This is a genomic window from Acidobacteriota bacterium, assembly GCA_016196035.1.
Lineage (GTDB): Bacteria > Acidobacteriota > Blastocatellia > RBC074 > RBC074 > JACPYM01.
This window is the reverse complement of record JACPYM010000059.1, coordinates 1-57,671: the sequence shown is the minus strand read 5'-3', so window position 1 is coordinate 57,671 and position 57,671 is coordinate 1. Positions and strand designations below refer to the sequence as shown.

Here is a 57,671-nt window from a genome sequence, read left to right as displayed (position 1 = left end):
TTGGTGCCAAAAGTCAGGAACATCAGCAGCGGCAGGGTACTTATGCACAGCGCTAATCTTCGATGTTTGCGAATCATCATTGTTACCTCTCAATGCGCAGGCTGTCCCAGCCATTTTTGCAAGCGGCTCTTTTGTTGCGGCGAAGCATCCGCACGCACCGCGAGTTGCCAGGCTTTGGCGGGTTGCTCCGCTTCGGCAAAGCGCAGCCCGAACCAGTCGAGCGCTTCGGTGTAATCCAGTTCTTCGGTGGAAGCGAGCCATTTTCTGAACGTTTCTTTGAGGTCAACTCCGGCCACGTCTTCGGCGGTTTTGCGAAACTGTTCCGGCGTGAAACCACGCGCGCCGCCGTAGCGTTTGAGTGCGAGCCGCATCACGTCATCCAGACTTTTCCTGCCATTCGTTGCGCGTTGGATCGTCGCGTCCAGCAGGAAGCCCACGACCGGGCCTTTGACGTAATAGCTCACCAGATTCTGCGTGTCGCGCCCTACGCCCGACGTGCCGGAATTCCACACGTCCAGCGAAGCCTGTGCGAGCGTTTGTTTGAGCCGTCCAGGCGAGTTTTGCAGCGACGTGATGTTCGACGAAAGCAACGACAGAAAGTCTTGCGTGTTGCATAAGCCTGCCCGCGCGATAACCAAATCCGCGCCGTATGTCGTTAGCCCCTCCGCAATCCACAAACTGCTTGTGCTCGGCGGACGCTCGTAATCGAACGGCCCCAACTCAACCGGGCGCAGCCGTTTGACGTTGAAGGCGTGAAAGTATTCGTGACTGACGAATGAAAGCCAGCGCAACGTCGGCGTCGTCATATTCGGCGAACTTGTCAGCAAGGTGGAATTGCTGTGCTCCAAACCGCCGCCGCCCTGCCGAAAGACGTTCAGAAAAACGTAGCGTTTGAAAGGCAGTCCACCCCAATACGCGCTGGTCGCGCGCACGATTTTTTCGAGGTCTTGCGCGCCGCGTTGGCCATCCCATTTTTTGTAATCGCCTGCGTCCACAAGCTGATGTTTGCTGCCCGCCACAGTGAACTCGCGGACGGACAAATCGCCCGCGACAATCGGCGCATCCACGAGCGTGTCGTAATCAGCGGCCAGCAAATGATTCGGATTGCCGTCGGGTGCGGCGTCAAGCCCGCTCGCCGCGCGTTTCCACTGCGAAGCCAATTCCAGCCTGATTTCATGCGGGCGACGTTGTTTATCTGCCAATGTGATAAACGCCGCCGCGCCGTTCAGCACCAGCAAATCTTCGCCGACCCAATTGGTCGTGACCGAGCGCCCGGTGCAAAGCAGTTTGTACCTCACGATCACGCGCATTGCGCCGTTCGTCGTGATACGCCAGCGATTCTTTTGCGGCTGTTCGACCGTGAGCGATTGACCGTCGGCAGTGCGCGCAGAAAAGTTTTGCACGCGGCTGGCATACTCTTCGACGCGATAAAAACCGGGCGACCAGACGGGCATCATCAATTCGATGGTGGCGTGTTTACTGGTGGGAAAGACGGCCTCCACTTCGGCAATGTGTATTTCCGGCGCGGGGAATTTGATGGTGTAAACAATCGGCTTAGCCGCGCGAGCCACTGCACACAACAACATCGCCAGCATAAGCGTTGTGACCAAATAGCGCGGAGTAAATCTCAATTGTGTAAGCCAATCTTTCATCTCTTTTCTCCCAGCCTGAAAAACGCTGACAGTCAGTATACGCCCTGGCACAGTGACGTCTTGGATGAATATAAGATGGATGGAACTGGATTAGCGAGATGCCGCCCGTTGGGCAGGTTGTCAACCTGCCAATGCCGGCAGTGACAGGCTGAGTCGCTCTCACATTACGCGCACCGCCCAGTACAACGGCCTTGATTCCGCTGATCGCACCAAGCGTCTCAGCGAGCGATGATATGAGTTCGCGTTGTTCCGGTGTGAGTGGTTGCATCGTTCAACCTTCCATCGAAAGTTTGTCCAGGATGTCTGCCAGCAGTTCCGGTCGGCTGACATTTGGGCAATGCCCGCCTGGGATTTCGATTGGCTCTACACCTAACCACTCGCGCGCGGCCTTGCGCTGCCACGCGGGTGTGATGGTGCGGTCTTCAGTGCAGACGATATAACTGGCTGGCACTTGCGGCCACGCCGTGAGCGGACACGGTTCGCCCATTGCCCGTTTCGCATAGAAAAAGACACGCGTTGACATCGCCCATTCGAGGCGCTCCGGCGGGCAATCGTGAAAGACAAACTCAAGGGCGACATTATCATCATTCGGGTTTTGCCCGACCCACGCGGGATTGAACATCGTGGGGTCGGACTGAAACTGTTCTCGGACGCTGAGACCCGGACGCGGAACGAGCGCCGCCAAAAACACCATCCGGCGCGGTCGCCAACGCTCGACCACCAGCGGAAGATACATCCCTGCCGCAGAGTGCGCGACACACACCACGTCTGCCGGATCGTGTCCCGCATCGTTGAGCGCCTGTACAATTGTTTCAGCGTGAAATGCCAGCCCCTCGTCTGTCTTGTCCAAGCGAAAGGCGGGTGTGAGCGCGCGATGCCCTCGGCGTTCAAGTTCGTCTACCAGTAACTGCCAGCCTGCGGGGCCTTGCCCGCTGCTGTGCATCAAACAGAATGTTGTTGGGCAGAATGTTGTCGGGCAGAATGTCGTCATGGTTTCGCTCTCCTCTCAGTCTGTGATGGCCCGGCAGTCTCAGGCCAGCCCCGATACCAGCGAAAGACATTGCCCGTGAGGCTGGCGACAAAAGGCTCGCCATTTTTCGCCACGGTGAGCAGATGGCCGGGGCATTCCACTGCGCCGAGAATTTTGCCGGTGGCGAGTTCAATCTTCATCAATTGTCCCGCCAGCGCGTCGTAGGCGACGTTTTCGACGTTATTGCGATGCGTGATGATCCACATTTCATCACTCGGCGTGATGAACATGCCCTGCGTAGAGCCGAGATGCGTCCACTGCTTCAGAAACTTTCCCTCGGCGGTGAAAATCTGGATGCGGTTGTTTTCGCGGTCGCTCACATACACGCGGTCTTGGGAATCTACGGCGATGGTGTGCGGGATATGAAACTCACCCGGCGCACTGCCCGGCTTGCCCCAGGCGCGCAGGTATTTGCCGTTCTTATCGAACTGCACGACGCGCGAATTGCCGTAACCGTCCGCCACATAAAAATCGTCGTTGCTCGCAAACGCAATATCGGTGGGGCGATTGAAAGTTTTTTCATCCGTTCCGATCTGCCCCTTGATGCCCCAGGTTTGCAACAGCCTGCCCTCGCGCGTGAATTTGTAGACCTGCTGATTTTCGTTATCTACGGCCCAGATGTTGTCTTCGCGGTCCGCGCGCAAGCCGTGCGGATTGGCGAAGAAACCCCGCCCCCACGAACGCAAATAATTTCCTTTGCCATCAAAGACGATGATCGGATCCACCTCCTTGTTGCGCTGAAAGACATACACCTCGCCGCGCGAATCGGTCGTCACGGCAGAGACGCGCCCGAACTTCCAGCCGTCCGGCATCGTGTCCGGCTCTTCGCCAAAACGAATGACAACGCGATATTTGAGCAAGCCCCCTGGGTGCGGCGGCCAGCCAGCGGGCACGTAGCCCTGCTCTGGCGCTTTGGATTTTTGTTGGATCACCCAACCCGTCGTCAGGAAGAGGGTAACGAGGAGCGCAAGTAACAGCTTCATGAAAATTCGCCTCCGATAGAGCAAGTTTCATTCGATTTCTTTCCAATGCCGTCTCACAGAAAGTTTCCTTTCGGTTGCACCGCGCCTGCTTTAGAATGCTGGGGCAAAGGAGTTACGACTATGCTCGAAACCATTTCGATAGAAGAAGCGCAAACTAATCTCCCGGCGTTGATTGAAGGCTTGCAGCCCGGCACGGAGATTGTCATCACCCGCAATCATCAGCCTGTTGCCGCATTGCACGCGCCCAGCAACGCATTGCCGCAGCCACGTTTTGGAAGCTGTCAGGGCGCGTTGACGATTGTGGCGGAGGATGACGAACATCTGCAAGACTTCCAGGAGTATCTGCCGTGAATTTGCTGCTGGATACGCATACGCTCCTGTGGTTTGCATTAGGCAATGCGCAATTGAGTGCCACCGCGCGACAACTCATCGAAGACCCTGCCAACACCAAATTCGTCAGCCCCGCGTCCTATTGGGAAATTGCGATCAAGATCAGCATTGGCAAATACGTGTTGCATCAGCCGTATGAAACCTTCTTTGATCGCGCCATCCGGCAAAACGGCTTTCTCATCCTACCGATTGAACTGCGCCACACGGCGGCCTTGACGAATCTACCCTATCATCACCGCGATCCCTTCGACCGCTTGCTGGTCGCGCAGGCAATGGTTGAAGGACTGTCACTCGTGAGCATTGATGCCGTACTCGATGCGTACCCCATCCAAAGGCTGTGGTGATAACTGCGATCACTGCGTCTTGAGGAACACAATCCGGGTGCGATTGCCTTCTCTGGCTCGGCGAGCGACGACACCAGTGCGCGTTGTTCCGACAAGGGTTGTTTTACCTTTTAGCCTTACGAGTGAGCCAGTTCTATTCTCGAATGCAGTAACTAAACGTAGCGAGTTGCACAGCCGCAGTTCGTATAACTCAGCAGGCAAGCAAATCCTTTGTTTCTTCGGATGTTAAGTGACAATCATGTTTTTTCAATATCCTCGGAAAGAAGTTCATCGTTTTTCCCGTCAATTGAATGCATACGAATGGAATCTCTGATATCAAGCCCAAACTCTTTTTCAAATAAATCAGTGTTTGTAAATTTAATCGGGGTAACATCAGGCATACCGCGTTGACGATGGCTTAATTCGTTAAGTGCAGAAATCAGCTTAGTATCTGAGGTCATAAACCCATATGAGGTACTATTATCCATAAAGGGATTCAGTACAAAAACTGCTATTTTGCCATCTGCCAAACAAAACCCTATCGTCAAACCCGCATCAATCTCTCTACAATCTGCATTGACAAATTCACGTTTGAGTAGCGAGCTATCTACTCCAGCAAGTATCTCTATGAACTCACTCACGGTGAGTTCAGATACAGATTGCCCCTTTTTATATGTGCTAAGAAATTTAGTTACTTTATCAACATTGTCATTTTTCCATTTCCCCCACTCCGGTTCTTCTTTCCAGAATCTTTCACAGTTAGAAGCCCTCCTAAGCCCTTCGTTGGAAAACGTTAGCTCTACATTTACATTTTCATCTAGTATCTTCCTTTCCAAAGCTTGGCGGTATCTAAGATGGTTAGTTGGATCCGAAAAACAACCTTGAGCAGGGACATTCAAAAATAAAACGACCTCTTTTTCAGCTCTTTCAATTATTGATACTATTTGCGGAAAATACTCCAGATACTGCCCGATATAACGTGTTGTCAGCGCTAATCTAACTTCTTCAAGTTGCTCCAATTGAGACTGCAATTTTAACGATTGAACGCTTGCGGCGCTAAGTAATTCCTGCTGTTTAATACCTTGCTCAGAAACTCGGTCATTTGAAGTAGAAAGTAGCTGCTGTTGTCCTTCCAGTTTATTTAACAGGCTATTTTGTAAACTATCCAGCTTTTCAAGCTGTTTACGGGCTTCACGGGTTTGCTCAATAGCTTTATAGGTCTGCCATAGCGCTAACAAGAATGCTGTGATATTCAAAATTGCGAATACGTCCATTAGATTACCTTCTTTGTTTCCTACGCGATCTTTAGTGCAATTGATAAAACAGGGATTACGCAGTCACACTCAGGGTAGTTCGTACTTCTTCAGTTTTCATTCAATCCCCACAGATCGCCGACCGTGAAGCCGCTGGGGAAGGGGTCTTCCGCATCTACAACGTAATTCGCAAAGCCCGTAATCCACGCGTGCCCGCTGATGGTTGGAACAACGGCGCGGTAGTTACCGACCTGCGTTTCCGCGATCAGCCGTCCGGTGAAGAGCGTACCTAGAATGCCTTCGTGCGCGAAGTCTTGCTGCAAACCCAGCTTGCCTTTCGCGTGCAACACGGCCATACGCGCGCACGTTCCCGTCCCGCACGGCGAGCGATCCAGCACGCCCGTCCACGATGAAGGCTTGTCCCAATCCGGCGTGCCGGTGGAAACGATCACCGTATTTTTCGCGTCGGCGTTTGGGTGCATTGGCGGCGCGGTCAGTTGCGCAATCGTCACGCCTGCAATGGCGGGGTTTTCTGGATGCACGACCGGCAATTGCTCGCGCGTGGCGGCTTTGATCATTTCGCCAATGCTCACAATGTCGCGGCCTTCATCTGGCGTCAGGCGCAAGCCTACCTGCGCGGCGTTGGCGATGACGTAAAACATCCCGCCGTATGCGACGTCTACGACAATCGTGCCGAGGCCGCGCACTTCGACGGGCGTGTCGAGATGGACGGCGAAGGCGGGCTGGTTTTCAAACGTGACGTTGGTGACTTTGTTGTGGCTGACTGCGGCGGTGACGCCGATCAATCCGGCGGGCGTTTCGAGCGTGAGTTTTGTGATGGGTTCGGTGACGGCGACCATGCCAGTTTCGATCAGCACGGTGACGACGCAGATCGTGTTGGAGCCGGACATCGGCGGATATTCGACCTGCTCCATAATCACGAAGCCCGCATCGGCGCGCGGATCGGTCGGCGGCAAGATCAGGTTGCAACACAGCGCCGGATAGCCGCGCGGTTCACGCAGCATCAGTTTGCGCAAGTCATCGGCCTGCGTTTCGAGATAAGTTTTCTTCTCGAACATCGTGCGGCCCGGTACGTCGAGTACGCCGCCCGTAATGACGCGACCCGGTTCGCCACAGGCGTGTACGTCAACGGCAGAGATCATTTTGGATAAGCGCATTGCGGGTGATTTCCTTTCTCAGCCACGAAGCTACCCGAAAAACCACGAAGCTGGGAAGAAAAGACGGAGGAAAGTGAAGCGCGTTCACTCCTCCCGCTGATTCCCAGCTTCGTGGTTTTCTGTGACTTCGTAATCGGTTTCCTGGTTAGTTGCCGCTCGTTGCCGCGGCTGTCTTATTCCAATCCGGCGGTTCGATGCCTTGCAGGTGATGGACGAAGAAATCCTGCAAGAGCCGTTGGTAATATGCGCCGCCCGCGCCGTGATTGCCGCCGGGCACCATCAGCAGATCGAATTTCTTATTAGCTTTGATCAGCGCGTTCACGACCTGCCACGTAGACGCGGGATCTACGTTCGTATCCATCTCCGGCACGACTAGCAAGAGCTTGCCCTGCAGCTTGGCCGCGTTGTCTACGTTGGATGAAGCTGCGTAGTGCGGGCCTAGCGGCCAGCCCATCCATTGTTCGTTCCACCAAATCTTATCCATGCGATTGTCGTGGCAGCCGCTGTTTGAAACGGCGGCTTTGTAAAACTCAGGATGAAACAACACGCCGCCCGTCGAGTTCTGTCCGCCTGCCGAGGTGCCGTATAAGCCCACGCGCGTGATGTCGTAGTAGGGATATTGCGCGGCGACGGCTTTGTGCCAGAGGATGCGGTCTGGGAAGCCGGCATCGCCCAGATTTTGCCAGGCGACGGCGTGAAAGGCTTTGGAGCGGTTGTTGGTTCCCATGCCGTCAATCTGCGCAACGATGAACCCAAGCTCGGTCAGCGGCTGCCCTGATCCCAACGATGCGCTGAAATTCTTTGGCACGAACGAACCTTGCGGCCCAGCGTAGATCGCCTCAATGACGGGATACTTTTTGGCCGGATCGAAGTTGGCGGGGCGATGAATGATGCCCCAGATTTCGGTCTTGCCGTCGCGGCCCAGCGCCATAAAAGGTTCGGGCGCGCGCCAGCCTGCGGCAGCCAATGCTGTGATGTCGCTCTTCTCCAATTCCAACACCAGCTTCTTGTCTTCGGTGCGGCGCAGCTCGGAAATGGTCGGCAGGTCAACGCGCGACCAGGTGTCCACGAAGTATTTTTGATCTGCCGAGAAAACGACTGTGTGATCGCCGTCGGCTTCGGTCAACGCCGTCAACCCTGTGCCGTCAAAATTGATGCGGTAGTAATGGACGAAGTAAGGGTCTTTGCCCGCGTACATCCCGCTGGCCTGAAACCAAAGCTGGCGTTTCTCTTCGTCAACTTTTTCGATGGCGCGCACGACCCAATTGCCTTTGGTGATCTGGTTTTTGATTTTGCCGGTGACGCCGTCGAATAGATACAGATGCGCCCAGCCGTCGCGCTCCGACATCCAGATGACCTCTTTGCCGTCGGCCAGGTCGTAGCGCACTTTCTTGCCGCTGTCGGTGCGACTCGCCAGCAGCGGGCGGTAGTTGATGAAGGTCTGGCTCTCTTCGCTAATCACGGCGCGCGCTTTGCCGTCGGCGGCGTCCACTTCGATCACGCGATAAAGCTGATGGCCGCGCTGGTTGTATTCAAACGTGAAGGCGCGGCTGTCCTTGCGCCAGACCGGATTCGACAAACTGTATGGATTCGGGAAGAGACTGTTCTCGATGACGGCTTGTTGTTTGGTCTCGACCGCAAACAGCACGGGTTGCGCAATGTCGAGCGCATCGCCGGGCTTGGCGTATTCGCGCGTTGAATGTTTGGGTTGCAACTGATCGGCGGGCGACGATTCGATGTAATGCACCTCGCGCCGGTAGCCGGGCCGCACACGATAGGCCGCCAGCCGCTTGGAATCGGGCGACCACGCGATGGATTGCAACGTGTAGTAATTCCCTTCCGAGCCATCCCAACTCAGCGGCGCCGCCTCGGTCTTGCCTTTGGGGCGAATGAAGACGTTGAAGTTTTGAATCAGCGCCTCCCACTTGCCGTCGGGCGAGGTTCTGAAATTCTGCTCCGGCTGATTCTGGCCGGGGCCTTGCAAGCCGCCGCGCCCCTGTGCGCCTTGCCGTTGCTGGCCTTGCTGTGGTGACAGATCAACCATCCCGTCATACACATCGTTGCCGTATTCCTGCGGGCTGTCTTCGTCATCAGCCATTGGTGGGCGTCGTCCGCCGAAACCGGGCGGGCCTTGCGGCGCTGCGCCAGTCTTCTTGCAGGCATAGTCCGCCAGTTCGCAACGCCACATCGAACCGGCGGCGGCGAAGGTCAGCGCGCGTTCATTGTCCACGAACGTGATGGCTTGGAACGGCAGCTTCAACGCTTCGAACTTTTCGCCCGCTGTCGCCGAAAGCGCCGCCGCCAGCTTTTCGTGATCGAAGGCCGGACGCTTGGTCGCCGTGTCGGCGTCTACCAACACAAATTCATTGCCGCCATTGACCGCTTTGCGATACCAGAAACGCGGCGTCTGGCCGATCCAGTTGGCGCGTTCGGGCACGTTGACGGCCAGCCCTTGCAGCCGGTCGCGCAACTTGGCGGCACGTTCGTAATCGGCCTGTGTGACTTGCGCAAAACTGAGCGCGGGCAACAGCAACAGGCTCGCCAGGAGCGTGATGGTTTGGAAAAGGGTTCTGTGTTTCATAACTGGTGTCCTCCTAGTTTGGTGCGGTTTGTGACGTGCGGCTTCATAGACCGAACAAGTAATCAACCTACTCGATCTTCGCCACGCCATTGCCCGGTTTCGGAAACTTCACAAAGACCGCCGGATCATGGCCGGGCACGATCAGGCGGGAATCGGAAGCGAGTTGCTTCATCCGCTCCTGCGCCCGCAGGTTCGACGCGGCGTCGAGCGTTTGCGCGATGGGTGCGTGCTTGTCGAGGTTTTCGTAAAGATACAAATTATCCGAAGCCACCACAGCCGTGCCGCTCGGCGTGTTGACGCTGACGTACTGCGACGCATAGGTGTGGCGACCGCCCGTGAAGACGCGAATGCCCGGTAGGATTTCCTGATTGTCGCCTTTGACCAATTGGACGCGGCGTTCGGTGTTGAGCTTGACCAGCATCAACACATCGTCTTTGTCGGCGGCGTTGGAACCGCCCGCCTGCCACGCTTCGCCCGTGTAGTAGCTGTACTCGTCGTGCTGAATCCAAAGCCGCGCGTTGGGAAACAAATCCGCGCCGTCCAGATGATCCCAATGAATGTGCGAGATGATGATGTCGGTGATGTCTTCGCGCTTGAGTCCGACTTTGGCAATGGCTTCGGAGGGTTTGACGAAATCTTTGGGCTTCCAGCGCGCCAGAAACTTGTCGCGGTAAAAGCCCGCGTCCACGAGGATGTTGCGCCCGCCCAGCCCTTTGAGCAGCCAGACCATCATTTGAATGTCGAGCTTGCGCGCCTTGTCCGCGCCTGCGACCAGTGAGGCAACGGGAAAGTCAGACAGTACGCCGTAGCTGATGGCGTAGAGTTCATAGACCGGCGGCGGTGCTGGCTGTTGAGTGTCCGCAATGGGGAGTGCTGCTGCATAGTAAAGCAGCAGGGCGCAGAGAGAAAGTATCCATCGTTGCATAGTCGTTTTTCTCCACAGCACATTCATCGTTTGGCCAACTGACCTTCAAGGCTTTGGCTTGAGGGTGACCGTCGCCGTCCAAACCTGCGGTGTCCCTGTCCGATGGTCAATCCACAGCGGGTGGAACGCGCCGTCCGCGCTCGCCGCCAGACCGGCGCTATCCCCAGGCCCGACGCGGCGGCCCAGTTTTTTCCGCATGGCTGCGGTAGCGATACTTGACTTCTCGCTTACCCGAACACTCGGCCCCCACGTCTTGCCGCCATCGTAAGAGACAGCGAACCGCACATCCCACCCCGGGTCTGCTCCAACCGCATCGCGCGTGTCATACCAGGAAATGCCTACCACGCCATCTTTGTTGACGGCGACTGACGGCATAAACGCGCCTCGATAAGTTCCCGCGGCACCCACATTCCCCCCGTCATCAATCGGCGTCGGCCCTGACCACGTTATCCCTTTGTCAGCCGAAAAAGACAATTTGACTCGGCTGCGGACGCCATCGAACTCTGGCCAGACCGCATACAGCCGATCTCGATACAGGCCAGTTGTCTGGTCGCTGGCTAAACATTCCAGCCCGGCCAGTCCCTTTCCCAGAGGCCGCTGGGTTTGCCCGATAAACTTGAATTGCGGAATCACCCGGCCGCGGGGCGGGCGCTCGCCGCTCGCCGGGCTGCCCGGCTCAAAGCTCTGTCCACCATCCACCGACCGTTCGACCCCGAGCCAGGTGGCACTGTCTTCTCGGCGTCGCCAGTCTTCAGCAAAATTGTACAAGGCGACGACGGTTCCGTCTGACAGGACGACGCTATTGCCGGTGCCTCTGGCGGCGTGGGGTTGGTTCGCCATCCGCACGCGCTGAAGGGTCGGTTCGCTGAAGGTGCGCCCCCCGTCAGACGAGAAGAAGATGCCAATCCCGACCTGTGGTATCAGGTCTGCGGCGGTCCCACCCGTGCCGGGTAGAGAGTCGGTAATCACAACCCCATTGCAATAGACCCGACCCTGATACTTCCCACCCGTTCGGTCTATGGTGATATATGGACGGTCTATCCGTGTAGGCTGGTGAACATGGGTTGGTTCGCTCCACGTCAGCCCTTTGTCGGTTGAGTGGGCGACGACGGCGTGATGCGATTGGAGGCGGGCTTCGGCGGCCAACATAGCGAAGTACGCTGCGCCATCAGGCCCGAATGCCACCGCCGGGTCTGCCGCCCGCTTATCCCCGCGCGTCTCAGCGCGGCCTCCCGGTTCAAGCACCGGTTTCCAGGTCATCCCCCCATCGGTCGAAAGGTATCCGATGCACTGGTCTTCGCCGGAATCATACCAAAGCATAGACCCGGCCAGGAGCCGCTGCGGGTCAGTCGGGTCGGCTGCCAAAATCACTTCCCAGTGAGCCAGGTCTGCGCGATCTTTACTCACCTGAATATTTGGCCCGACGCTGATCTCGTTTTGGCTGGATCGGAGAACATGGGATGGCCAGACGCCCGCTAACAGAAACAAAACCATTACGTGTTGCCAGATTCGGTGCATGGCAAATCCTCCTGGAGTTATGTGGCGCCTTCGCAGCTACGGCTTCGCCGCCACGCTCACTTGCACGCCGCTCGTTTGATTGAACCGCGCCACCTCCGTGTCCAGCACCGCCTTCAATTTGGTGAGCGCATCGTCCAGCCGTTTTTTCAGAATGACGTGAAACTCCTTGCTCTGATCGGTTGGCTTAAAGCCGGGGTTTCCCGCCATATCGCCCCCGCCGTTGCCGAACTGGCCGAGCAAGCGCAGAGCGCAGATCAGTGCCCCGAAAGGATAATGTATTGGCCGGTCTCAAGCAGTAACCTGGTGCCAACCTCTGCCATCTGATCAAAAAGCCGCATCCGTTCACGCGCCCGCGCCGGTAAAAGAATGTTGACGATCACGCGCTTATCCGCCCGTGTACTTATCTGTGCTGCTCCCTTAGCTGCGGGGTAAATCGCCTCCAACGCCGCCAGGTATTCGGTGAGGGCGTCTTGGGTTTCCCTGCCAGCTTGCCTGGGTTGTCTAGCTTCATTTCTCATACGGTTTCTCCCAAAGCTCTCTCAATCGAAGAGAGAAATTTACCGGCTCGCTCACAAGCCCGTTTCGCTTCTCTGGCCGTAACCGATTGCGGCTTGTAATCAGCCAAGTGTCGTAACTCCATCAAGTCCATGGGGGTTCGCCCAAGTTCACTGGGCAACACTTTCTTGCGCATAATCAACCGCCGGTTCAATTCCGCCTGCACCTGACTGTGATCCCACTCATTCTCACGCGCGCGAAAATCAGTCAGCTTGATGAGCGCGGCGATGCTCGCCAGGAAGACCGCATAATAGGCCCGGCTTGCGCAGACGTTGTAGCTTTTACTTTGATAGGCCAACAACGTCATCGCCAGATTCTCTTGAGCTTTCAACCAATAATCTTCCCATTCCATAACGCGAGAATAACACTGAGTCAGGCGGCTGCGAACCCCGCCAGCACCTGCCGCGCAGCCGCCTGACTTGAACACATTCGCTCGTTACGGCTTCGCCGCTACCTCCAACTGCACGCCACTCGTCTGATTGAAGCGCGCCACCTCCGTATCCAGCACCACTTTCAATTTCGCCAGCGCATCGTCCAGCCGTTTTTTCAGAATGACGTGAAACTCCTTGCTCTGATCGGTCGGCTTAAAGCCGGGATTGCCCGCCATATCGCCCGCGCCGTTGCCCACCTGTCCAAGCAGGAACAAGTATTGGAAGTAGATGGTCATCGGTTCGCGGTACGACTTCGGATCGTTCTCGTGCGCGACGGGCGAGAGCAGAATGTCTTCGACGGCTTTCAGCTTTTTGTCGAGCGTCTGCGCCGCCGCCATTTGTTCGGCGCTGCCTTTCAGGTCTTCGAGTTGTTTGCGGATGCGTTCGAGTTGGTTGATGGCGTCTGTTGTCTGATTGAGTTCATCCGTCAGCGTCAGGCACATATCTACGCCTTCTTTGACCTCGGCGTCGGGCACGCCTACGTTGGGGTCGGCCAGCAGGCGCAGTTGTTGTGTGACTTTGGTGCCGCCCGCTTCGAGTTCGATTTTGTAAAGGCCAGGGCCGGCCACCACGGGTTGCGCGGGCGGTTGAATGCCGTAATGCACGACGGCGCGCGTTTGGCGTCCCTGAAAGCGCGGCTCCTGCCAGACTTGCGGATAGCTCGCAGGCGTAGTGCGCAACTCGACGGCGCGCGGGCCTTGCGCATAACGCAGATTCCAACTCAAGTTGTTCATGCCTGCTTGCCCGTTCGCGGTGAGCTTGTTGACGAAACGGCCTTCGGCGCTGGTGATCGTGAGCGTCACCGGCCCCGCGCTTTTCAGGAAGTATTGCAGGTACGCGCCCGTCGGGAAGTTGCGAATGACTTCGCCCGCCGTGCCGCCGCCTGCGGTTGCCGGATTGACGGGCGCACCACCGCCGCGTCCGCCACCGCCGCCACCTTGTTGTCCAGCGCCGCCACCGCGTCCGCCTGGCGCAGCACCACCGGGAGCCGCCGCACCGCCTGGCGCAGCACCGCCTGGACGCCCGCCGCCAGCACCGCCCGCCGGAGCCGCAGCTTCAGCGCCGCCACCTTCACCACCAAATCCACCACCACCAAACCCGCCGCCGCCAAATCCGCCAAAACCAATCGGCGTGCTCGTAAAACCAGGCGGGCGCGAAATCAGCCGATAGGTCGCGCGCGGCTCAAACAATGTCGCTACGGCGTTGTTAATTTCCGGCTTCGCTTTTTGAATCGGCGTCAGGTCGTCGAGGATGTAAAAGCCGCGTCCAGAGGTCGCAATCACCAGGTCGTTATATGCCGGTTGAATCTCGATCCACGAGATGCCGACGTGCGGCAAATTGAGTTGCAACGGCTGCCACGTCGTGCCGTCGTCGTGCGAAACATACAGCCCGTTCTCGGTTCCGGCGTAGAGCAAGCCCGGCACTTTCGGGTCTTCGCGCACGACGCGCACGTAGCTGAACACCGACTTGGGAATGCCGCCGCCGAGCGCCTTCCACGTCTTGCCGTAATCGGTCGTCTTGTAAATGTACGGGTCGCGGTTGTTGACCTGATGGCCGTCTACTGAAATGTAAGCCGTGCCTTTGGCGTGACGCGAGGCTTCGATGTTGTTGATCGAACCCCATTTCAATGAGCTTGGCACTTTGGCCGTCAAATCTTTCTGCCAGGTCTTGCCGCCGTCGCGCGAGAGACTGACGAGGCCGTCGTTCGAGCCGATCCACAGCACGCCTTTTTCCTGCGGCGCTTCGGCCAGCGCAAAGATCGTGCAGGCTTCTTCGACGCCGAGATTGTCGTGCGTGAGTCCGCCGGATGGGCCTTGCTTGCTCTTGTCGTCGGTCGTCAGGTCGGGGCTGATGATTTTCCAACTCTGCCCGGCGTTCGTCGTGACGTGCAGAAACTGGCTGGCGACGTAGACGGTGTTGCTGTCGTGCGGCGAGATGTAAACGACGTGCGTCCAGTTCCAACGGTACTTGGAATCAATGGCGGGCGCGTCTAGAAACTTCTCCGGCCACACATCCACCGAGCGCGTCACGCCTGTGCGCACGTCGTAACGCTCAACGCCGCCCGCATAACAAGTCCCCCAAATGATGTTCGGATTTTTCGGATCGGGAATCGAGAAGCCCGATTCGCAACCCGCCGTGCGCTGCCACGTAATGTTGCCGCCCAGGCTTGCGCCCGCGCCGCGCATCGAAGACTTGTCCTGCTCGCTGCCGTGCAAGCCATAAGGCACAGCGTTGTCGGCGGCGACGTGATACATCTGCGCGACGGGCAACACGACGCGCTGCCATTGCTGGCCGTGATTGGTGGTGATCATCACGCCGCCGTCATTGCCGATCATCATGCGGTCGGCGTCCGTCGGGTCAGCCCACATATCGTGATTGTCGCCGCCCCACGGAATCGTGCGCGCCGTCTGCCCGCCATCCATCGAAACGACCATCGAATTGTTCGGGAAATAAACTTCGTCCTGATTCTTCGGTGAGATGAGCATGCGCGTGTAATAGTGCGGACGCTCGGCCAGGATGTGGCTGTAATTGACGACCTTCCACTGCTCGCCGCCGTCTTCCGAACGCCAGAGCGAGCCTTTGCCGTTCCAGCCCGTTTCGATCAACGCATAAATACGTTGCGGATTGCTCGGCGCAATCGAAACCGCGATTTTGCCGAGCGGCGATTCGGGCAAGCCCTGCGCAGGTGTCAGCCGTTTCCACGTCGTGCCACCATCGGTTGATTTGAAGACGCCGCTGCCCGGCCCGCCGCTGTATTTGCCCCAGGTGGTAATCACGAATTCCCACGTCCCGGCAAACAGGATGTTCGGATTCGACGGATCCAGCGCCAGCTCCGACACGCCCGTGTTTTCGTTGACGAAGAGCGTCTGCTCCCAAGTCTTACCGCCGTCTTTCGTGCGATAGACGCCGCGCTCTTTTTGCGGGCCGTAGCCGTGCCCGACCGCGCCGACATAAACGATGTCAGGATTGGTCGGATGAATAATGACGCGCGAGACGCGCCCCGTCGCTTCCAAACCCATCCGCTGCCACGTCGCGCCGCCATCGGTGGATTTATAGACGCCATCGCCGATGGAGATGCCGCTGCGCACCCAACTCTCGCCCGTGCCTGCCCACACAATGTCTTGATTCGACGGGGCAATCGCCAGCGCACCAATGGATTGCGATTTCTGCTTGTCGAAGACGGGCTTCCACACCACGCCGCCGTCAATGGATTTGAAGATGCCGCCCGACGCCGCGCCCGCGTAATAGACCTGCTTGTTGCCGGGCGGGCTGACGACGGCGGAGACGCGGTTGCCTGGGGGGCCGACATAGCGGAATTGCAGGCGGCTCACGTCTACGCCGTTGATGACGGTCGGGCCGTCGGTCATTTCGATTTGTTGTTGGGTTTGGGGTGCTTGACCGCCGCCGCGTTGCGCGTTGAGTTGCGCGCCGGCAGCGGCCAGTCCAAGCATTGTGACGAAAGTGAGAAGCAAAATGCGGAAGCGCGTATTCATAGATTGGTACCTGTGAGAGTGATGGACGCCGCGCGGAAGGCGGCGTATTTTGCCTGACTCTGCGGCAATTGATTCGGTGACAGCCAACCGCCACTTGCCGCCGTATAAAACAATGCCTGCGAACGACGGCGGCGTTCGCAGGCAAACGTCAATCACCAGCCAGCAAAAATCAGAAGCGGTAATGCAGGCTGAACTGGATTACCCGTCGCCCGAAGAACGTGCCGGTGATTCTGCCAAAGCTGGTCGAGGTGACCGTCTGGTCGCCCACGCTCCACGTTGGATGATTGAAGATGTTGGTGGATTCCATGCGCAGCACAAGCGTGTGGCCTTCCTTGATTTTCGTCGTCTTGCTCAGCGCAAAGTCGGCGTTGAAGACCCAGGGTGCGCTGAACATGCGGCGTTGCAACTGACCGAGCGTGCCCGCGCCGGGCTGGGAGAAAACCTGCCCATTGAAGGCGGCTGAACCGTCCGCCGCCACCGCGCGCCCATCGCTGCCCAGCCACGAAGCCGGCACGAAATACGGGCCGTTCGAGGCGATACGCACCTGGAAGCCCTCGAACAGTTGCGCATTCGTCAAACTGCTGCTGGCCGTGTTGGTGCCCGATTGGCCGCTGCGATTGAGCGTGCCGCGCCCGCTCAACACAGAGAAAGGCGCGCCCGATTCCTTGATGAAAATGCTGCTGATCTGCCAGCCGGACAGCGCGCGCTCCAACGGCTTGAAGTTGAACCAATGCCCCTTGCCGGCGGGTAGTTGATAGACAAAGTTGCCCTTGATGACGTGCGACAGATCAAACGGCGCGCGGGCGCGTTCGATGCGGGGGTTGGCAAAATCCAGGAAGGCTTCGTTGCGATTCTGGAAGGCGTTCTCAGAACCGGCGGCCGCGTCTGACAACACCTTCGACCAGGTGTAATTGACTTGGAAGGTCAAGTCGCGCAAGCGCCCGCGCATGTCCATTTGCAGCGCGTTGTATTGCGAATGGCTGTAGTTGCTCAGCACGTTGGTCGCCAGCCCAAATGGATTGGGAAAGAAGTTGACGGTTCCGTTCGTGCGCGTGACTTGATAGTTCGAAGCCAATTCGCCGACCTGGCCTTGATCTATCAACGTGCGAATCGTGGTGTTGGTCAACTGGCCGCCCGTCGGCAACAGCGGCAACACCGTCAATTGCTGGCTGCCGGCGATGGCCGCGTTGTAGGCCGGATTGAAGACGCCCGTGGCCGCGCGCGACAAATTGCCGTTGCTTTGCGCGCGGCGGAAATCGGCCAGGAATTCGGGCGAGACCAGCACCTGATTCTGGTCAATGCCGCGCAGCAATTTGACGCCGTGATTGCCGACATAGCGCGCGTCGAAAACGATCTTGTGCCATTCATGCTGGATGCCGATATTCCATTGCTGGACATAAGGCGTGCGCAAATTCGGATCGGGAATCGAGAAGTTGGTGGACGAATTGAGCAGGTTGTTGTCCTGGAAAGTGCGCGGCACTTTGAAGGCCGGGGTGTTGATCGTTGGCGCTCCGTTCGCCGTGAGGCGTCCCGTCAGGCCGGAGCCGGTGACCGTCTGGGCCAGCCCGGCGTTCCCGCCGACATAAGCATTGAGCGCGATCACGAATTCGTCATTCACGTGATTGACGCTGTAACCGGCGCGCAACGCCGTCTTGCCGTTGCCGAACAGATCCCACGCCAAGCCGATGTTCGGCGCGAAGTTGTTGCGGTCAGAGCTATAAAACGGACGATTCACGGCGTTGCCCGCGAAATCGAGCGTCGAGTTGGAACGCAATGTATTGAGTACCGTGCCATTCAGCACCGGCAACAGCGCCAGCCCGTCAACTTCGTCAACCGGTGTGAAGTAGTCGTACCGCAACCACAGCGTCGCCGTCAGGCGCGGTTTCACCTTCCACGAATCGGTCAAATAGCCCGCATAGTTGTGAAAGGTCAGGTTGCGCCGCGTCAACGCGCCTTTGACAAAACCGGCGGTGCGGTCTTTGACATTGAAGGTTTGCGTATAGCTGGTGTAATAGCCCGCCAAATTCGCCAGCAGGTTGTTGGCGGCGGTCAGATCGGTCGAACTGGCGCCTGGCAATTGCGTGGTCAGCCCCTGATTGCCCGTGCCGATGCCCAAGGTGACGGTCGGCGTGATGCCGCCTTCGTTGTAGTTTTCGACATAGACGCGCTGGCTGTAATAGCCGAATTGCAGCGTGTGTTTGCCCATCACATAAGAGGCATTGTCAAAGAGGTTGTAGGTGCGCGGATTGCGCCCTTGCAAGCGAAAGGTGTTCAGCGGATTGCCGAACAGTCCGCCCGCGATGCCGATGATCGAACTGCCGAACTGTTCCGAAGTCGCAAAGATCACCGGCGCGATGTTGAAACCGCCGCGCAGTTCGTTGGTGAACTTCGAGGTCGGATTCCAGCGCCAGCCGACTGAAAAGAGTTTAGAGATGTCGTCGTTGATGACCTTCGGTTTGGTGTCGTAATCGTTCGACTGATCGGGGCGGTCAATGATGTCGCTGTTGAAGACATAGCTGCCCTGGATTGCGTGTTTGGTCGAAAGGTTGTAATCCACCTTGGCCGTGTAATGATCCTGTGTGCGGTTGTTCTGGATGTTGAAGGAGTAACCGGCGGTGTTGCGCAACAGCGTCTCGCTGCTGTCGCCGGTGCGATAGTTGTTGATCTTATCCGGCGTCGGAATCTTGGCGATGATGGCGGCGGTCGCCGGGTCGGCAGACAGCCCCAGCGTTTGCAGGATGTTGACCTTCTTCACCGCGCCCGTCCCGTCCTGATAAGTGAAGATGCCATTGCGCGCGTCGGCGGTCAGGATGGCGCGATTGGCCGCCGTTTGCTGACGCAGGCGGTATGCTTCGTAATTGAAATAGAAAAGCAGCTTGTCTTTGATGACCGGGCCGCCAATGGTGGCGCCGATCCAGTTGGCATTGAGAAAGGGCTTGGCAATGCCGTCGCGGTTGTTGAACCAGGTGTTGGCCGCCACCGCGCTGTTGCGATTCTGCCAGTAACCCGAACCATGAAATTGATTCGTCCCCGACGGCGTGACAAAGGAAATTTGCGACGCGCCGCCGCCCGCCAACGAACTGCTGTTGGAGGTCGTAAGCGTGACTTCGGCGACCTGATCGAGCAACAAGACGTTGGGCGAAAAATCCACCGCGTTGGTGCGGATGAAGTTGTCCTGAATGTTGATGCCGTCGAGCGTGACGTTGGTGAACGAGGTGCGCTGGCCGTTGATCGTCGCCGAGCCGCGGCCATTGCCGACGCCCGCTTGGGTTGTGACAAAAGCCTGCGGGCTGCGCCCCAGCACGGGCAATTCCCGAATCTGGTTTTTGGTGATGTTCAGGGAAACCTCGGCGTTGGAAGTTTGCACGGACTGCGATTCGGTGACTTGCACCGTCTCGCTCAATTGCCCGACCTCCAATTGAAATGTGGAAAGCGCCAATTCCTGGTTGGGGCGCACGATGACTTCCTGTATCACGCGCTTCTTGTAACCTTGCGCGATGATAACCAATTCGTAAGCGCCGGCGGGCACCCCCGCCAGATTGAACAGACCTTCGCTGGTGGTGACGGCGTTAATGACCGCGCGGCTGCCGCCGGGCAGCATCAATTCGATGCTAGCGCCGGGCACGGCCGCGCCGGCTTGATCGGTCACCGTGCCGTTGATGCGGCCTGTGACTTGCGCGAACGCGCTGATCGCCAGCAGGCTCAGCATGAGCGCCGCTAACGCGAGTGACCTAAATCGGTTTTTCATGGTGAAACTCCTTATTGGGGTGGCGCCGCAGGCAACGTGAGCCTGCGGCGAGGGTGGTCAATGCCGGATGCGTGTTGCCATCCGAACTACGGCCGTCCAGCTTGACTAAGTGAAGCGCCAAAAAACTTTTGAAAAACGCGACGGACAAAGGAATGGAGACAAAGGAGTGGGGGCAAGGGAATGAGGCGGCTCAACTTGGCTTCTTCTTCCTCTGCTCACAGTCCCTTGCCGGCTCTTTGCTCCAAAAACTTTTGCTCATTCGCTTAGCTACTGATGTTTTTTTGCTTTTGTTTTTCGCTCATCCGCAACCGCTCCGTAGCCGTAGGCGGATGCGTTATTTCAGGTCGGGTGGAAGCGCTGCCGCATTGCCGTCAATGAAACGCGCAAACCAGTATAGCTGCCAATTCAGGCTTTCGACCAGATGCTTCGGCTCGCCCGTGCGCGTCAGGTTGTGATTCTCGCGCGGGAACATCACGATCTCGGTCGTCACGCCGTAATGCTTCAACGCGCGGAACCATTGCTCGCCTTGTTCCAACGGCACGCGGAAATCGTTGTCCGAATGCAAAATCAACGTCGGCGTTTTGACGTTCTTCGCGTATTTCAACGGCGAGCGCTCCCAGTACAGATCGAACTTCTCAAACAGGTCGCCGCCGAAATCGTCCTTGTGCCCATACGCGCCGTCGCGCGTGCCCTCGTCAGAGACGAAGTTGACGACGCTGCGCAACGTCACTGCCGCTTTGAAGCGGTCGGTGTGGCCGACAATCCAGTTCGTCATAAAGCCGCCATAGCTGCCGCCGGTCACGCCCAGCTTGTCGGCATCAATCCACGCATAACGTTTGAGCGCCGCGTCCAAGCCGTTCATCACGTCCTGATAATCCTTGCCGCCCCATTCGCCAAAGATGCCGCGCTCGAACTTTTCGCCGTAGCCCGTCGAGCCGCGCGGGTTTGTGTACAGCACGCCGTAGCCTTTGGCCGCGTAGACCTGAAACTCATGAAACCAATCCACGCCGTATTGCCCCGCCGGGCCGCCATGAACGTTGAGAATGAGCGGATATTTTTCACCTTCCTGATAATTGATCGGCTTGACGATGAAGCCGTCTACGTCCCAGTTGTCGGCGCTCTTGTAGCTGAAGCGTTCGACATCGGCCAATTGCAACTGCTGCCACAAAGCTTGATTCAGATGCGTGAGCTGGCGTTCGTTTTTGCCGTTGAGATCGCTGATGAACAGATCATCGAGGTGCTTGAAATCATTCACGGTGTAAGCCAGCGCGCCTTTGCTGAAATCCACGGCGCGCACGGCCCGCGCGCCTGTCGTGACCTGGGCAATGGCTTTCGTCGCCAGATCAACGCGGAACAAGTGATATTCGCCTTTCACGCCCGTCTCAAAAAACAGCGCGCGTCCATCGCCAGTCATTGGCGACCATTCCAGGCCGGTGGGAATCAGATCAAGCCCGTTGGCTGCGAGTGTAGAAGCCGCGCCGCCCGTTGCCGGAGCGAGCCAGATTTTGGGATGCTCGCGCTCGCGCGTCGTGCCGGTGAAAGCGATGGTCTTGCCATCGGGCGACCAGCGCGGGCTGTTGTCGGCTTCGGCGTGGTCGGAAATTTTGGTGAGCGCGCCGCCTTCAGCAGAGATGACCCAAACATCGCTGTTGCGATTCTGCTCATACTCTTTGCCAGTGCGGTTCGAAACGAAGGCGAGCCGCGTCCCGTCGGGCGACCATTGCGGATCGGCATCGTTCCAGTCGTCGCCTTCGGTGATTTGTTTGGCCACGCCGCTTTTGACATCAATGACCCACAGGTGTGTGCGCCGGTCGTCGAACCAGCCGGAGTCATTGAACTTGTACGACGTGTTTTTGTAATGCCGCACATCGCTGCGGTCTTTGCTTTCAGGCCGATTGTCGCTGGGGCCGCTACGGCTGACGACAACCAGGCGCGACCCCTCCGGCGACCATTGAAACACGCTGACGCCGTTCTTGAGATTTGTCACGCGCCGCGCTTCGCCGCCATCGAGCGACAGCGCATACACCTGCGGACGCGGTTGCTCCTGCGCGTTCGCGTCCGCGCTTGGGCGTGATGAAATGAACGCGAGCGCGCGGCCATCCGGCGACCAACGCGGCGACGAAGCCGATTGCGGACTGGTGGTGAATGGCCACGGCGCGCGGGAACCATCTGCGGCAACCATCCAAATCGCAGAGTTGCGCCGGTTCTGCCCGCGCTCCACCTTGGTTACGACATAGGCGACCAACTTGCCATCAGGCGAAAGGTGCGGGTCGCTCAAGGATTCAAACGCGAAATAATCTTCGGGGGTGATGCCGCGTGTTTGCGCGAGCGTTGGCGCGGCGAACAACGTCAGCACGAGACAAACTGATTGGAGTAGAAGTTTCATAAGCGTTTATTTGGTCTTCACGATGGTGGCGCGCAGGATGTAATCCAGACGCGGAAAGTTTTGTTTCAGCCAGTCGTTGCCGCCTTCAAACAACGGCGTTTGCTTGCCCGCACGGATGCCCCCGCCCGACGTTTCGCCGTATTCGGCATTCAACGCGTCGGCGACTTCCAAGCCTTGGATAATTTTGCCGAACGGCACGAATGGCTCTTTATCGTGCGTCGCCGAATTGTCGCGCAGATTGAAGAACACCTGCGTGGTGCGACCATTCGCCACAGCAAAGGCGAAGGCGACGGTGCCGCGCTGGTTCGAGACGCCGGCGGGCAGATCATCAGGGATTGTTTGTGTGCGCCAGGCTCGTGCAATTTTCGGATCGCCATTGATGCCGAACTGCGCCCATTTGCCCGCAATGACGCGATGAAAGCGCACTTGATTGTAATAGCCCGCGCGCACCAGGTTGTAAAAGCGATCTGCACCATGCGGCGACCACGCGCGTTGGACTTCCATCACGATGAGGCCTTTGCTGGTTTCCATCCGCACGTTGAATCGTGCGGGCGCGCGCTGGGTCAGCTTGGCCGGATCAAGCAACTTCGCCCGCGTTTGCCCGAGCAACGGTGTTGCGCCGCAGATCAGCAAGAACAGAATACAGAGGCCCGTTTGAGTCATGACGTTTTACGGAGTCGCCAGCACCCGCGCCGTTTGTGTGAACTGCTTGCCGCCGGTTTGCAACGTCACCGTGAAATCACCCGGCGCGAGCGGTGCCGCAGCGGGCCGACCACCGCCACCGAACTGCTGACCAAAGTCAACCAGCGGCAGCACGACGCGATTCAACCCAGCTTTTGTTGCGCCGTCCAAGGTGCGCAGCGTTTTGCCGCCGGCATCGGTGACGGTCAAAGTGACTTTCTCTGGCGCGGCTTCTTTCAGGAAATACACAAACGTCAAGCCGTTCGGCTCGTTGGGCGTGAGGGCCAAACGGTCGCCATACAAACGATAATTGCCAAGCGCACCTTCGCGGCGGCGGGCTTTCGGCTCAATCGCAAACAGGTACGCCTCGGCTTGCAAGGCTTTCTGCATTGCGCGCAACGGCGTGATGTCCGTCACCCAGATGCCGCGCCCATACGTGCCGACCACGAGATCGCCCTCGCGCGGATGCACGATCAAATCGTGGACGGCGACGAGCGGCAGATTGCCTTTCAAAGCCGACCACACTTTACCGCCGTCGAGCGAAACATACACGCCCATATCGTTGCCGACGAAGAGCAGATCAGCGTTCACATTATCTTCCCAAAGCACATTGATCGGACGCTGCGGCAAGTTGTTGTGAATGGCTATCCACGTCATACCGAAGTCAGTCGTTTTGTAGAGAAACGGGCGAAAGTCATCTTGCCGATGGCGCGATTTGGCAACGTAAGCCGTGCCGGCTTGAAAGTGCGAGGCAAAGACACGATTCGTCCATGCGTCCTCCGGGCCGCCGACTTGTGCGATGGTGTTCGTCGCGTCGAACCAGTTTGCGCCCGCGTCTTTCGTGACCTGGACTTTGCCGTCATCCGTGCCGACCCAAATCACACCAGCTTGCTTGGGCGATTCGGCAATTGTCGTGATCGTGCAATGTTGAATTGCGGCGCTCGGCGGACTGATTTTGTGCGCATCGTTCGTCGTCAAATCGGGGCTGATCTCTTGCCAGGTGTCGCCGCGATCGGTCGAACGAAACAGCACCTGCGCGCCAACGTAGACCACCTTTGGATCGTGCGGCGACAGGCGCAGCGGCGCAACCCAGTTGAAGCGCAGCAGCGGTTTGTCTGCCGCGCGTGTCGGCGCAATCACTTTGCGCTCGTGTGTCTTTTGATCAAAACGCGCGGCGCGTCCAAATTCCTGCGTGTTATAAACCCAGCGGTTGTCGGTCGGATCAACCTGGTTGTACATCCCGTCGCCGATACCGGTGGTTGTCCAGTCTTCGATGCCGATGCTGCCCGACCAGCCGTTGCTGGGGCCGCGCCACGATTCGTGATCCTGCAAACCGGCGTAGATGTTGTACGGCTCGGCCATATCCACCGTCAGCGCGTAGATTTCACCGAGCGGCAAGTTGTTCAAATGATCGCACGTCTTCGCACCGTCATACGAAATGTACACGCCGCCATCCGAACCCGCCATCATTCGTTCTGGATTCTGCGGATCAATCCACATCACGCGGAAATCGCCGAAGGCACGGCGAAATGGGCGATACGGTTGCTGCCGTCCCTCTTGTGGAGGCCCGCCGCCAACATTGCTCAAACCAATCCACATCTTGCCGCCGTCGGTGGTTTCGATCAGATTGGAACCCGTGATGAAGACGCGGTCAGGGTTTTCTGGATGCACGCGCAGGATATTGAACGCATAGCCAGACTTGCGGCTTACATCGTCTTTGTCGGCGCTCACCTTGCGCCACGTCGCGCCTGCGTCATCGGTGCGATAGACCTCGCCGCTGATGATTTGCTGCGTGCCTTCGCGGAGATTGCGGTTGTCTACGACGGCGTAAAGGATGTTCGGATTTTTCTGAAACAGATCAATGCCGATGCGGCCAATCGTGCCGGTGGGCAAGCCGTTTTCGAGCTTCTTCCAGTGCGCGCCACCGTCGGCTGTCTTGTAAATCCCGCTGCCCGCGCCGCCGTCCACGATGCGCCAGGGATCGCGTTTGAGGTCATACAGTGCGGCGTACAACGTGTCCGGCTCATTGCGGCTCAACACCAAATCAATCGCGCCCGTGCGGTCGTTGGCGTACAACACTTTTTTCCAGGTCTTGCCGCCGTCGGTGGTTTTGAAGACACCGCGCTCTTCGTTCGTCGTGTAAAGATGCCCCATCGCGGCGACGTAAACGATGTCAGGATTGGTCGGATGCGTGACGATGCGCGTGATGTGCTGGCTGTCTTTCAAACCCATGTTTTGCCACGTCTTGCCCGCATCGGTGGATTTGTAAATGCCATCGCCCCAATACGCTGATCGCGCGCACGAATTGTCGCCCGTGCCAACCCAGACGATGTTTTCATTCGTCGGCGCAACCGCGAGCGCGCCGACCGCCGCTACGTTTTGATTGTCAAAGACCGGCTCAAAGGTCGTCCCATTGTTCGTCGTTTTGAAAACGCCGCCGTGGCGCGCGGCGACATAAAACGTATAGAGATGCGCTTTTGCAGGTGTTTCCGGCACCGCAATGTCCGACACCCAACCGCCGACGCGAAACGGGCCGAGGTTGCGGTATTGAAAGCCATCGCGCAGCACTTCATCCAGGCTTTGCGGTTGCGCTGAAAGGGCGAACGCACCCAAACATAGAAGCAAGCGAAGGAATTGTTTCATCGGTCTTGGCCTCAACCAAAAGGCTGGTCAATCGAAGCGCTTTGTTTCGTGAAGAAGCGCGCGCCGTCTTCGGTAATGTACAAACAATCTTCGAGCCGAATACCGAACTCGCCGTAAATCGCGATCATCGGTTCGTCGCTGAAACACATGCCGGGTTGGAGTTTGGTTTTATTGCCGCGCACGAAGTTCGTCCATTCGTGTCCGTCCAGGCCGATGCCGTGGCCGGTGCGATGCGGCAGTCCGGGCACTTTGTAATCAGGGCCGAAGCCCGCCTCGGTGATGACCTTGCGCGCGGCGGCGTCCACCGCTTCGCAGGCCGCGCCCGGTTTGGCGGCGGCAAAGGCGGCGTCCTGCGCTTTACGCTCCAGGTTCCAGATGTCGCGCTGCCGTTGCGTGGGCTTGCCGAAGACGAAGGTGCGCGTGATGTCTGATTGATAGCCTTCGACGTTGCAGCCGCCATCCATCAGCACCACATCGCCTTCTTTCAACTGCTGCGGCTGTATGCTGCCGTGCGGGAAAGCGGTGTATTGCCCGAAGCCGATCAATGCCGAGCCGGAGCTGCCGAGCGCGCGAAAGGCCGCGCTGACCTGTGCGCCGAATTCGTATTGCGTCATGCCTTCTTTCAAGGTCGCGGCAGCGTTCTTGAACGCGGCGAGGGTGATGTCGTTGGCGCGTTGCAGCAGCGCGATTTCGGCAGGCGACTTGATGACGCGACAACCCACCGTCACCGGATCGGCGCTCACATAATCCAGATGTTTCGCCTCTTGCCGGATGCCATCAAACAGGAAGAAGCGCACGCGCTCTTCCATGCCGATGCGGCCCGTGCGAATCCCGCGATCTTTGAAAATGCCCGTCACAACTCGATACGGACTTTCGTCTTCTTCCCAGGCGCGGATGTCTTTGCCAAAGCGAATCAATTCGCGGGCGCGCGCTTCTTCAAACTTTGGCGTGATCCAGGCGATTTCGCCGCGCGCGGGAATGACGGCGGCAAACATGCGTTCGCTGTTTCCCCACCGCACGCTCGTGTAATAGAAGAGGCTAGAGCCGGATTCCAGGTAAATCGCGTCAATCTTGTTTTCGACCATCAGGCGTTGCGCCTTTTCGATGCGGGCGCGGCGCTCAGCGTCGGTAATCGGCACGACCTTGTCGGCAAGCGCTTGGGGCTGGCCAATCGAATTCGGCAGCGGATTGGCGCTGATTTCAGCCGCGGCTGCCGACTCCTCAACATATAGGGCGGCCAGCCCAGCGGCCCCTGCGGATAAACGTAGAAAGTCTCTGCGGTCTACACACATAAATGGTCCTCAGGTAAGGGTTGAAAAGCTGCGTGTCATTCCCGGCGCCAGGGCCGGACGATGTATTTGATTGCGGTGAATTGTAGTGCGCGGATCATCCTCCGCGCCATGCCGATTATCTTGAAGAAAATAAAGATGAGTTGGATGTGATTAGGCAGAAGCCACCTGAATCTCCCGGCAATTTGCGCGGAGGTCAGCGCGGCTGGTGACACGCGCCGGTTGACGGTCTATGATCCCCCGCAAAATGTCTGACCAATCGTCTGTCACCATCACAAAAATCGCAGCTTTGAAGCGCACCGCGCTGTTCGGCGAACTGGCGGAGTCCGAGTTGACCGCCTTGGCGGGACACGCGGTCGAACGGCGGCTGGCGCGCGATGAAATCCTGTTTATCGCGGGCGATGAAGCGCAAGGCTTATTCGTAATCTGCGCCGGCGCGCTGCGCGCTTTTCGCGAAGGCGTGGACGGACGCGAACAGGTCATCCACGTCGAGCGCGCGGGCGCGACCATTGCCGAACTGCCGGTCTTCGACGACAAGCCCTACCCTTCAACCGTGGCGGCAGAGGAAGAAACGGTGGTGCTCTTTTTGGACAAGCGCGAGGTCAGGGCGCTTTGTTTGCGCCACCCGCAGATTGCACTCGCCGGGCTGAAAATGCTGGCCGGACGTTTGCGCCGTTGCGCCGAACTGGTCGAGGCGCTTTCGCTGCACGAGGTTGATCAGCGGCTCGCGCGCTGGTTGCTGAGCGAAGCGCGTTTGCGCGGGGCGAAACAGGGGCAGACGCTCACGGTCACCCTGTTGCTCACCAATCAACAAATCGCCGCGCGCATCGGGTCAGTACGCGAAGTCGTTTCGCGCGCGCTGAATCGGCTGCAAAACAATGGCTTGATCGTGATTGAAGGGCGCGTCATTAAAATTGCGGACGAAGCGGCGTTGGCGGTCTATGCCGAAGGGTAACGCCTAGTCACAGCCAGCCTCAGTGCCGTAAATTTCCCCAAGGCCGCGCGAATTATTCCCCAATCGCCAGGTCGTAATCTTTCCCGTTGTCGCAACTGCGCTTGTGCCAACAGCACGTCCCTGTCGCCCCTCTACCGGAATCAAATTTGCTGCAAGCCATTTTCGCACCTTCAAACCGAAGGCAATGCAATATGAACTTACGAACGAATTTACGACTTCCCAAAGAGCATGGCGCATGGGCCATGCTCTATGTGCCCTTTGTGCTGGGCTGGCTGGTAGCCGGGAAACTTTCCTGGTCAGTGCTTTGGCTGTTTTGCGCTGTCAGCGCGCTGTTTATCTCGCGCGAGGCCTTGCAAGTCTGGTGGCGGGCGCGCACCCGTGGGCGCTCAGCGCCGCAAGAAGCCCGGTTGTTGCTGGTTTATCTGGGCAGCGCGGCGCTGTGTGGGCTGCCATTGTTGCTGACCGCACGGCTCTATTGGTTATTACCGTTGGGCGGTCTCGGCGTCTTGCTGCTGCTCATCAACGGCAAGCAGGCCACGCAATTGGAAGCACGCACGGTCGGCAGCGAATTGCTGGCGATTGGGGGACTGACCTTGACCGCGCCAGCGGCATTTTATGCGGCGCGCGGTGTGTGGCAACCGACGGCGCTCTGGCTTTGGTTGCTAAGCGCGCTGTATTTCGCCAGCAGCGTCTTTTACATCAAGTTGCGCATTTATCGGCTGAACCCGCGCAAACAGGACGAGCAAAGACGTGCTTGGCAAAGTTGCGCGGTGTATCACGCCTTTTTGCTCGCTGCGTTGCTGGCCTTGTGGCTGACGGGCAGTTTGTCGTTGTTTGTGCTGGTCGCGTTTGCGCCAGTGCTCGCGCGTTCGCTCTGGAGCCTGTTCAAACCTGTCACGCAGGTCAACTTGCGGCGCGCTGGCTTTATGGAGATCGGCTATTCCATTATCTTTCTGGTCTGTTTGGCGTTGAGCTTTTCAGCGCGCTGAGGTACGCCGGTTGACACAGTACCGCGTGCGTCAGCAAGCGGCGCGTCTGCCCTGGCGGAACACGGCACATTCACGATTTCCCGCTTGCTGACGCGCGCGGTACTGCCTCATCGCGCAAAGCGGCGCGCGCGTGCGCTCGCCATCACCCTTCTTCCAACACAAAAAAGCCCGTTTCGCCACCGCCCGATGTCACATTGACAATTGGCGAATCGGACAGCCGCACCATCGCGCCTTCGACTTCGCCGCGAAAAATGAACGGATTGGTATCCACGTACATCGGCTGTAGATTCCAGGTATATTCGTTAAAGATGGGGAATTCTTCGGTCTGCAACGCCAGCACCTCTTGTGCGACGTAATCGCTGGCCAGCGCCCGCTCTAACGCCTCATCCCATTCCGCTATCGAAGCGCTTTTGCCAAACAACAAGCCGCGCCCGCCGTAATCATCGTTCGGTTTCAGAATGAATCGTTCGCGCTCACGCCGCAGCAATGCGAGCAGGTCATATTCCTGCTCGCCGTATTGCACTTTGCGTTCGGTCACACGCCGCGTCCACGGAATGCTGTGTGCGATGACGCGCAAGGCTTCCGCCGAAAACCAGCGGTGATAAACCTCGTCGGTCAGAAACTCGAAGCTCGCTTTCTTGTGCAGCAGCTTGCAACGGAAGGGATTGATCAGACAGACGGCGTGGTCGCGGTAGGCTTGCAGCAACGGCTGCGTTTCGTCATAACGCGCCAGGAATTCGTTGTAGATGACGCGCTTGTAAACCAGATCAATCTGAAACGCGCCGCGCCGCAGCTTCTTCCCGTGGCCACCGCTGTATTCCAATTCATCCGGCGCGCAAATGACCGCGGGCAAGCCGCTGCTGACCAGATAATTGCGCAACAGCACAAATTCGTGTTCGGTCGGCAAATCAGGCCAATCCAGAATGGCGATGTGCGGCGCGCCGCTGCCGCCCCATTCGCGCCAGGTCGTCAGCAAAGCGTGCAGCAAGCCGGCCACTGGGGCGAACTGGCGCAAACGGTAACGTTCGGCAAACTGTTGCAGCGCGCGCAATTCAAACAAAACCTGATTCAAGCCCGCTTGATCGGTCAGGCTCGACGGGTTCTCGGCGTTGTATTCGACAAACTTCAATTCGTCGCCCAGGAAAAAGCCATCCAGCCGCGAGGTAATGGTGGCGTGCTTGTAGCCGGGATCAATCCGTGCCAGACGCCGCTCCAACTCGCTCAAACCCATGCGTGGCATCAACGCTGGCTGCTCCAGCAAAGCCGCAGCAATTTGCTCGAACGCCCCCGCCAAGACACGCGACCGATAGGTCAACAGGTCGTATTGCCTGCGCGTCAGCAGATGAGGCCGCAACGCCACACCGATTTCGCGCTGTCCATAAAGCAAACGGTTCGTGTTCATCGCCGCTTTCAGCCGGGCGAATAAGTCCGGCGTCAACCCTTCATCTGCCGCCAGAAATTCGTGGTATTCAGAAATCGCCTTTTCACGCATACACGGTTGAGCAACAAATGCTGTGCCGTGTACACTGCCGCTGCTGCAATCCAATCTGCTTCCGACACAATTTCCATCAACAGGAGCGTCTGCAATGAAACTCTTCCGCTTCGCCCTTCTCGCGTTTTTGCTCGCGGCCCTGGCTTGGCCGCAGGCCTTTGCCCCCAGTGCGCAGGCTGATACCAAGGCGAAAGCCCAAAACACCAGCCTCGCCAAAGTCGCGCAATCAGTCACGATTTACCGCGACACCTGGGGCGTGCCGCACGTTTACGGGCCGACCGATTACAGCGTGATGTTCGGCTTCATCTACGCGCAATGCGAAGACAATTTCTGGCAGGTCGAAGACAGCTACATTCAGACGCTGGGCCGTGCGTCTGAGGTTTATGGCGAAAAATCGCTGGGCGCTGACCTGACCAACCGCGCGCTCGAAGTCGTCAAACTCTCGCAGGCCGAATACGCCAAGCTCAGCCCGGCGATGAAACAGCTTTGTCAGGCGGTGTCGGACGGCTATAACTACTTCCTGGAAAAGAACCCGCAGGTCAAACCGCGCCTGCTGACCAAGCTGGAACCGTGGGCGGTCGTGGCCTTCGAACGCTTCGCGGAATATCAACTTTTCATATACCGCCGCGCCGGTATCAAAGAGGCCGAGACGCTCGCAGCGATCCCCGAAGTCGGTGCAAAGACCGCGCAGCTTCTTCCAAATCCGCAATCCGCCAGCCGCCAGCCGCAAGCGGAAGAAGAGAACGATGTCTGGAATGCCGGGCTGGTCGGTTCCAACACCTGGGCGATCACGCCGCAAAAGAGTGCAACCGGCCACGCGATGCTGTTCATCAATCCGCACCAGCCCTTTTTCGGCCCCGGCCAGTGGATCGAAGGCCACATCCACAGCGCGACGGGTTGGAATCTTTCAGGTGCGTCGTTTCCCGGTTCGCCCTTCCCGACCGTCGGCCACAACGAGAACATGGGTTGGAGCCACACCGTCAACACGCCCGACATTTACGACGTGTGGGAAGAGCAATTCGACGATCCGGCCAAGCCGCTCAATTACAAATACGGCAGCGGCTACCGCACCGCGACCGAATGGACGGATAGCATTCAAATCAAAACCGACAGTGGCGTCGTGACCAAAACCTTCAAATTCCGCAAGACGCATCACGGCCCGGTGATGGGGATTCGCAATGGCAAGCCGCTGACGGTGCGGATGGCGATGTACGAAGAAGGCGGTCAGATGGAACAGCGCTTCGCGATGGGCCACGCGCAAAACCTGAAAGAGTTCAAAGCCGCGATGAGCAAGACCGCCGTGCCCATGTTCAACACGATGTACGCCGACCGCGCGGGCAACATCTGGTACGTCTATTACGGCGCAGTGCCGCGCCGCGACCCGCAATTCGATTGGTCGAAACCCGTGGACGGCAGCAATCCGAAAACCGAATGGCAGGGCTACCACAAACTCGAAGAGTTGCCGCAAGTCGAGAACCCCTCGACCGGCTGGGCGCAAAACTGCAACGCCACGCCCTTCCTGGCGACGGCGGAAGGCAGCAAAGACAATCCCGACGCCGCCAAGTTCCCCGCTTATATGGCCCCTGAAAAAGACGGCCCGCGTTCGCGCAGTTCGCGCCGCGTGCTGAGCGAAAAAGCCAAATTCAGTTTTGATGACTGGGCGCAGGCGGGTTTTGACAACCGCTGCATCGAGGCCGAAACGCTGGTGCCATTGATCGCTGCCGAATGGGAAAAGCTGAAAGCCGCCGACGCGGTCAAGGCCGAAAAGACGGCTGAGGCCGTGCAGATGCTGAAAGCCTGGAATACCCGCATCGAAGCAGATTCGGTCGCCGCGTCGCTGTTCTCGCTGTGGGCGTACTCGCGCGCGCAACCGCAAGCCAGGCAGATGACCAAGTCGCTGCCCTTCCCCGAAACCGCCGTGCTCGAATACGTGATGAACAACATCGCGCAAGCCTGGGGCACCTGGCGCGTCCCGTATAGCGAGATGGTGCGCATCCAGCGCGTGCACACGAGCGGCACGTTGGAAAAATTCGATGACAACAAACCCAGCCTGCCCGTGCTGGGCGGTCCTGGCGAGTACGTCGGCACGGTGTTTAACTTTTACACGCCTTTTGACACGCCGATTGCGAAGGGCTTGAAGAAGCTTTACGGGCAAGTCGGGCACTCGTTCGTCAGCGTCGTCGAATTCGGGCCGCAGGTGCAGGCGCGTTCGCTGCTGCAATTCGGCGAGCGCCATGACCCGCAATCGAAGCATTATTTCGATCAGGCCACGTTGTATTCCAACCGCCAATTCAAACCGGCCTGGTTCACGCTGGAAGAGATCAAGGCAAATCTCGAAGCCGCGTATCACCCAGGTGAAACGGCTTTGGCGAATGGCGCGGCCAAGGCAATGAAAGCGGCGGGCGGAAAATAAATACTTTGAATTGGCGAAGCCTTTGGAGTGCGTGCGGCACAGGCCGCCGCTTTGGTATGCCTTCAACAATTAGCCAAAGAAGGGCATACCAAAGCGGCGGCCTGTGCCGCACGCACTCCAAAGACGCTGCGCGTCGAAAGCGGCGAGTTAATGCACAAGCATCTGTGGCCTATTTGCTTTGCGCACAGCTTTCCTTATGATGCCTACCAGCACAGAACGACTCCCCCTCCCAATTGAAAAGCCGAAGCAATCTCCTTTCGTCGTGGAGCAATACCCATGATTATTGCCATCCAAAAACTCGCCTTGCCGTTTTTGTTGTTTTCCTGCTTGACCATTGCGTTGGCGACTGCGCAAGAAGCGCCAGCACCTGCCGCCAAAGGCAAAAGTAAGAAAGCGAAAGACGCCAACACGCCACAGGCCGTGAAGCTCAGCAAGAGCAAACCGGTCGAGGGCACGCTAACCGCCGGCCAAACGCAAACGTACCGGCTCAAGCTCAAGGCCAACTATTTCGTCAGCCTCGCGGTCGAACCGCAAACTTCGCCACTCAGCATTGCCGTGCTCGCGCCCACAGGCGAACGCCTAATCGAGACCAAACGCAAAAGCGGTGAGAAGGCCGCCCAACCGGTTTCCTTCATTGCCGACAGCGCGGGCGAATACATGCTTGAGCTACACTCCACCGAAAACGAGATTGGCGAAGGAGCCAAGCAAGCGGCTGGCAAAGAAACAAAAGCCGCCTATCACCTGGCTATCGCCGAACGCCGCGCCGCCACCGCCGCTGATCGCACACGGCTGGCCGCCGACCGGCTCTTGCGCGAGGCCAAGCAGTTGCGCGCTGACAAGAAACCCGAAGCATTGCCGTCCGCGCGCGAAAAACTGCTGGCCGCGCTCAAGCTGCGCCACGAGGCGCAGGAACGCGCGGGCGAAGCTGTCGTCCTGCATGAACTCGGCGAAGTCGCCAGCGAGTTGAAAGAGTTCAAAGAAGCACTCGATTACTTTCAGCAGGAACTCAAGTTGCGGCAGGAACTCAACGACCGCAAGGGCAGCGCCGACGCCACCGAAGCAATGGGCGAAGTCCACAACGCCAACGGTCAGTTCCGCGCAGCCATCCCCGTGCTGACGCAAGCCAAAACGCTTTTCCACGAACTTGGCGAGAGCAAAGAAGAAGGCATCACGACGACCAACATCGCCATCGCCCATTTCCAACTGCGTGAATATCAACAGGCCAACGAAGCTTACGAACAGGCGCTGCCGCTGACGCGCGCCGCCCAAGACCGCGCGACTGAGACCGCCGTGCTTTATCAAATGGGCCGCGTGCAAGAAGCGTTAGGCAAACCGGAACTCGCGCTCGACGCTTATAACCAATTGCTGGCCGCGCACCGCGCCGACAAAGATCAGGCGGGCGAAGCCAATATGCTTTACGAACTGGGCGAATTCTTTTACGTCATCGGCAAATGGGCCGAGGCGCGCGACCAGTTTTTGCTGGCCTTGCCGCTGCTGCACGAATTGAAAAAAGACGGGCAGGAAGCGATGACGCTCAACTATCTGGGCGTCGTCAACAAATCGCTCGGCGAGAAACAGACAGCACTCGATTATTACGACAAGGCGCTCGCCCGCAGCCGTGAACTCAAAAACCAACGCTTGGAAGCGACCGTCATCAGCAACGTCGGCGCGCTCTATAATTCATTCGGCGAACGCAAAAAAGCGCTGGCGCAATACGATGAGGCGCTGCTCTTGCGCCGCGCCGTCAAAGACAAAAACGGCGAGGCCAACACGCTGAACAATATGGCGACCGTCTATGCCGACCTGGGCGAGAACCAACGCGCGCTGGATTGTTATCAAGCAGCGCTGGCGCATTGGCGCACGACCACGCAACAGCGCAACGAAGCCATCACACTGCAAAACATCGGGCAAACCTACGACCGGCTGGGCGAGAAGCAATTGGCCTTCGAGCATTTTCAGCAAGCGTTGGCGGTCGCCCAAAAGCTAAAGCTGCTGCCCGTGCTGGCCCCCACGCTCACCAACATCGGTTCGCTCTATCTTTCGCTCGGCGACCGCGAACAGGCGTTGCAGTATTACCAGCAGGCGCTGGCCTTGACGCGCGAGATGGGCGCGAAGACGTTTGAGGCCGAAACGCTGCACGTGCTCGGCTATTGGTATTACGAAGCGGGCGAACGCGAACAGGCGCGCGAGATTTTCAGCGAGGACTTGAAACTCTGGCGCACGCTGCAAGACAAGGGCGGCGAATCGAACACGCTGGCCGCCACCGGCTTTGTCGAACGCGAACTGGGGCACACCGACAAGGCGCTGGAAATTCTCACGCAGGCGCTGGCGCTGCACCGCGAAGTCGGCAATCGCGGTGGTCAGGCCGACACGCTCTCGCATCTGGCGTTGACCTATCGCGTGTTGAACCAGCCCGCGCAGGCGCGCGCGGCGTTGGCCGATGCGCTGGCGCTCGCCCGCGACATCAGCGATCCCAGCCGCGAGATCAATACGCGCTATCAACTGGCGCGGCTCAATGCCGAAGAGGGTCAACTCGACGAAGCCCGCACGCAACTCGAAGCCGCGCTCGGGTTGGTTGAAACCGTGCGCACCAAAGTCGCCAGCCAGGATTTGCGCGCCTCCTATTTCGCCACCGCGCAAAAGTACTACGACCTTTACATTGACGTGCTGATGCGCCAGCACGAAGAGAACAAAGACGGCGGCTTCGACGGCCAGGCCTTGCAGGCCGCCGAACGGGCGCGCGCGCGCGGACTGCTGGACAGCTTGAATGAAGCGGGCGCGAACATTCGCAGTGGCGTGGACGCCGGATTGCTGGCGCGCGAAAGCAATCTGCAACAACGCATCAACAAATGGGCCGATGCGCTGACGCTGGCGCGCACCGATGAACGAGTCGCCGAAGCCAAGCGCGAACTCGATGCGCTTTATGTCGAGTACCGCGACGTGCAAACGCAGATTCGGCAAAACAGTCCGCGTTATGCCGCGCTGACGCAACCGCAGCCGTTGGCGCTGGCCGACATTCAAAAGCAGGTGCTGGACGACGACACCGTGCTCTTGGAATTCGCGCTCGGCGAGCAGCGCAGCTATCTCTGGGCCGTCACGCCGCGCACCATTCACAGTTTCACACTACCCAACCGCGCCGAACTCGAGACCGCCGCTCAACGGCTTTATCAGCTACTGACAGCGCGCGACACCAAACAGCGCCTGACCAACCCGGTGCAAGTGAATGGCCGCGACGCCACGCCCGCCGAAGCGGACGCCGCGTACTGGCGCGAGGCCGAACCGCTCAGCCGCGCGCTGCTCGGCCCCATCGCGACGCAGTTGCGCGGCGTATGGAAAGACAAACGCCTCTTGATCGTGGCCGATGGCGCGTTGCAGTTTTTGCCGTTCAGCGCGCTGCCGCTGCCGAAGGATGAAGGTGGAAGGATGAAGGATGAAAGGCGAACGCGGGTTGCGCAAAAACGCCGTACCGCCCCTCATCCTTCATCCCTCATCCCTCATCCCTTAGTCCTCGATCACGAAATCGTTTCCCTGCCCTCGGCTTCGACGATGAGCGTGTTGCGGCAGGAATTGAAAGGGCGGCAACCTGCCTCAGGCGCGGTCGCGGTGATCGCTGATCCGGTGTTTGAATCCGGCGATGAACGTGTCAAAGCGCACGTGGGTGCGCCAGCCGCCAAGGCGGATGAACCGGCGGCCGCAACCAATCTGACGCGCGCGCTGTTTTTGAAAAAGCTCGGCACACAAGGAGGCCGCATCCCGCGCCTGCCCGCCACACGTGACGAAGCCGAACGCATCGTTGCTGCTGCCTCTGGGGCCGCTGCCTCTGGGGCCGCTGCCTCTGGGGCCGCCGCCTCTGGGGCCGCCACGCCAAAGAGTGTGGACAACGACGTCTTTCGCGCGCTGGATTTTCAGGCGAATCGGGCGACGGCGACTTCGGGCGAATTGGGCCGCTATCGCATCGTGCATTTGGCGACGCACGCCTATTTCGACAGCGAACGGCCCGAGCTTTCGGCGATCCTGCTTTCGCTGGTGGATGAAAACGGCCAACCGCAGGACGGTTTTTTGCGCGCGCACGAAGTCTACAATTTCAATCTGCCAGCGGAACTGGTCGTGCTGAGCGCGTGCGAAACGGGGCTGGGCAAACAGGTGCGCGGCGAAGGGCTGATCGGTTTGACGCGCGGCTTTATGTACGCCGGGGCCGCGCGCGTCGCCGTTACATTGTGGGCCGTCAGCGACAAAGGCACGTCGGAACTGATGGCCCGCTTTTATCGCAATCTCTTGCAAGACAAACAACGCCCCGCCGCCGCCTTGCGCGCGGCCCAGATCGCGCTCTGGCAAGAGCAACGCTGGCAAGCCCCGTATTACTGGGCGCCGTTTGTGTTGCAGGGCGAATGGCGCTGAGTTGTCTTGGGCCACTCTGGGTAAGCACTGCTGCCAACGTGCAGCCTTGGGCCAGGGCCGCTATTCTCCATGCTTAGGCCAAGCGGTGCTTAGGCCAAGCGGTGCTTAGGCCAAGCGGTGTTTAGCCAGTCTGGCCGCTGCCTCAGAATGAAGAATTGAGAATAAAGAATGGAGAATGCGTTGCTTAAAAGCCTACGGGCCAGCCGCATTACGCACACCCTTCAATTATTTCACCCTGTGCCTAGTCCGCACGCTGGCAGCGGTGCGTACCCAGAGAGTAAGATGCCGCGCGCATGAGCCGCACCATTCTGTATGCACTTACCTTTATCGCGTTAGGCTTAATTACAGCTTCCTTGGGGCCGACGCTGCCTGCGTTGGCTGAATTCACCGGCACGACGACCAGCCAGATCAGTTGGCTGTTTGTCGCCCGTTCCACCGGCACCATCACCGGGGCGTTGGTGCTTGGCAAGCTTTATGACCGGGCGGCGGGGCATCCGCTCCTGGCGGGCGCATTGTGCACCGCGGCAGCCGCGCTGGCGCTGGTGACGCAATTACGCTGGCTGGGCTTGCTGTGGCCTGTTTTTGTGCTGGTCGGCCTGGCTTCGTCAATGGTCAACGTCGGCAGTCACGCGCTGATCGCGCGCGCGCACGGCACGCGCGTGGGGCCGCATTTGAGCTTCATCCATTTTGCCTACGGCGTAGGCGGCTTGGCGGCCCCGCTGCTGGCCAAACCGTTTGCCGGACGCGTTGACGCGGTCTGGTGGACATACGGCGCACTAGCCGGGTTTGTCGTTCTGACCGCGTTGCCGCTCGGCGCCGTCGCCAGCCCGCCACCGCCGCCACACGCACACCAACGCGCCCAGGCCATCGTCATGGATCGAACCATCGTGTTGTTGCTGCTGTTTTTCTTTTTGGAAGTCAGCGCGGAGGGTTCCATCAGCGGCTGGATTTTCACGTATGCGACCTTGCGCGGCGTCAGCACCGAGACGGCGTTTTATGTCAATTCGGCCTTCTGGGCGGCCTTCACCTTGGGACGGCTGGCGGGCATCCCGCTGGCGCTGCGCTTTAGCGAACGCCGCATCGTGACGGCGCATTTGCTCGGCTGGCTGGCGCTGCTGGCGCTGGTGTTGAGTTGGTCAAACGCCACGGCCGCATTGTGGCTTTGCGCCGTCGGTTCGGGCCTGGCGATGGCCCCGGTCTATCCGGCAATGATGGCGTGGACGCAACGCACCTTCCATCTGTCGGGGCGTCTCGCAGGCTGGGTATTGGTCGCCTCGGCCCTGGGCGCGATGGCCCTGCCGTGGATGATCGGTCAACTCTTTGAGCGCAGTGGCGCGCAAGTCTTGTTATGGCTGGTGGGCGCTGATTTGTTGGCGACGCTGGCGGCGCTGGCCTGGTTGTTACGGCACATACGACAGCAGGCGGCTGAAGCGGTGACGCCTTCCGCCGCTGAACTCCTGCCCGACATTTACGAGCCTTGAGAACTCAGCTAACATCGCGCACGTTGAGGTCGCTGTAGGCCGTGGCATTGGAGATTGGAGATTGGAGATTGGAGACGGGACATGGCGGATCGCAGATGGCGGATGGCGGATGGCGGATGGCGGATGGCGGATGGCGGATGGCGGATGGCGAATTTTCTAACCTCCGAAGGTTATTTCGCGTTTGTTATGATTGAAATCAAGTTCACTGCCAATCTCCAATCTCCAATCTCCAATCTCCAATCTCCAATCTCCAATCTCCAATCTCCAATCTCCAATCTCCAATCTCCAATCTCCAATCTCTATTCCGCATTCTAAAAATGGCTGGTTATTCAGGCACGCCCTTGCCGAAAAAATTGGGCATCAAAGAAAAGCACCGCGTGGCGCTCGTGAATGCGCCCGTTGGTTTCGCGGCGACACTGGGCACATTGCCCGCCGCAGTCGAAATCGTGAAGCAGATGCGCGCGCCGTTGGATGTCATCGTCTTCTTCACCAAAAGCGAAAGCGAGTTATGGAAGCGTTTTGGTGAACTGGCGGCCAAGCTCAGCCCGGCGGGCGGGCTGTGGGTTGCCTGGCCCAAGCGGGCTGCGGGTGTGGCGACAGACGTGACGGAAACTGTCGTGCGGCGCGTGGGCTTGGAATCGGGCTTGGTGGACAACAAAGTTTGCGCGATTGACGAGACCTGGTCGGGCCTGCGCTTCGTCATTCGCGTTAAAGACCGGTAACGACTTTCCCTCACGCGCAAAAACCATGCAATCATTCATCAACTCACGGGCCGCGCTGGTGCTCATCGCGCTGTGCGTCTGCGGCTGGCTGATGCCTGCCCGGCAAACAGTGGCCAAACGCCCGCCCAATTTCGTCATCATCTTTGCCGACGATCTGGGCTATGCCGACATCGGCAGTTTTGGCGCAAAAGGCTATCAGACGCCGAACCTTGACCGGATGGCGCGCGAAGGCGTGCGGCTCACCAATTTTTATGTCGCGCAGGCCGTCTGCTCGGCTTCGCGCACGGCCTTGCTGACGGGCTGTTATCCCAATCGCGTGAGCATACTGGGGGCGCTCAATCACACGGCGCAATACGGCATCAATGCGAGTGAAATGCTTATTCCTGAAGTGCTCAAGGCGCCCAATGCAGGAACAAGCTACGCCTCGGCCATTTTCGGCAAATGGCATCTGGGCCATCACCCGCAGTTTTTGCCGACGCACAACGGCTTCGATGAATACTTCGGACTGCCGTACTCAAATGATATGTGGCCGAAGAATCCGGCGGCGGTGGGCATCAATTATCCCGATCTGCCGCTTTACGAAGGCGACCAGGTTATCAAACGCGATCCCGACCAAACGCAACTGACCACCTGGTACACCGAACATGCCGTCAGCTTCATCGAGCGCCACAAGGATCAGCCATTCTTTTTGTACGTGCCGCACTCGATGCCGCACGTGCCCTTGTTCGTCTCTGATAAATTCAAAGGCAAGAGCGGCGGCGGGCTGTATGGCGATGTGATTGCCGAAATTGACTGGTCGGTGGGGCAAATTCTGGCGGCGCTGAAACGATTGAATCTGGATAACAACACGCTGGTCATTTTCACTTCGGACAACGGGCCGTGGCATCTCTATGGCGATCACGGCGGTTCGGCGGGGCCGTTGCGTGGCTATAAAGCCACGATGTTTGAAGGCGGCGTGCGCGAACCATTCATCGCGCGCTGGCCCGGCCACATCAAGGCCGGCAGCGTCAATCAGACGCCCGCAATGACGATTGACTTATTGCCGACGCTGGCCAAGCTGGCGGGCGCAGCCGTCCCCACTGACCGCATCATTGACGGACGCGACATCTGGCCGCTGCTTTCCGGCAACAAAAGCGCACAGCCGCCGCACGAGGTTCTGTATTTTTATTGGGGCCGCGAATTGCAGGCCGTGCGCAGCGGCAAATGGAAGCTGCATTTGCCGCATCCCTATGTCGAACACATTCCCGCCAATGGTGGCGAACGCGGTAAGGTTGTCAGCAAAGAACTCGAACTGTCACTCTTCGATCTGGAAAAGGATCAAGGCGAAACGACCAATGTGGCCGCGCAACAACCAGCGGTGGTCAAACGCTTGTTGGAATACGCCGAACAGGCACGCGCCGATTTGGGCGATTCGCTAACCAAACGTGAGGGCAAAAACGTGCGACCAGCGGGGCAATTGGCCGCCGCCGCGAAATAAGCGTTGAGACGGTACCGCGCGCGTGAGCAAGCGGCGTAGCAGCGCTGCACCATTGGCTCAACGGTGCAAGCACCGCTTGCTCACGCGCGCGGTACCGTCTCAACACTCTGTCCCATACCCACAACTGCAACCCGAACTAGACAAGCAAAGGAAAGCAAGTGAGCGACAACCAGAACGCAACACCGACCCAAACAGAATGGCGCAACCTTTATGAACTGGCCGCGCGTGTCAAAGAACTCACCCCCTGGGAATGGATGTTTGAAGACGAAGTCTTCGGCGTCAAAGACCCGGAAACCGGCGCGACCGGCTTTGTCAGCATCATGGGCCATGCGGGCGAGCATTTCGCGGTCGCGCTCTATCCTGACGCCGAGGCACTCTATGCCTTTCTCGACCTGCACGACCAGGGAATGGAAGATGAGGATGAAGAAGGCGACCCGCTGGCCATGATGCGCGTGCTGGAAATCCCGCAGTTGCAGCTTTCGTTTGAAGACACCAAACAGTTGGACAAGGAAGACAAGACGGTCATCAAACAACTTGGCTTGAAGTTTCGCAGCGCCAGATCCTGGCCGCAATTCCGCAGCTATGCGCCAGGCCTGCTGCCCTGGTACATCACCAGTGCTGAAGCGCGGCGGCTGGCGACGGCGCTGGAACAATTGCTGGCGGTCGCCCCGCGTTGCCGCGAGAACGAAGAGCTGCTCGCGCCCAGCGAAGACGGCATGGTCTTTCTCGTGCGCGCGCAACATGAAGAGAACGGCGCACAAGGTTGGGAAGACCAGATTCAAACCATTGACGAGCCGGAGCCGCAACCGTTCAGCGTCGGGTTGGATGAAGACGTTTATAAGCAGGCCAAAGAGTTGCGCCGCGCCAACAACGTGCTCGAACTGGAAGTCATGATGTTGCCCATGCCCGTGCAGGAAAAGAAAAACGAGCGCGGCTACTTCCCCTATTTGCTGTTGCTGGCGGAATCCCAAAGCGGCGCGCTGCTCGGCAACGAGATGCTGCAACCTTTGCCGACGCTGTTGGAGATGTATTGCCAGTTGCCACAAATCCTATTGGAAAAGTTCGTGGAATTGGGCGGACTGCTGAACCTGCGCATGCGCAATCCGCTGGCCGCGCAAATTCTGGCGCCCCTGGCTGAAGATTTCGGCCTCACGTTGGAAGTGACGGATGAGTTGCCGGCGATTGATCAGGCCATGGAGTTTATGGGGCAGATGATGCCGATGTTTTAGGCACAACGGCTGTGAAGTTGGCGTCTATGCGGTTACGGGTTCAGAGGCACGCTGCCGCAAGGTTGTTTTTCCATTAGCCCGGCGGTTCACTGCGCGGCTTGAACAATTGAGGCCTATGCTGATTTCGACGCGCAGCGTCTTTGGAGTGCGTGCGGCACAGGCCGCCGCTTTGGTATGCCCTTCGTGGGCTACATCATTTAAGGCCTACCAAAGCGGCGGCCTGTGCCGCACGCACTCCAAAGGCTTCGCCAAAAGGAGTCGTGTGTTGCCCTGCGGCAATCCCATTGCAAAGGTGTTGCCGCAGTTCGTTCTTTTGGACGGCGTCTGAATCCAGGCTTGCACGTAGCAAGCCAACACCAAGCCACTTGACTCAGCCAGCTACGCAGCCCCTGCCGTAACTGGCGTTTTCCGCACGGAGGTAGTTATGCGTTTTGCGAGCGTGATTTTTTGTGGAGTGCTTTTGCTGGCTGTTGTCAGTTGTAACAGACGACCGGCGCTGTCCGCTGAACGACTCAATCAAGGTGCCATTACATACAACCAGGGCCTGCCTGCCGCAACGAAACCAGAAGCGCGCGCGGGTGACGACGTGGCCTATTTCAAAGAAGCGTCTGGCTCCGAAGTCCCGCAACAGGGCCAACCCCGCACTCAGACTGCGCCTTCAACCCACGTTCCCCTTCCCGCTGTTGCCCAAGCCTTCGACCGCAAAATCATCCGCAACGCCAACCTCGACATCGAACTCGACAATCCCGCCGACGCGCAGCGCCAACTGACCACGATTGCCGAAACCTTGGGCGGCTTCGTCGTTACCTCGGAAGCGCGGGTCAGTGCCAGCAATGCCAGCGCGCCCGGCAATGTCGTGACCGTGACGGTGCGCGTGCCCTCAACGCAATTCAACGCGGCTATCGAAAAGCTGCGCGGTCTGGGCGGGCGCATTTTGCAGGAAAAGATTTCGGGGCAGGATGTGACCGAGGAATACATTGACCTGGAAGCCCGCGCCCGCACGCAACGCGCGCTGGAAGCGCAGATGCTCGACATTCTGAAACGCGCGGGCAAGATTTCAGACGCGCTGGAAGTGCAAAATCAAATCGCCACCGTGCGCACCGAGATCGAACGGCTGGAAGGCCGCCAACGCTTCCTGGCGAATCAGGCGGCGCTTTCGACGATCAATATCACGCTGCATACGCCCACGCCCATCGTCATCGCCACGACCGCGCAAGGGTTCTGGCATCAGGTCAAACAGGCCGTGGGCGACGGCATTGATCTGGCCTCGAATATCACGCTGGGCATCATTCAATTTGTGATTATGCTGATTCCGATTTTGTTATTGATCGTGTTGCCGCTCTGGCTGGTGTGGCGGCTGGCGCGTCCGCATGTGCATTGGCCGAAAAAGACGATGGCGGCGCCTCCAAGTGATTCGGCGGCGGTGAGTTGAGGTAAGTCAGCGCCTAGCCCAAAACACCACGAGCGCGACGAGGATAAATCAACTCGTCGCGCTCGTGGTGTTTTCACAACCCGGTGGCTGTGAAAGATTGTGTGTGAGGTTGTGTGAGGGAAATTGTGCTCTTCGGTTACACGTTGAAGTTGGGAATGTGGGAGTGGTAGCGGTCTTCAAGAGGTGGGTGTTCGTGGGAGAGTTTGCGGTCAAGAACATTGTCAGAGAGCGGACAGTCAACGTGTAACCGTGCAGAGCGATAATGAGAGCGTGGTGGGACGTCATCTCAAGCTTGATGCCGTAGCAGCAAATCGTGCGGGCGCGTCCAGGCAGGCAATGAACAAAAGCAACGACTCAGCCGCGCCGTAAAAACTGGGTGGAAGCGTCAGAATCGAGGGCGGCCATCAATGGCCGAGCGGTTTGCCGAGATGCGCGGCGGCGTCTTGGGCCAGCGAAAACGTCGAGGTCAATAACCGTCCAACGTTGAGGCCCGCCACCGTCATCATCAACACGCTGGTGGCGCCGATGACGGTAATCAGCAGCAAATATTCGAGCACGCTCTGCCCTAATTCTTCGCTTCGTATCTTGGTTAAAAACTCTTTCAACATAATTCCACGATCTCTATTCAAGTGAGGTGAACAGCGTCGGGATGCGTGTCATTCACGCCGACAGGTAGAGCAACGGCTGTGCCAGCGCGGCGCGCGCGCGGATGAATCCCGCTAAGTGCGGAAATGGTTGAAGATGTTTTGCAAAGGCGGGAATAGGCTAGCCGCCATCAGCCTGTCATCCGTTTTTGACTTGTCCACATTCGGTGATGAGCTTCTACAGGCTTGTCCACAGATGGCGACAAGGCTGGCGATAAACGGGTCGAGGCATCTACAAGTAAAGCGCCCAAGCCGCAATCGTTGGTTGCGGCTTGGGCGCTTTGTCACGCCTCGTTTGCCTAGCCGCTCAGCTTTGCGCCTCGCTGAGATCGGCCAACGCGGAACGGAGCGCCGTGGGGTTGGTCAGCAGATTGACGTATTGCGCCGTCATTTCCGGCGTGGCGAATTCGATCATCTGCCGGTTTTCGAGCCAACATTCGATCAACGAAAAAGGCCCGCGATCACAGAGGCGCGTCAGCCAGCCTTCGCGTTTACCGAGGGCCAGCAATTCTTCAGCGCTGCGTTGCACGGAAATATAAGCGTGCGCGCCGACGTAGTTGGAATTCGGCACGACCCCGGTATGAAAACCCGCCTCGCCTTCGTCTGGCCGCAGTTCCGCGCCGAAGGGCAAGATTTCCAACAGGGTGCCGTGTTCGTCGCCGGAAAGCACGAACCACGAGCCGCGCGGGAAATTGGGCGGCGCGGGCACGACTTTGCCGTCCAGCACTTCGGCCAGCACGTCCGCGACGTGCAAACTGTCTTTAGCGTTGAGCGAAATGTGATGAATCATTGCCTTCTCCTGCTTGATAATGTTTTTCTCTCCTCAGTGCGAGTCACTCAATGCGCCCGCACTGACACATGCGTAATCCCGGCAGCGACTGAATCACTTCCCGAAAAAATTCTTACTGTAAAAAATTCGAGGATGTTATGGGCGTGGCAAAACGGTGTTCAGAGTTCCGCCTTTAGGCGGTGGCGGCGCGCGGCGCCGAATCGCGCGCCTGCGGCACCCCACCGCCTAAAGGCGGAACTCTGAACACCGTCCCCAGCAAGCGTCTCTAACGGCTCAGTCCCGAAAAATTTACCGGAGGAAAAAATTTCTTCCGGTAAAAATTTGGGATCATCCCTGGGAGCGCAGCGATTCAAACTAACCCTGCGGACAAAACCGGCAGCCGGATTGTCAAACCCAACCCGCCAGAGTAGATTTAGCCGCGCATTTCGACACACTCCACAACATTCACGCATCACGAAAGGGACACCATCCATGCTTTGGCGACGCACCGCGTATTTGTTCGTATTCCTGCTGTTCAGCACCGTAGTCTTCGCCCAGGAATGGGAACGGCTCATCAACTCCGACAAAGAACCGCAAAACTGGCTGAGCTATGGCGGCAATTACAGCGCGCACCGCTACAGCGCGCTCGATCAGATCAACCGCACGAACGTCAAAACCCTGACGCCCGTTTGGCTCTTTAACACGGGCGAATTGGCCGGCGGGTTGAACGCGACGCCTATCGTCGCCGACGGCGTGCTTTATCTGATGGGGCCGAAGAACCGCGTCTTCGCGCTGAATGCGGCCACGGGCGAATTGCGGTGGAAATACTTTTACAAGCTTTCGATCAAAGACATCCCCTATCAGCCCGGCTCGCGCGGCTTGGCCATCGGGCACGGGCGCGTGTATTTCGGCACGCTCGACAATCACGTCGTCGCGCTGGACGCCAAGACCGGGCGCGAGTTGTGGGATGTCGAAGTCGAGAACACACAACAGTGCGGCTGCAACATCACTTCGCCGCCCCTGATCGTCAAAGATAAAGTCATCGTCGGCGGCACGGGCGGCGAACACGCGCATCGCGGTTACCTGAATGCCTTCGACGGCAAGACGGGCAAGCATCTCTGGCGCTTTTACACGATCCCCGCGCCGGGCGAGCCGGGGTCTGAAACCTGGGATGCGCGCATGCTGAAATACGGCGGCGCGCCGACTTGGCTGACCGGTTCATACGACGCCGATTTGAACCTGCTATATTGGGGCGTAGGCAATCCCTCTTCGGATTTTTATGACGAGTTCCGCACGGGCGACAACCTCTATTCCAACTCGATCATTGCCCTCGATCCCGACACCGGCAAATTGAAATGGCATTACCAGGAAGTGCCGCACGACATGTACGACTTCGACTCGGCATACGAATGCGTGTTGATTGATTACGTCAAGGATGGCCGAACGCAGAAGCTGCTCGTGCATGCAAACAAGGGCGGCTATACCTGGGTGTTGGATCGCGCGACGGGCAAATACCTGAACGCCTATCCGTATGTGGACAAGCTGACTTGGTTGAAGGGCGTGGACAAAAACGGACGGCCCACAGACATGCAGCCGGTGCCGCCGGGTCAGGAAACTTTCGTGTGCCCCAGCGCGGCGGGCGGGCGCAATTACGATCACTCGTCGTTCAGCCCGCGCACCAAATTCTGGTACAACATCGGCTGGGAAATCTGCAATTCGATCAAACCGCAAAAGATGCAAATCGTCGAAGGCCAGCCGCTCTTCGGCGGCAGCATGGAATTCAAACCGCTGCCCGACAAAGCCGCTTACGGTCACATCAACGCCTTTGACCCGCTGACGGGCGAACGCAAATGGCGCTACAACACGCGCTATATGAACGTGGCCTCGCTGCTCTCGACCGGCGGCGATCTGGTCTTCAGCGGCGACATATTGGGCGAAGCATTCGCGCTGGACGCGACCACCGGCATGAAACTCTGGGCCTTCAACGTAGGCGCTGGCATGAGCGGTTCGCCGATTTCTTATTCAGTCAACGGACGGCAATACATCGCAATGCCCACCGGCCTGGGTTCACTGGTCGGGGGCCTGACTGCGGTGATTTGGCCGGAAGCAGCAAGCAAGCTACCCGAACGCGCCTCGACGCTGGTGGTCTTCGCCTTACCAGAAACGAAAGGAGCGACTGGCTCAAGTAGGTAATTTAGCTATCATCTGTGGGTAAGGTATGGCCGAGATAATCACCTCCTCAGCAACAGAACCTCAGTCCAAGTTTGCGGTCTTTCTCTCGCACAACAGCCGCGAAAACCGGCGGTCGAGCGCCTTGCCCAAAAGCTCAAGCGCGCGGAGTTGGAGCCGTGGTTCGACAAGTGGTGCCTCACACCCGACGGCGATTGGCAGGAAGAACTCGCCGCCGGAGTGCGCACTTCATCTGCCTGTGCAGTATTCATCGGCCCAACCGGCATCGGCAGTTGGGAAGATTTGGAGTACCAGCTAGCAACCGACCGGATGGCGAAGGCTCGCAGCTTCTGCGTCTTTTTGGTACTCCTGCCAAGCTTGGCTGAACCGTTTGATACAAGCACTTTGCCGCCATTCTTGAGCCTGCGTACCTGGATTGACTTGCGCAAAGGCTTGGATGACACACGCGCCTTTCAATCGCTCCTCCACGCAATCAAAGGTCTGCCGCTCGGCCCCGAACGAGCCATCGAACCGCGCAACGATGTCTGCCCGTATCGCGGCCTGCAAATCTTTGATGAACAGCACGCGGAATTTTTCTTCGGGCGCGATAGCGATATTCAACGGCTTGTCGAGAAGTTGAAAAGTACCCGCTTCATTGCCGTACTCGGCCCATCAGGGAGCGGCAAATCTTCGCTCGTGCGAGCCGGTCTAATTCCTGCCATCCGCAAAGGATAATTACTCGGCAGCGAGGTGTAGCCGATCCAGGTTTTTACACCGAGGGCGCATCCACTCACGGAACTGGCTGCCAATTTATTGCGCCTTTATCCGCAAAGCACAATGGATCAAACACTCGACCGGATGCTGGCGGATGAGCGCACGTTGCACTTGGATGTCACCCTCGCAATGACTGGTCGCAAGTCAGACGAATGTGCCGTACTGGTCGTTGATCAGTTCGAGGAAATCTTCACGCTGTGCCGGGACGAACGCGAACGCACACAATTTCTAGCCAATCTGCTTTACGCCGCCTTTATTCCTGGTGGCCGCACGCAAGTAATCTTGACCATGCGCGCAGATTTTTACCAGAAATGCGCCGCCTAACCGCAACTCTCCGCGCGAAGGAACCTTGCCCGGAATGCTATATCCAATACCCAAGGAAGCAGGTAGTCCTAGACGCAGAAGCGCAAATCAACAAGTAGCGGCAGATTCCACGCCAATTGCTGCTATGACCGCACTGGCAGACACGGATTTCCTGCGAAAATACGCAACAATGCAAGCTGCATAAGGAGAAAGTATGAACATGGTAATTGCTGCTGATGGAGCAGCAATTGCACCCAAAAAAGGCGAGCAGATTCGAGCCGAGGATTTAGAGGTTATACGTTCGCCAAACTTTCGCGCAGTTTATACGAATGTCGCCGCATCATGACTGACCACGCAAGACATTCGCATCACATTCGGGTTAATCGGTGAGATTGCGCCACGAAAGGTTGGTATAGAAGAGCAAGTTGTACTTCACTTACCTCCTGTCTTTGCGCACTCCGTTGCGCAACTGCTACTCCGGCAATTAAAGCAATGGGAAAAGCTCTATCTGCCCGCCGGTCTCTCATTCGAAGAAGAGCCAAAACAAGATTCGGCTGCTGCGGAATGAAAATGAACGAAAAAGGCCAGCGCAAGCGCTGGCCTTTTTCGTTCATTCAATCTCTGTCTAGTGGTTCTGAATTTCCAGCAACTCCCTATCGCCACACTACCATCGTTTTCCTGTTCAAGTAGATTGAAAACCGTTTTGTGCAGAGCGCCGCCGATTTGTGCAAACAGGGCGGTTTGTGCAAAGCCCCCTGCACAAAGTAAAAGGCGGCAGCGAAAGCCTGTCGCTTTCCGCTGCCGCCTTTTGAAGTTTGTGCTTGAGAGCTTGGCTTCCCTACAACCCGGTTAGCAGTTCGCCGGGAAGACCGGGACGACGATGCTCGACGCCGGAACCACACGCAGGATATGGAAGTTATGCCCCTGGCTAAAGGCTGTCCCTGAAGCATCCGCTGCTGCGTTGAAATTGATCGAAGCACCCAACAATGGCGTCGTACCTGTGATCGAGTAAAACTTCACCCAGCCTGTGCGCCCACCCGGTACGAAATTCGTGAAGCGGGGTACCGTGCGCGGCACTGAATTTGAGAAGCTAAACCGGAATTGACACTGGCTCGCCCCGATTTGGAAGCTGGCAGTATTCTCAGCGTCGTTATACAAAATGCCGAAGATTGTCCCCAAGGCATCAGCGCCTACGCCCAAATTGCCTGAGGGGCGATTGATGATGACGAGCGTGTCGTTGCCATCCACGCGGCTGGGGATGTTGTCAATCGCGACGACCGCAGGCAGCCGATCATACATCGCGCCATCGAAATTCAGCGTCACCTGCGAGGCCGTATCGCTGCACGTGATGTCGGTGCGCGCCATCACGGATTCGGCGGCCAGATTCGCCGCATGGCCGGAGGCGAATTTCACGAATTCATCGCCAATCAGATAGTTGTATCTGGTCGGACAGCCCGTCGCCAAATCTATCGCCACAGCCACGACATAACCGACGGTGCCGGGATCAAACCCCGAAGCCAAAATCACCGCCGTCTGGTTCGTAGACAAGCAAATGATCGAGTCGGCGGGGCTGCACGAAGCGCCCTCCACAAAAAACAGATGCACGCCAATGCTGGCGGGGCCTGAATTGGTGATGCTGATGCGTGTATTTTCAGCCGCTGGTGAAGTCGCGTTGGAGGTATAAACGTTATAGAAAAGAATCGAGCCGGGCTTTTGATCGCTCACGACCGGATTGTCGGCAAGATTGCGAATCGGTTCGCCTGGTTCGGCTGCCAGCGCGGCGCCCGCCAGCGCCAATAGCAGCAAAAACACACGTCCGAGTGAGGTGAAAGAGCGTGAGGTCCGCATTGTGTACTAACTCCTTAGGTGTACCTGTCGAGAGATGTCAATAACAGTTCTCCGCTGCGCCAGTCCACCATGAATCAGCCTTGTTTCCGGATCTGATTCTCCAAACTCCGCGCCTCTGTCTTTGCTGCTTCTGGTTCATCTAGCAGCGCAACTAGCGAAGTTGAATCGAACTGTATTTTGCGGAGGCACAATGACAACCTGTGGGCTTCCCAACCGTGAAGGCGGCGGGCATGGCGGTCATAGTTAAGAATGAAAGCGCTGCAATGGATGTCACGACAATTTGTGAGGTTGCCGCTCCTGGGCTTTTTAATTCGCCATTGCTTACGTCGCGAAACTTACGGGGTCGGTCGGGGTAGGTGTGTTGGCTTGAACTCAACCTCGGATGCTCTCTCTCGGTACGCCGGTCTTAAAACCTAGCTCTTAGATTCAACTTCCTTCACCCGGGGGCGATCCAGCTTTTAGTGAGGTAAGCCGATCACACGCGGGGCAGTCTATGCGAGCACTGTATATCTGTCAACGGGTTATTCGTTATCACGAACGAGATTAATCTCAGCCGCACAGTAGGTTAGAACGATTGTTTGGGGTGTTGGCGGAGCGGCCGGTACCTCTGTAAGTTAGCGGCTGTCGTAGATGTTGTTGATCCGCCTCTCTGCTCAAATTTCCAGCACAACCGGGATGATCATCGGACGGCGGCCCGTCTCTTTCTGAATGTAGCGTTTCAGTTCCAGCCGAATTTTCTCTTTGATGACGGCCCAATCCACGCGCTCTTCGTGTGTCGCGTTGCTGATGGTCGTGCCGACGATGGCACGGGCGCGGTGCAGGAAAGCATCGCCCTCTTCGCCCAAGGCCAAACCGCGCTGGATCACTTCGGGCGCCGACTCCAATTCGCCCGAGGCCTTGTTGATCGCCACGATGGGCAGCACGATGCCGTCGTAGGCCAGATGCTTGCGGTCGCGCAGCACCAGTTCATCAATCCGCCCCGAACCCGAATCGTCAATCAGCGTGCGCCCGACGGTGATTTTCTCTACGACCCCGGCGCTGTCTTCATCCAGGCCGATCACGTCGCCGCTCTCGGCCAGCACGATGCGGTCGCGCGCGACGCCCCAACGGCGCGCGGCTTCGGCGTGGCGATAGAGTTGGCGCGTCTCGCCGTGAATCGGGATGAGGAATTTGGGGCGCACGGCGTCATACATGATTTTCAAATCGCCTTCGCGCCCGTGGCCGCTGACGTGGATGCGCGCGATGCTGGAATCAATCACGTGCGCGCCGCGTTTGAACAGATGATTCATCATGCGCGAGATGGATTTTTCATTGCCCGGAATCTGGCGCGCCGATAACACCACGGTGTCGCCTTCGGTCACGCTAGCATCGCGGTGCTGATCCACGGACATGCGCGCGAGCGCCGACATCGGCTCACCCTGGCTGCCGGTCACCAGCAAGACGACCTCATCAGGATGCATCTTGCGCGCCTGCGCGGGGCTGACCAGTTGGCCGTCGTCAATGTCCAGATAGCCGCTGCGCTCGGCGACCTCGGTCACGCGCAACATGCTGCGGCCCAGCAGCGCGACGGAACGCCCGTGCTCCGCCGCCAGGTCAAACACGATCTGCAAGCGGTGAATGCTGGTCGCAAAACACGAGACGATCATGCGCCCGCGCGTCTCGGCGAAGATTTTGTCGAGCGCCGGGATCACGACCTTTTCGGAGCCGGTGCGGCCTTCGCGTTCGACGTTGGTCGAATCCGAGAGCAGTGCCAGCACGCCTTTGTCGCCAATTTCATTCAACCGTTTCAGGTCAATCGCCTCGCCAATCACTGGCGTCTCGTCCACCTTGAAATCGCCGGTGTGGACGACAACGCCGACGGGTGTGGTGATCGCCAGCGCGACGCAATCCACCAGCGAATGCGAGACGCGCACGAATTCGATCTCGAACGGCCCTAGCTTGAACGACTGGCGCGGGCCGATGGTGTGCGTCTTAACTTTGTCGAGCAGCCCAAACTCTTGCAGCTTGCCCTCGATCAAGCCCAGCGTGAATTGGGTGGCGTAAACCGGCAGATCAATGGATTGCAGTAAAAACGGGATCGCGCCAACGTGGTCTTCGTGCGCGTGGGTGAGGACGAGGCCGACCAGTTCTTCGCGGTGGGCTTCGATGTAGCTCATGTCGGGGATGGCGATGTCCACGCCGAGCAGGTCTTCGTCGGGGAACATCATCCCGCAATCCACGATGATCATCTGCTCGTCATAACGGAAGGCCGTTATGTTCATGCCGAATTGTCCGAGTCCGCCGAGTGGGGTAATTTCGAGTCTGCCTGTTTGCATAATTTATGTGTGGCTTTCCGTGTGTGTAAGTTTGCGCAGGCAGTATAAACCAGATGGGGCGGATGTCTAACTGCGCCGAGCCGGTTGCAGTGTTATGCAGCACAAGCCGCCGCGTTGGCGATCATTGGAATCGCAGTCAATCGCAGTCAATCGCAGTCAATCGCAGTCAATCGCAGTCAATCGCAGTCAATCGCAGTCAATCGCAGTCAATCGCAGTCAATCGCAGTCAATCGCAGTCAATCAATGATAACGAACACGACGGCCTGTGCGACACATGCTCAGGAAACTGAGCCAACCTCACTTGAGCGTCTTCAAATATTCCAGCAAAGCATACCGGTCTTCTTTGCTCAGTTCCTTCGCGCCATACTCATGTCCGCGATTGGAATTACCGTCAACCGCCGTGTCGAATTTGAAGCCGCCCGCATTGGCATAGCCCAGGTTCTTCGCATCATATTCACGGCTGCCCACGTTAAACGTGGCCGAGCGTTCGGCGGTAGGCAACAACAATTCGTAGAGGTTCGGCACCGAACCATTGTGCAAATACGGCGCAGTCGCCCAAACCCCAGCCAGGCCGCGCGCCGAATAGACTTTGGCATCCGGCCCATTCTCCAATAAGTCGCGCCAGACAATCGGCGTGCGATTGCCTTCCCACTTTTTCTGCTCGTCAGGCGAAATGTTGTTGGCTTTGTAATACGCCTGTTTGATGAGGTCGGTCGCCTTGCCATTCTCTTTGGCAAAGCTGGCGGGCTTGCCGTTGAGCGTAATCGGCGCGTGGAAATTCTGGGCCTGATTCGGATCGGTGCCGACTTCTTTCAATGAGAAAAGTTGGAAGTTACGCAGCCCGTCCGGCGTCGTCTCCCATTTGTTGTGGCAACTGGCGCAGTGCTGTTCATAAAGCGGTTTGCCGCGTGCGACCAGGCTTTGGTCAATCTTCCCCAGCAGCTCCTCTGGCCAAGCGGGCGGCGTGATCTTATAAGCCAGCCATTCCAGATCGCGCGTGTTTTCGAGCAGCACGGTCGTCTCAAAGGTCTTCGGATCGAAGCTTGCGCCTAAGCCCAGCGCTTGGCCAATGTTACGTTCGACCACCGAATTCGTGTTCGCGTTGTAATGCACCCAAGCCTCCGTGCCCATCCCCCAAATGAACGGATAAGAAACCGGCGCGGTGTTGGGCTTTTTATTCGCCAACCCAAAGAACAGGAACCGTGCACTGCCAAACGCATCCACGCGCCCGAAACCGCCCGGCGTGTCGCGCTTATCCGCACCTGCCGCCGCCAGCGTCTTGAACATTTTGATGTAAGAGCGGAACAGCGCCACGTTGGTTTTCAGATCGCGCAGGAACTCGCGCAGCAATCCTTTCTTCTCGTCACCTTGCACATCGCCTAACGGACTGCCTGCGCCCGACTGTTTTTTGTACAGCGCGTTAACATCGTTTTCCAGCGTGCCCCGCAAATCCTTTTCAGATTCCGCCACCGGGTCTGACGCCGTGCCGTAATCCTTCTCCGCCTTTTCTAGCTCAACCTTCAGTGTGGCCTGAATCTTTTCGACCAGCGCCTTCTCCAGCTCGCCTTTCGCCGTCATCGTCTTGAGATCGCTGAAAGCGCCCACCACCTTGCGCGTGGCATCGCCGAATTTATACCCGCGCTTTTCACCCGCCCGGCCATTCGCGCCCGCCGGTGCTGCTGAAACGGTGTCGGACGGATGCTCCTTGTCCGCGAGATAGCGTTTGACAAAGGCCCAGAGCTGCTCGGGGTCTTTGATCGTCGCTTTGGTTGAGTCGGCAATGTCGGTATAAAACATCGTAATGTCGAACAGATTGGGCGCACCATCCACGCGTAACGCACGTCCCTGCTGCGTCAATTGCCCGACGTGGCAAGCCGCGCAATTGACCCCGATCATGTCTACGTCACCAACGCCGCGCCGTTTGCCCACCGTGACGCCGACCGGCAAACCATAAGGGTTGTCGGCGCTCTTCTCATCCGGCACCAGGCCGAAACGCTCCAGGTTTTCGAGAAAGGGCTTGCCGCTTTGCGCGCTGATCAACGCTTTGGCCCAGGCGTAAGGGTAAAGCTCGCTGCCTTCGGGCAGGTGATAAAACTTCTGCCGTTCGGCGGTGGATAGACCGTTGCTGCCCAACACCGTACCGGCGGCTGGCGTTGGGGCAACTGGTTCATTGGGTTTCGGCGGATTGGTACAGCCAGCAAAGAGCAAGCTGAAGCTGAAAAACAAACAGGCTATCGTCAGAGTCTTCATGGGTTCTCCTCTGTTACTGGTGTTATGGGTAGGCGGCGCGGCGGTGGCGGACGGCACTGATGTCCAACCGTTTGCGCTGATCGTTGCCTGTGCGCTCACACGGTGGTTGCCGAACAGTGATTGAAACCTACGCACTGGCGGGCGTTCAGAGTTCCGCCCTTAGGCGGTGGCGGCGCGTAGCGCCGGAGTTACGCGCCTATAGCGCGCCGCCGCCTAAAGGCGGAACTCTGAACGCCCGCCGCCACGCGGTACTGTTAAACCGGAGTGCGTTGAAGTCAATTGCTTCGAGTTGGTTTGACGAGTCGCTGCCGCACCGAATCCAGCGTCTCTCGCGGCTCTTTCTCACGTTGGCGAGCCAGCAAGCTGTCGTAAAAATCTTCCCACGGCACCTCATCGAGGGCCACGCCACGCGCGCCCGCCGCCACGGCTTTCCGTTGCCGCAGCAGCCGGGCTTGCAGCGACTTTTTCACTGCCAACCCTTCGTCCGGGTCGCCCGGCAATTCGGCGGTTCGTTGCGCGACTTTGGTAGGCATGTGGCTCCTTCTCCAACCCAAATAAAGAAAGACCTGCTCCGCTTCTTCGGCCAGGGACGCAGGTCTTTCTCGGCAACGTTGCCAGAGCAAATTGTTAGCCCTGATGCTCAGGATGCGTGCACCCCTTGAACTCTTTCAGGTAGGTGTTGCCTTTGTACTGCAACTCGTCGTGGATGCCGATCTTCGAGGTGTAATAGCCGTCAATCGTCATCCCTTTGATCGCGCGGAAAAAGCGCTCTTCCAGTGTCGTCGGTTTCATCTCGTTCTTGCTGATCTCGGTCAGGATGGCGATCTGCTGCTCTTTGGTAGCCTTGTTGTAAGGCGCATTGTTTTTGGACTGACTCAGCGTGTCCATAGCCGCGAGGCCATCCGTCCAGAGTTTCTTGGTTTCGGCGTTTGACTCGCTGATCATCAGGTCAATGAACTGCGGCACTTCGGCGGCAATCGCGCCTTTGGAATGCTCATCGGTCGGAATAATGTGTTCCGAAATCGTTGCCACCAATGCCAGTTGCTCCGCTTTGAAAAACTTCGGCGTCGTATCGGCCTTGGCCTGCACACCGGGCGCGCCGTGTTTGCTGTGATCGTGCTCGTCGGCCAGCACGCGCTGCCCCAGAATTGGCAAACTCGCGCCAATCGCCAACCCTTTCAATGCCTCACGGCGCGTCACTTGGTTATTCTGCTCTGACATCGTCGAATGCCTCCTCGTTGCGATTGTGGATTGAGGATTGAGGATTGAGGATTGAGGATTGAGGATTGCGAAATTAGCAAAAATCCGCAATCCCCAAGCTACAATCTGCAATCCGCAATCGAGTTAGGGCTTCTCTTTCTTCTCGCCTTCGGCCTCTTTGTAATCGGTGAGCCACTCAGGATCAACCGCGTCGGCTTTGCGTTTATCTTTTTCGGCGATCAACCATTGACCGCGCTTGTTCCAACCTTCGCCACCTTCCGCCTTTTCGTGGCAGAAGAGGCAATCTTTGGCGCCGAACTTTTGAGCTTTGCGCAAAAAGGGCGGATACGCTTTGGCGGTGAACGCCGAGCCGATGCCCGTGATTAAAATGGCGACTGCGAGAGCGAATTTAATTTGCTGCTTCATTGCTTCGTTTTGTTCCCCTTTCAAGAAACTTCTCTATCCGTTCATTCGATATATCCGCGCTCTTCCTCACGTGCTCTCACGTGGAAAAATGCGACGGAACAACTGTCTGCGTCCCGGATCGTCGGGCGCCCGCAGGGCACGCCCAAAACATTGCTGTGCGACACGCTGCAAATCATTGAGCCACTCCGCTTCGATCCAATAATAGCGCTCGGTCTGCCGCACCAGCTTGCGTTCCGGGAACTGATATTCCCATTCGACGAAAATGGCGTTCGACCAATACGCATTGCGACCGATGATTTCGACTTTGATTTGCGCCATGCGTTCACATACTGCCTGCGAACAAATCCAATTGATCCGGGAAAGTTTGGCGGCAACCGCGTGCTGAATCACGCAAAGCATTCAGCACGTCTCAAAGGGGTTATAGGTTGCCACGTGTCGCGCATCTTAATCGCCTGCCTACAGGGATGCAAGCAAGCTCACCCCTGGCACCACCAACTTTGGCAAACGCCGCTTGGCCAAACCTGAAATTTCGCATTTGTGCCTTGCGTGAAACATAATTTTAGGCAATAATCCACGTCGAAAGTTGCGCCCGGCTTGGCAAGTTTCCCCAGTATTCACGAATATCCAAGCTATTTTCAACCCGTGTCCCGCAAACTCAGGAGCCGTCACGTGTCTGCCGATCCAGCAATTGCGTTTCAGACTCAGGACAGCGTCATTCAAGCGGCTTTTTCACCCGCCCTGCCCCCGGTTGCAGCGCTTCAACCGCTTGAACAAAGTCCGGTCAAAGTTGGTTTCGCCTCGCCTGCCGAAAGCACCACCCAGGCGCGGTTGAATTTGAACGATCATCTGCTGCGCCATCCGCTCGCGACGTTCTTCGTCAAAGTGCGGGGAGATGCGATGAGCGGCGCGAAACTTTTCGACGACGCGCTGCTCGTGATTGACCGCGCGGAACCGGCGCAGCACGGGCATTTGGTCTTGGCGGTCGTGAATGGCGAATTTTGCGTGCGGCGTTTGGAAATCAGCAACAACCGCATACGCCTGTGCGCCGCGCATCCGGGCTATGCCGACATCGAATTGACAGCCGAAGATCAATGGGAAATTTGGGGGCGCGTAATTTACTCTATCAACCAACATTGAGATCAACATTGAAGCATTCACTCACGACAACGTTTGTGGCTACACTGGAAAGGAGACGGCATGATGAGTAAGAGGTGCGGCGGTAAACTCCAGTTGCGAAAGTAGCTGGAGTAGATAGGTCAGAGGTTGAATCATCTCGTTGTGGCGATTGACCACGTAAAGGAGACTAATCGAACCTGCTGACCGAA

44 protein-coding genes (1 of these 44 running past the window's edge) are annotated in these 57,671 nt (G+C 58.0%); 15 read left to right on the top strand and 29 right to left on the bottom strand.

What is annotated here, in order from left to right; all coding sequences use genetic code 11:
• From HY011_17920 to HY011_17905, 4 genes are all read right to left on the bottom strand, one after another.
• Nucleotides 1–80 carry the beginning of a PSD1 domain-containing protein gene (locus tag HY011_17920; protein MBI3424817.1) on the bottom strand. It extends 2,530 nt beyond the left edge of the window, so the window shows 80 of its 2,610 coding nt (coding positions 1–80); it begins with the start codon at nt 78–80; the stop codon falls past the left edge of the window.
• Between the two features lie 9 nt (nt 81–89).
• Entirely contained in the window at nt 90–1,652 is a 1,563-nt protein-coding gene (locus HY011_17915) for a M61 family metallopeptidase (protein MBI3424816.1), read from the bottom strand.
• Nucleotides 1,653–1,923: 271 nt separating this feature from the next.
• On the bottom strand, nt 1,924–2,643 hold the full coding sequence (locus HY011_17910; GenBank protein ID MBI3424815.1) for an alpha/beta hydrolase: 720 nt from the start codon (nt 2,641–2,643) through the stop codon (nt 1,924–1,926).
• On the bottom strand, nt 2,640–3,665 hold the full coding sequence (locus HY011_17905) for a 6-bladed beta-propeller (GenBank protein ID MBI3424814.1): 1,026 nt from the start codon (nt 3,663–3,665) through the stop codon (nt 2,640–2,642). Before HY011_17905 ends, HY011_17910 begins: the two co-directional genes overlap by 4 nt.
• A gap of 120 nt (nt 3,666–3,785) precedes the next feature.
• Here HY011_17905 and HY011_17900 point away from each other — a divergent pair, with 120 nt between their 5' ends.
• The gene (locus HY011_17900; protein ID MBI3424813.1) at nt 3,786–4,016 is read left to right on the top strand and encodes a hypothetical protein; all 231 of its coding nucleotides are present in this window, start codon (nt 3,786–3,788) and stop codon (nt 4,014–4,016) included.
• The gene (locus tag HY011_17895; GenBank protein MBI3424812.1) at nt 4,013–4,399 is read left to right on the top strand and encodes a type II toxin-antitoxin system VapC family toxin; all 387 of its coding nucleotides are present in this window, start codon (nt 4,013–4,015) and stop codon (nt 4,397–4,399) included. The genes HY011_17900 and HY011_17895 overlap by 4 nt, the downstream gene beginning before the upstream one ends.
• Before the next feature lie 236 nt (nt 4,400–4,635).
• On the opposite strand, the gene HY011_17890 is transcribed toward HY011_17895, so the two are convergent.
• From HY011_17890 to HY011_17825, 14 genes are all read right to left on the bottom strand, one after another.
• A complete protein-coding gene (locus tag HY011_17890) occupies nt 4,636–5,652 on the bottom strand; it encodes a hypothetical protein (GenBank protein ID MBI3424811.1) in 1,017 nt (338 codons plus the stop codon).
• 89 nt (nt 5,653–5,741) lie between these two features.
• Nucleotides 5,742–6,809, bottom strand: a complete 1,068-nt coding sequence (locus tag HY011_17885) for a proline racemase family protein (protein MBI3424810.1) — start codon at nt 6,807–6,809, stop codon at nt 5,742–5,744.
• A 145-nt stretch (nt 6,810–6,954) separates the two neighbouring features.
• Nucleotides 6,955–9,390, bottom strand: a complete 2,436-nt coding sequence (locus HY011_17880; protein MBI3424809.1) for a DPP IV N-terminal domain-containing protein — start codon at nt 9,388–9,390, stop codon at nt 6,955–6,957.
• Nucleotides 9,391–9,457: 67 nt separating this feature from the next.
• Nucleotides 9,458–10,315 (bottom strand): N-acyl homoserine lactonase family protein, encoded by an 858-nt coding sequence (locus tag HY011_17875; GenBank protein MBI3424808.1) that lies wholly within the window; start codon nt 10,313–10,315, stop codon nt 9,458–9,460.
• Nucleotides 10,316–10,360: 45 nt separating this feature from the next.
• Nucleotides 10,361–11,833: an exo-alpha-sialidase gene (locus HY011_17870; protein ID MBI3424807.1), complete on the bottom strand. Its 1,473-nt coding sequence runs from the start codon at nt 11,831–11,833 to the stop codon at nt 10,361–10,363.
• A gap of 36 nt (nt 11,834–11,869) precedes the next feature.
• Nucleotides 11,870–12,040, bottom strand: coding sequence for a hypothetical protein (locus HY011_17865; protein MBI3424806.1), 171 nt, complete (start codon nt 12,038–12,040; stop codon nt 11,870–11,872).
• Between the two features lie 47 nt (nt 12,041–12,087).
• On the bottom strand, nt 12,088–12,351 hold the full coding sequence (locus HY011_17860; protein MBI3424805.1) for a hypothetical protein: 264 nt from the start codon (nt 12,349–12,351) through the stop codon (nt 12,088–12,090).
• Nucleotides 12,348–12,815: a HEPN domain-containing protein gene (locus HY011_17855; protein ID MBI3424804.1), complete on the bottom strand. Its 468-nt coding sequence runs from the start codon at nt 12,813–12,815 to the stop codon at nt 12,348–12,350. Before HY011_17855 ends, HY011_17860 begins: the two co-directional genes overlap by 4 nt.
• A gap of 9 nt (nt 12,816–12,824) precedes the next feature.
• Nucleotides 12,825–16,313 (bottom strand): hypothetical protein, encoded by a 3,489-nt coding sequence (locus HY011_17850; protein MBI3424803.1) that lies wholly within the window; start codon nt 16,311–16,313, stop codon nt 12,825–12,827.
• A 169-nt stretch (nt 16,314–16,482) separates the two neighbouring features.
• Nucleotides 16,483–20,061: a TonB-dependent receptor gene (locus tag HY011_17845; GenBank protein ID MBI3424802.1), complete on the bottom strand. Its 3,579-nt coding sequence runs from the start codon at nt 20,059–20,061 to the stop codon at nt 16,483–16,485.
• Between the two features lie 334 nt (nt 20,062–20,395).
• A complete protein-coding gene (locus HY011_17840) occupies nt 20,396–22,447 on the bottom strand; it encodes a S9 family peptidase (protein MBI3424801.1) in 2,052 nt (683 codons plus the stop codon).
• 6 nt (nt 22,448–22,453) lie between these two features.
• A complete protein-coding gene (locus HY011_17835) occupies nt 22,454–23,110 on the bottom strand; it encodes a peptidylprolyl isomerase (GenBank protein MBI3424800.1) in 657 nt (218 codons plus the stop codon).
• Nucleotides 23,111–23,116: 6 nt separating this feature from the next.
• Entirely contained in the window at nt 23,117–25,771 is a 2,655-nt protein-coding gene (locus tag HY011_17830; GenBank protein ID MBI3424799.1) for a hypothetical protein, read from the bottom strand.
• An 11-nt stretch (nt 25,772–25,782) separates the two neighbouring features.
• Nucleotides 25,783–27,063 (bottom strand): aminopeptidase P family protein, encoded by a 1,281-nt coding sequence (locus tag HY011_17825; GenBank protein ID MBI3424798.1) that lies wholly within the window; start codon nt 27,061–27,063, stop codon nt 25,783–25,785.
• Between the two features lie 244 nt (nt 27,064–27,307).
• Between HY011_17825 and HY011_17820 the strand changes: the two genes are divergently transcribed.
• Nucleotides 27,308–28,015 (top strand): Crp/Fnr family transcriptional regulator, encoded by a 708-nt coding sequence (locus tag HY011_17820; protein MBI3424797.1) that lies wholly within the window; start codon nt 27,308–27,310, stop codon nt 28,013–28,015.
• 191 nt (nt 28,016–28,206) lie between these two features.
• Complete coding sequence (locus HY011_17815; protein MBI3424796.1) at nt 28,207–29,004, top strand: YwiC-like family protein; 798 nt, start codon at nt 28,207–28,209, stop codon at nt 29,002–29,004.
• A 142-nt stretch (nt 29,005–29,146) separates the two neighbouring features.
• Here HY011_17815 and HY011_17810 read toward each other — a convergent pair whose 3' ends face one another.
• A complete protein-coding gene (locus HY011_17810; protein ID MBI3424795.1) occupies nt 29,147–30,496 on the bottom strand; it encodes a glutathionylspermidine synthase family protein in 1,350 nt (449 codons plus the stop codon).
• A gap of 94 nt (nt 30,497–30,590) precedes the next feature.
• Here HY011_17810 and HY011_17805 point away from each other — a divergent pair, with 94 nt between their 5' ends.
• The 7 genes from HY011_17805 to HY011_17775 all read left to right on the top strand — a co-directional run bounded on the left by HY011_17805 (nt 30,591) and on the right by HY011_17775 (nt 43,648).
• On the top strand, nt 30,591–32,909 hold the full coding sequence (locus HY011_17805) for a penicillin acylase family protein (protein ID MBI3424794.1): 2,319 nt from the start codon (nt 30,591–30,593) through the stop codon (nt 32,907–32,909).
• A gap of 276 nt (nt 32,910–33,185) precedes the next feature.
• Nucleotides 33,186–37,307: a tetratricopeptide repeat protein gene (locus tag HY011_17800; GenBank protein MBI3424793.1), complete on the top strand. Its 4,122-nt coding sequence runs from the start codon at nt 33,186–33,188 to the stop codon at nt 37,305–37,307.
• 293 nt (nt 37,308–37,600) lie between these two features.
• Nucleotides 37,601–38,788, top strand: coding sequence for an MFS transporter (locus tag HY011_17795; protein ID MBI3424792.1), 1,188 nt, complete (start codon nt 37,601–37,603; stop codon nt 38,786–38,788).
• A gap of 317 nt (nt 38,789–39,105) precedes the next feature.
• Entirely contained in the window at nt 39,106–39,510 is a 405-nt protein-coding gene (locus HY011_17790; protein MBI3424791.1) for a DUF3052 domain-containing protein, read from the top strand.
• Between the two features lie 25 nt (nt 39,511–39,535).
• Entirely contained in the window at nt 39,536–40,987 is a 1,452-nt protein-coding gene (locus HY011_17785; GenBank protein ID MBI3424790.1) for a sulfatase, read from the top strand.
• Nucleotides 40,988–41,145: 158 nt separating this feature from the next.
• On the top strand, nt 41,146–42,216 hold the full coding sequence (locus tag HY011_17780; GenBank protein MBI3424789.1) for a hypothetical protein: 1,071 nt from the start codon (nt 41,146–41,148) through the stop codon (nt 42,214–42,216).
• A 424-nt stretch (nt 42,217–42,640) separates the two neighbouring features.
• Nucleotides 42,641–43,648, top strand: coding sequence for a DUF4349 domain-containing protein (locus HY011_17775; GenBank protein ID MBI3424788.1), 1,008 nt, complete (start codon nt 42,641–42,643; stop codon nt 43,646–43,648).
• 404 nt (nt 43,649–44,052) lie between these two features.
• Here the strand turns inward: HY011_17775 and HY011_17770 are convergent, their stop codons facing one another.
• Nucleotides 44,053–44,256, bottom strand: coding sequence for a hypothetical protein (locus tag HY011_17770; protein ID MBI3424787.1), 204 nt, complete (start codon nt 44,254–44,256; stop codon nt 44,053–44,055).
• A gap of 343 nt (nt 44,257–44,599) precedes the next feature.
• Nucleotides 44,600–45,082: a hypothetical protein gene (locus HY011_17765; protein ID MBI3424786.1), complete on the bottom strand. Its 483-nt coding sequence runs from the start codon at nt 45,080–45,082 to the stop codon at nt 44,600–44,602.
• Nucleotides 45,083–45,553: 471 nt separating this feature from the next.
• Between HY011_17765 and HY011_17760 the strand changes: the two genes are divergently transcribed.
• The 3 genes from HY011_17760 (at nt 45,554) to HY011_17750 (ending at nt 48,328) form a co-directional block, all read left to right on the top strand.
• Nucleotides 45,554–47,254 carry a PQQ-dependent dehydrogenase, methanol/ethanol family gene (locus tag HY011_17760; protein ID MBI3424785.1) on the top strand — a complete coding sequence of 567 codons (1,701 nt, stop codon included), beginning with the start codon at nt 45,554–45,556 and terminating at the stop codon, nt 47,252–47,254.
• A 12-nt stretch (nt 47,255–47,266) separates the two neighbouring features.
• Nucleotides 47,267–47,965 carry a TIR domain-containing protein gene (locus HY011_17755; protein ID MBI3424784.1) on the top strand — a complete coding sequence of 233 codons (699 nt, stop codon included), beginning with the start codon at nt 47,267–47,269 and terminating at the stop codon, nt 47,963–47,965.
• Nucleotides 47,966–48,067: 102 nt separating this feature from the next.
• On the top strand, nt 48,068–48,328 hold the full coding sequence (locus tag HY011_17750; GenBank protein ID MBI3424783.1) for a hypothetical protein: 261 nt from the start codon (nt 48,068–48,070) through the stop codon (nt 48,326–48,328).
• 347 nt (nt 48,329–48,675) lie between these two features.
• Here the strand turns inward: HY011_17750 and HY011_17745 are convergent, their stop codons facing one another.
• The 8 genes from HY011_17745 to HY011_17710 form a co-directional block, all read right to left on the bottom strand.
• A complete protein-coding gene (locus HY011_17745) occupies nt 48,676–48,921 on the bottom strand; it encodes a hypothetical protein (protein ID MBI3424782.1) in 246 nt (81 codons plus the stop codon).
• 235 nt (nt 48,922–49,156) lie between these two features.
• A complete protein-coding gene (locus HY011_17740; protein ID MBI3424781.1) occupies nt 49,157–50,155 on the bottom strand; it encodes a hypothetical protein in 999 nt (332 codons plus the stop codon).
• Nucleotides 50,156–50,808: 653 nt separating this feature from the next.
• On the bottom strand, nt 50,809–52,470 hold the full coding sequence (locus tag HY011_17735) for a ribonuclease J (protein ID MBI3424780.1): 1,662 nt from the start codon (nt 52,468–52,470) through the stop codon (nt 50,809–50,811).
• Nucleotides 52,471–52,767: 297 nt separating this feature from the next.
• Nucleotides 52,768–54,720 carry a hypothetical protein gene (locus tag HY011_17730; GenBank protein MBI3424779.1) on the bottom strand — a complete coding sequence of 651 codons (1,953 nt, stop codon included), beginning with the start codon at nt 54,718–54,720 and terminating at the stop codon, nt 52,768–52,770.
• A 275-nt stretch (nt 54,721–54,995) separates the two neighbouring features.
• Nucleotides 54,996–55,253, bottom strand: a complete 258-nt coding sequence (locus HY011_17725; protein ID MBI3424778.1) for a hypothetical protein — start codon at nt 55,251–55,253, stop codon at nt 54,996–54,998.
• 94 nt (nt 55,254–55,347) lie between these two features.
• On the bottom strand, nt 55,348–55,941 hold the full coding sequence (locus tag HY011_17720) for a gluconate 2-dehydrogenase subunit 3 family protein (protein ID MBI3424777.1): 594 nt from the start codon (nt 55,939–55,941) through the stop codon (nt 55,348–55,350).
• Nucleotides 55,942–56,064: 123 nt separating this feature from the next.
• Nucleotides 56,065–56,346, bottom strand: a complete 282-nt coding sequence (locus tag HY011_17715; protein ID MBI3424776.1) for a hypothetical protein — start codon at nt 56,344–56,346, stop codon at nt 56,065–56,067.
• Between the two features lie 66 nt (nt 56,347–56,412).
• Complete coding sequence (locus HY011_17710) at nt 56,413–56,664, bottom strand: hypothetical protein (protein MBI3424775.1); 252 nt, start codon at nt 56,662–56,664, stop codon at nt 56,413–56,415.
• A gap of 351 nt (nt 56,665–57,015) precedes the next feature.
• Here HY011_17710 and umuD point away from each other — a divergent pair, with 351 nt between their 5' ends.
• Nucleotides 57,016–57,483 (top strand): translesion error-prone DNA polymerase V autoproteolytic subunit, encoded by a 468-nt coding sequence (gene umuD / locus HY011_17705; protein MBI3424774.1) that lies wholly within the window; start codon nt 57,016–57,018, stop codon nt 57,481–57,483.
• The last annotated feature ends 188 nt before the right edge of the window (nt 57,484–57,671 follow it).

Excerpts from the sequence above, each read along its gene's own strand:
- HY011_17915 (MBI3424816.1), bottom strand. The coding sequence starts at position 1,652 with ATGAAAGATTGGCTTACACAATTGAGATTTACTCCGCGCTATTTGGTC.
- HY011_17910 (MBI3424815.1), bottom strand. The coding sequence starts at position 2,643 with ATGACGACATTCTGCCCGACAACATTCTGCCCAACAACATTCTGTTTG.
- HY011_17905 (MBI3424814.1), bottom strand. The coding sequence starts at position 3,665 with ATGAAGCTGTTACTTGCGCTCCTCGTTACCCTCTTCCTGACGACGGGT.
- HY011_17900 (MBI3424813.1), top strand. The coding sequence starts at position 3,786 with ATGCTCGAAACCATTTCGATAGAAGAAGCGCAAACTAATCTCCCGGCG.
- HY011_17890 (MBI3424811.1), bottom strand. The coding sequence starts at position 5,652 with ATGGACGTATTCGCAATTTTGAATATCACAGCATTCTTGTTAGCGCTA.
- HY011_17885 (MBI3424810.1), bottom strand. The coding sequence starts at position 6,809 with ATGCGCTTATCCAAAATGATCTCTGCCGTTGACGTACACGCCTGTGGC.
- HY011_17880 (MBI3424809.1), bottom strand. The coding sequence starts at position 9,390 with ATGAAACACAGAACCCTTTTCCAAACCATCACGCTCCTGGCGAGCCTG.
- HY011_17875 (MBI3424808.1), bottom strand. The coding sequence starts at position 10,315 with ATGCAACGATGGATACTTTCTCTCTGCGCCCTGCTGCTTTACTATGCA.
- HY011_17870 (MBI3424807.1), bottom strand. The coding sequence starts at position 11,833 with ATGCACCGAATCTGGCAACACGTAATGGTTTTGTTTCTGTTAGCGGGC.
- HY011_17865 (MBI3424806.1), bottom strand. The coding sequence starts at position 12,040 with ATGGCGGGAAACCCCGGCTTTAAGCCAACCGATCAGAGCAAGGAGTTT.
- HY011_17860 (MBI3424805.1), bottom strand. The coding sequence starts at position 12,351 with ATGAGAAATGAAGCTAGACAACCCAGGCAAGCTGGCAGGGAAACCCAA.
- HY011_17850 (MBI3424803.1), bottom strand. The coding sequence starts at position 16,313 with ATGAATACGCGCTTCCGCATTTTGCTTCTCACTTTCGTCACAATGCTT.
- HY011_17845 (MBI3424802.1), bottom strand. The coding sequence starts at position 20,061 with ATGAAAAACCGATTTAGGTCACTCGCGTTAGCGGCGCTCATGCTGAGC.
- HY011_17840 (MBI3424801.1), bottom strand. The coding sequence starts at position 22,447 with ATGAAACTTCTACTCCAATCAGTTTGTCTCGTGCTGACGTTGTTCGCC.
- HY011_17835 (MBI3424800.1), bottom strand. The coding sequence starts at position 23,110 with ATGACTCAAACGGGCCTCTGTATTCTGTTCTTGCTGATCTGCGGCGCA.
- HY011_17830 (MBI3424799.1), bottom strand. The coding sequence starts at position 25,771 with ATGAAACAATTCCTTCGCTTGCTTCTATGTTTGGGTGCGTTCGCCCTT.
- HY011_17825 (MBI3424798.1), bottom strand. The coding sequence starts at position 27,063 with ATGTGTGTAGACCGCAGAGACTTTCTACGTTTATCCGCAGGGGCCGCT.
- HY011_17820 (MBI3424797.1), top strand. The coding sequence starts at position 27,308 with ATGTCTGACCAATCGTCTGTCACCATCACAAAAATCGCAGCTTTGAAG.
- HY011_17815 (MBI3424796.1), top strand. The coding sequence starts at position 28,207 with ATGAACTTACGAACGAATTTACGACTTCCCAAAGAGCATGGCGCATGG.
- HY011_17810 (MBI3424795.1), bottom strand. The coding sequence starts at position 30,496 with ATGCGTGAAAAGGCGATTTCTGAATACCACGAATTTCTGGCGGCAGAT.
- HY011_17805 (MBI3424794.1), top strand. The coding sequence starts at position 30,591 with ATGAAACTCTTCCGCTTCGCCCTTCTCGCGTTTTTGCTCGCGGCCCTG.
- HY011_17800 (MBI3424793.1), top strand. The coding sequence starts at position 33,186 with ATGATTATTGCCATCCAAAAACTCGCCTTGCCGTTTTTGTTGTTTTCC.
- HY011_17795 (MBI3424792.1), top strand. The coding sequence starts at position 37,601 with ATGAGCCGCACCATTCTGTATGCACTTACCTTTATCGCGTTAGGCTTA.
- HY011_17790 (MBI3424791.1), top strand. The coding sequence starts at position 39,106 with ATGGCTGGTTATTCAGGCACGCCCTTGCCGAAAAAATTGGGCATCAAA.
- HY011_17785 (MBI3424790.1), top strand. The coding sequence starts at position 39,536 with ATGCAATCATTCATCAACTCACGGGCCGCGCTGGTGCTCATCGCGCTG.
- HY011_17775 (MBI3424788.1), top strand. The coding sequence starts at position 42,641 with ATGCGTTTTGCGAGCGTGATTTTTTGTGGAGTGCTTTTGCTGGCTGTT.
- HY011_17770 (MBI3424787.1), bottom strand. The coding sequence starts at position 44,256 with ATGTTGAAAGAGTTTTTAACCAAGATACGAAGCGAAGAATTAGGGCAG.
- HY011_17765 (MBI3424786.1), bottom strand. The coding sequence starts at position 45,082 with ATGATTCATCACATTTCGCTCAACGCTAAAGACAGTTTGCACGTCGCG.
- HY011_17760 (MBI3424785.1), top strand. The coding sequence starts at position 45,554 with ATGCTTTGGCGACGCACCGCGTATTTGTTCGTATTCCTGCTGTTCAGC.
- HY011_17750 (MBI3424783.1), top strand. The coding sequence starts at position 48,068 with ATGGATCAAACACTCGACCGGATGCTGGCGGATGAGCGCACGTTGCAC.
- HY011_17745 (MBI3424782.1), bottom strand. The coding sequence starts at position 48,921 with ATGAACGAAAAAGGCCAGCGCTTGCGCTGGCCTTTTTCGTTCATTTTC.
- HY011_17740 (MBI3424781.1), bottom strand. The coding sequence starts at position 50,155 with ATGCGGACCTCACGCTCTTTCACCTCACTCGGACGTGTGTTTTTGCTG.
- HY011_17735 (MBI3424780.1), bottom strand. The coding sequence starts at position 52,470 with ATGCAAACAGGCAGACTCGAAATTACCCCACTCGGCGGACTCGGACAA.
- HY011_17730 (MBI3424779.1), bottom strand. The coding sequence starts at position 54,720 with ATGAAGACTCTGACGATAGCCTGTTTGTTTTTCAGCTTCAGCTTGCTC.
- HY011_17725 (MBI3424778.1), bottom strand. The coding sequence starts at position 55,253 with ATGCCTACCAAAGTCGCGCAACGAACCGCCGAATTGCCGGGCGACCCG.
- HY011_17720 (MBI3424777.1), bottom strand. The coding sequence starts at position 55,941 with ATGTCAGAGCAGAATAACCAAGTGACGCGCCGTGAGGCATTGAAAGGG.
- HY011_17715 (MBI3424776.1), bottom strand. The coding sequence starts at position 56,346 with ATGAAGCAGCAAATTAAATTCGCTCTCGCAGTCGCCATTTTAATCACG.
- HY011_17710 (MBI3424775.1), bottom strand. The coding sequence starts at position 56,664 with ATGGCGCAAATCAAAGTCGAAATCATCGGTCGCAATGCGTATTGGTCG.